Here is a 57,381-nt window from a genome sequence, read left to right as displayed (position 1 = left end):
CACGTCACCTTGCTCGCTTAGGGGCGTTTTCGCTGACTTATGCTCAACCTGCGGCGTTGTCTTGCTCCGGGGGTGGCAGTTGGGGACGTTCCTTTTCTGCCGGTAGTTTGGGACACTCCTTGTCAGGTAGTCATTGGGGACGTTCTTGTTTGACTAGTCGTTTAAGAACGTCCCCAACGACTACATAGGATGAGAGTGGATAATCTCCCGGTTTGAGCCTGCATTCAAGCTCAAAGTGGGAGATTATCCGCTCTCGTTTCGTTTGTTGATTTCGATGCCTACATTTGTAGGAGCAGTTCGTGGAGGCGGGTGTCGTCGTCGAGTTCGGGGTGGAAGGTCACGCCGAGTTGTTTGCCTTGGCGCGCGGCGACGATGCGGCCATCGACCTCTGCCAAGGCCTTGGCGTCGCCGTGGACCTCGACGATGCGGGGCGCGCGGATAAACGTCAGCGGCACTTCACCGTCGATGCCGTCTACCTGTCCCTTGGTGCGAAAACTGCCGAGCTGTCTGCCATAGGCATTGCGCTCAACGAGCACATCCATGGTTGCCAAACGCGGCGTGCCCTTATCGTCATGAGCGGCAAGGTCGTGAGCCAGCAGAATCAGGCCGGCGCAGGTGCCCAGGACGGGCATGCCTTCAGCGATACGGGTACGAAGCTCCTCGAGCATGCCCAACTCATCAAGCAGTTTCCCTTGAACGGTAGACTCGCCGCCGGGAAGTATCAGACGGTCAAAGTTCTGCTTCAAATCAGCCGCCTGCCTCAGCTCAATACAGCGTGCGCCCAGCTCAGATAGCCTTGCCTCATGCTCGGCAAAAGCGCCTTGGACCGCCAGCACGGCAACCGTTTGGTGTGCATAATCGCTCATGTGCGATCCTTTCTGCTGGACTAGCGCCCGCGCTCTTCCATGATAATCTCGATCTCGTCGGCGTTGATGCCCACCATAGCCTCGCCCAGGTCCTCCGAAAGCTCGGCGATGAGCTTGGCGTCGGTGAAGTTTGCCACGGCCTTGACGATGGCGGCGGCGCGCTTGGCGGGGTCGCCGCTCTTAAAGATGCCCGAGCCAACAAAGACGCCCTCGGCGCCCAGCTGCATCATCAGCGCGGCGTCGGCGGGGGTCGCGACTCCGCCGGCGGCAAAGTTTACGACGGGGAGCTTGCCCGTGGCATGGACCTCGCGCACCAGCTCGACCGGAACCTGCAGCTGCTTGGCTGCCTCAAAGAGCTCGTCGTCGCGCAGAGCAACAACGTCGCGGATCTGCTTTTGGATCTTGCGCATATGGCGCACGGCCTGAACGACGTCGCCCGTGCCCGGCTCGCCCTTGGTGCGAATCATCGTGGCGCCCTCAGCAACACGGCGCAACGCCTCGCCCAGATCGCGGGCGCCGCAGACAAACGGCACGTCAAACTGGGTCTTGTCGATGTGATAGACATCATCGGCGGGGGAGAGGACCTCGGACTCATCGATGTAGTCGATCTCGATGGCCTGCAGGACCTGCGCCTCGACAATGTGACCGATGCGACACTTGGCCATAACGGGGATGGAGACGGCCTCCTGGATGCCCTTGATCATCTTGGGGTCGCTCATGCGCGAGACGCCGCCTGCGGCGCGGATGTCGGCCGGGATGCGCTCGAGCGCCATGACGGCGCAGGCGCCCGCCTCCTCGGCGATGCGTGCCTGCTCGGGCGTGGTGACGTCCATGATGACGCCGCCCTTGAGCATCTGCGCGAGCTCGCGATTGAGTTTGACGCGATCGGCCTTGCTGGTCTGTTCTGCCATGGTTGCTCCCTTGGTTGGCATGTACATTGCTTGACGGAACATCCTATCGGGGAGCTGGGTATGGCGAAATACTCAGTTTTCGAGATAATAACAAGGTCAGACTAATGCCAGATTGAATGATTCGATAAGGTCAGGTGATAGACCCATGCTTGACTACAATTTGGAAAATCGCGGCGAAGCATCGCTTTATGAGTATGTTTACCAGCAAATTCGCGATGATATTGTTGCTGGCCGTATTGCGGCGGGGGAGCATCTTCCGTCTAAGCGCGCCTTTGCCAGTCATCTGGGAATCAGTGTCATTACTATCGAGAATGCATATAGCCAGTTGCTTGCCGAGGGCTATATTTGCTCAATGCCGCGTCGAGGCTACTACGCGTGCGAGCTTCCGGATGCGCCGGTTTTGGCTTTGGCTGCGGGGGATATCGACCGAGATGCTGTCCCTGTTGGTCCCAGCGCGCATGATGCCATGGGGCAGGCAGAGCGATTCGACGCACTTTCTCCTTCCGCTTTGGAGGCGGCGCGGCTTTGGCAAAGTGCGCTACGGGCGACGCTGACGTCCGAAGACGAACGTGAAATCTTTTCGCCCGCACCGGCGCAGGGCACCGCTCGACTGCGACGTGCGATTGCGCACCATCTGCGCGGGACAAGGGGCATGAATGTCAATCCCGACAATATCGTTATCGGTGCGGGCGCCCAGCTGCTCGATACCATGTTGGTTCAGTTGCTTGGCGCGGACAAGGTGTATGCCGTCGAGGATCCAGGCTATTTGCGCTTGACGCGCATCTATCAGGCCATGGGTTGCGAAGTGCGGCATGTCCCGTTGGATGCTGAGGGCGTGGACTTGAGCGCGCTGCAGAAAACCGGGACCGATGTCCTTCACCTGATGCCGTCTCATCAGTATCCGACCGGTCTTGTGACGAGCATTGCACGTCGCTATGCGTTGCTGAGCTGGGCCGCCGAGCGGCCAGGTCGGTATCTCATCGAAGACGACTTTGATTGTGAGTTTCGCCTTGCCGGCAAGCCGATTCCCGCGCTCGCGTCGATCGATGCCGCCCAGTCGGTTATCTACACCAACACGTTTTCGAAGAGCCTTTCATCGGCGTTACGTTTGGCGTACATGGTGCTGCCCGATGAACTAATGGAGAGGTTTAAACGCAACCTTGGTTTCTACGCCTCGTCGGTAAGTTCTGTTGATCAGGTTGCCTTGGCGCGTTTGCTGGAATCGGGTGATTACGAGCGACATGTGAACCGCGTGCGTGTTCGTGCTCGCGAGGCGCGTGATGGCCTGGCGGCGCTTGTGCGGAAGACATTTCCGGCAGGAGAGGTCTCGATCGAGCATGCAGACGCGGGCCTTTACTGCATCGTGGTTGCGGAGCGTGGCGCGGGCGGAAGCTCTTTTACGCGGGCACTTATGCACTCGAATATCCCTTATATCGATATCGGTGACTGCTTTTGGTGTGCCGATGGCGCATCTGTCCCTAAAAACTCAACTCAAATTCTTGTTCAGTATGACGATCTGAGTCCAAAAGTACTAACTACCTTGGAATTGCAGCTAATGGGGGGCGCTCTGCAACCTAAGTGAGTAGACTTTTAGCACTTTGGCGACCAGGCAGTTTTGTAACAAGCTATCTACCTGCGGTTTTGAAAAGCAGGATGACCGGCCTGATCGGGATGTTCAAAAAAGTCTACTCACTTGCCGCGCAAAGCTCCTGCATGAGAAAAAATGGGGTTTTCAACAGGGCTTCGTCCAGCTCTTGGCAAGCTTTTGGCCAGTTGGGGAGGGCTGTTGAAAACTCGGCAGTCCGTTCGGCGCCATTTTTGGTGCGTTCGCGCCAATGCGTGACTGACTGGGTTGAAATTCGTGTTTTCCTGTGCCTATGAAGGATCTACTTTGTGACATATCAGCTTTTAGGTACTGGCGTTTGCCTCCTCAAGTCCGCGCTTTGTGTCCGCCGCTTCCACGACCGGAAGAAGACCGGCAGCGATATGATCTCGCCCGCAACCCGACGGCTGCGGTCGCGCTCGGTTTTCCGTTGTATACATTGGTTCGGTCGAGAAACAAACGGACTTGTCCTGCCAGCATTAGGCAGCGGCTGTTTCTTGGTGAGCTTCCCGGGGAATCCGTGCTGGAAACGGAGCATGGGGTTTTGATTACGTCTCCTCTACTGACGGCATTCATCATGTTGCGGCATCTGACGGATCTTCAGCTTCTTTTGGTATTGGCGGAGATGTGTGGCTTGTTTGCGGTGTGTGCCCTGCCGGCGGCACTTGAGGCGGAGCTTTCGCGTGCAATTGATTCGGGCGCGATTTCGACAACGTTCGGTTGGGTGCGCTGCCCGTCCGAGGACGGCGCCGCTTCAAATTTATGGCGTCGAGACGCTTTGGTTTTGGGCGGAGACCTTGACCGTTTTTTTTCAGATGTTTGCGGGATGCGTTACGGCAATAGATTTATAGCGGTATCGCAACTCGTTCCATTGGGCGCCGCGTCGCCTTTTGAGGTCGAGGCGTATTTGCTACTTGCACTGCCGCGATCCCTGGGAGGCGAAGGTTTTTGCGGCATAGAGCTTAATGTTGAAGTGATGCTAAGCACAAGTGCTCGAGCGATTGTGGGAAAGTCCCGTGTATATATCGACCTACTTTTGTCTTCGCCGGACGGCAGGCGACAGGTGGCCATTGAATGTCAGGGAAAGGCCTCACACGGACGCGCAGGAGATGGCTTGCGTGACGCTGACCGCATGACGGCCCTTCAGGCCATGGGCTACGATGTGCTTCTCCTGACACACAGACAGATATCCGATGGGGATAGATTCCGCGCGATCGTTAAGGCCGTATGCAGGATGCTCGATGCTGAATATCGTGATAAAAGCTCAGATGAGCAAAGGGCTGAGACATTACTCCGGTCTGAACTATTCGTTGACTGGACAAAATTGGGAGTAATCGACGGAAAGATGCCCGTTAGACGCAAAACAGCTCGATCGTGGACGGCTGCGGTTCTAAGTGAGTAGGCTTTTGACACTTTGGCGACCAGGCCGTTTTGAAACAAGTCATTTACCTGCGACTTCATAAAGCAATACGGATGGTCTGCTCGGCAAGTTTCGAAAAGTCTACTCACTTAGTTTTTGACGAGAGACCGATGCCGAAGATAGCTCTATTTCAGGGCGTTAACGAGTCCTCGAGACACAAAAAGGCCCGAACCAATACGGTCCGGGCCTCATCGAGCTAGAGGTTATGTCTCAAGCGGTTGGCTTAGCCAAAGTAGCGCTTCAGCAGGCCGGCGAAAGCCTTGCCGTGGCGGGCCTCGTCGCGAGCCATCTCGTGCACGGTGTCATGGATGGCATCGAGGCCGGCGGCCTTGGCGCGCTTAGCGAGATCGGTCTTGCCAGCGGTGGCGCCGTTCTCGGCCTCAACGCGCATCTCGAGGTTCTTCTTGGTGGAGTCGGTCACGACCTCGCCCAGAAGCTCAGCGAACTTGGCGGCGTGCTCGGCCTCCTCGTGGGCAGCCTTCTCCCAGTACAGGCCGATCTCGGGATAGCCCTCGCGATGAGCGACGCGAGCCATGGCCAAGTACATACCGACCTCGGAGCACTCGCCCTCAAAGTTGGCGCGCAGGTCGGCAACGATGTCCTCGGAGACGCCCTCCATCTTGGCGACGCCCACGACGTGCTCGGCAGCCCACTCGAGCTGGCCCTCCTCCTGCTTCAGGAAACGAGAACCGGGAACGCCGCACTGGGGGCACTTGAAGTCCTCGGGCAGCTGGTCGCCGTCGAACTCTTCCACATAACCGCAAACGGGGCAAACAAACTTCATGATTCGATCCTTTCGATCGATGGCGATTGTGCGCTCGTCCGGTCCCGTAAGGGCCCTCTCCGGACGTGCGTCTTGACGAGTTCTATTATCCATAAATGCGACCGAATGTGAAGCCTATTAGGAATGATTTTTAATAAAATAATTTTGGGCATGTGAAGATGTTGATTGATTAACGATTGCCAGGCCGCTCGAGACCTCCGCTGAGTACAATCGGTCGAGCAAATGTTGACCTATCAACAAATGAAGGAGTTTCCTTTATGCATCTAGCCCGTCGTGCCTGGTGCCGAACATATCAGACGGTTTTTCGCATCGCATTGCCGATCCTGCCCTATACCGAGCCGCGCATTTTGGAGCATGCCGAGGACGTGCCCGCGGTGCTTCAAAAGCGCTCGATACAGCGGGTTCTTATCGTGACGGATCCCGGTATTGCCCGTCTGGGGCTCACGGCGCCGCTCGAGACGGCGCTCGCGTCCAAGGGAATTGGCGTTACGGTCTATGCCGAAACGCGTGCGAACCCCACGGTCTCAAACGTGGAGGAAGCGGCGTCCCTGTATCGCGAGAGCGCCTGTCAGGCCATTATCGGCTTTGGCGGCGGCTCGGCCATGGACTGTGCCAAGGGCGTGGGCGCACGCATCGCACAGCCAAACAAGCCCATCAACAAGATGCGCGGCCTGTTGCGCGTCCACCGTCTCCTGCCGCTGCTCATCGCCGTTCCCACCACGGCAGGTACGGGTAGCGAGGTCACGCTCGCAGCGGTCATTACCGATGACGAGACGCACTACAAGTACCCCATTAACGACTTTGTGCTGATCCCGCGCTTTGCGGTACACGACCCCGAGTTTACACGTGGCCTGCCCGCCTCCATTACGGGGCAGACGGGCATGGATGCTCTGACGCATGCCGTCGAGGCCTTTATCGGGCGCAGCACCACGCCCTACACGCGCAAGATGGCGCGTCAGGCGGTGCAGCTCATCCGCGACAATTTGCTCGAGGCCTATGAGCATGGCGACGACATGCGCGCTCGTCGCAATATGCTTTCGGCGGCGTATAAAGCGGGTGTTGCATTTACCCGCTCCTATGTCGGATATGTGCATGCCATCGCGCATAGTCTGGGCGGCCGATACGGAATTCCGCACGGCTTGGCCAACGCCATCATCCTGCCGCACATGCTTCGCGCTTATGGTGACGCCGCCGCCCCCACGCTTGCCGATCTTGCTCGCATGGCCGGTATCGCGCCGGCTAACGCGCAGGACAGTCTTGCGGCCGAGGCCTTTATCGATTGGGTCGACCGCATGAATGCCGCCTTGGGCATTCCCAAATATGTGACGGGCATTCGCCGCTCCGATATTCCGCAAATGGCGGCCCATGCCGATGCCGAGGCCAATCCGCTATACCCCGTTCCACTTTTGATGGACCGTTTGGAGCTCGAGCGTATGTACGAGGTCGTCGCGGGTGGTATGTTTGAGGATGAGAACTAGGAGGGCCCATGAACACCGAGGAAATCGCGCGCATTGTCGGCGAACAGCGCGCCTACTTTAAGACGCGCGCCACGTTTGATGTCGATGCTCGACGTCGCGCCCTCGTGCGCCTGCGCGAGGCGGTGCGAGCACACGAGACCGATATTGCCCATGCGCTCAAGACCGATTTGGGAAAGTCGCATGACGAGGCCTATATGTGTGAGATCGGCACCTCGCTTTCCGAGATTCGTCATCAGATTGCGCATGTGGCTCGATGGAGCCGTCCGCGCCTGCGCTCCTGCGACCTCGCCAATGCTATTAGCGTGTGCAAGACGCAAGCCGTGCCCTATGGCGTCACGCTCGTCATGGCTCCATGGAACTATCCGTTTTTGTTGACGCTCGAGCCGCTCGCCGGCGCGCTCGCTGCGGGTAACACCGTGGTCATCAAGCCGAGTGCCTATGCGCCGGCTTCGAGCGCGGTGCTCAAGCAAATCTGCGAAGAGACGTTTGATCCGCGCCTGGTGACGGTTATCGAGGGCGGGCGCGCCGAGAACGAAGCGCTGCTCGATGAGTGCTGGGACAAGATCTTCTTTACCGGCAGCGTTCCGGTCGGCAAACTCGTCATGGAGCGGGCAAGTAAAAACCTGACGCCCGTGACGCTTGAGCTGGGCGGAAAGAGTCCCGGCATTGTGGATGCGACGGCAAACTTGAAGGTCGCGGCACGGCGCATCGCCTTTGGTAAATGGCTCAACGTGGGCCAGACCTGTGTAGCGCCCGATTATCTGCTGGTCGACGTGCACGTGCACGATGAGTTGTTGGGCCTCATCAAGGAGGAGGTCCGCCGCATGTTTGGCGAGCATCCGCTCGACAACGAGGATTACGGCCACATCGTCAACGCCAAGCATTTTGCGCGCGTGCGCGGGCTGATCGATCCCGACAAGGTTGTGCTGGGAGGCACGGCGCGCGAGTCGTCGCTCAAGATTGAGCCGACGATCCTAGACGGCGTGTCCCCCGATGACGCCGTGATGCAGGAAGAAATCTTCGGTCCCATCTTGCCGGTGCTGACGTTTGAGAGCTTAGACGAGGCCGAGACGTTTATTACGGATCGTCCGACACCGCTGGCCTTATATATCTTTAGCCAGGACCGCGCAGTTCAGGAGCGCTTTGTGCGCCATGTGCCCTTTGGCGGCGGCTGCGTCAACGACACGATCATGCATCTGGCTACGAGCCATATGGGCTTTGGCGGCATGGGCGCGAGCGGTATGGGGCAGTACCATGGACGCGAGAGCTTCGATACGTTTAGCCACAAGAAGAGCATCGTGAACAAGGCAACGTGGTTGGACGTGCCATTCCGCTATGCTCCTTACGCAAGCTGGAAGCACAAGTTCGTGCGCATGTTTGTGCATTAGAATCAGATAAGGATGAATTTATGTCCGCACGGGCCCGTAGACTTCTCGATAAGGTCAAACGCTGGTTTATCCGGCCGTTAGAGGAGTTGCCATGTACGAGCCTTCACGTGTTCTTCTGTCGTTTCATATCGCAGGATTTCAATATGCCGACGGTGCTTTGGTCCTAGGCGATCTTAAAGCGGGCGATAAACTGACGCTGTGTGCCGAGCACGATAATCCCCATGATCCCGAGGCGGTTGCGATCTATTACGGCAACACCAAGCTTGGCTATGTTCCGGGAAACGAGGTCGGCCCGCTGTCCTTGATGATGTATTACGGCCACGAGGATGTGTTTGAGGCCCGCGTACAACAGGTTGCCCCCGAGCGCAGCCCGTGGCATCAGATGCGCGTTGGCCTCTATGTGGTGGATGCTCGCTAGTCGGCAATGGAGGCTGCCATGTTTGTTGACGATGATCTGTTCGATCTGACGGATGACCCGTTTGAGTGGGATATGCTACTTGATGACGATGAGTTGGAGCAGGACCGCAAAAAGCAAAAGGATAAGAACACCCCGGGAAAAGATTCGAATAAAAAGGACAAGCGCCGCCGCGGACTGTTCGGCGGGCTCTTTGGATAACCGCCGCATCGCTACGTCTGTATACTTAGCACGAGTTGAACGCGTTGCGAAATGAGGGCATAGACGATGATGTGGTTTACCGCCGACCTGCACCTGGGCGATACGAATATCTTGCACGACATGGATCGGCCGTTTGATTCGGTCGAGGAGATGAACCGCAAGGTCATCGATGCCATCAATGAGTGCGTGGCTGTGGACGACCGCCTCTATATCTTGGGAGACTTTACCTACCGTTTGCCCCTGGCAGAGGCGGTGCGCCTGCGCGAGCGTATCGAATGCAAGAATGTGACGCTCATCCGTGGTAACCATGACGGCGACTGGGAAGATCCCGACGTACCGCAGATTTGGGAAGACGTGCGCGATTACCTGGAGATTGCTCCCGGCTATGCCAAGGGGCATCGTCTGGTTATGAGCCACTACCCCATGCTCAGCTGGAATGGTAAGGCGCGTGGCGCCATCATGCTACACGGGCATATCCACAGCAGAGGAGACCGCACCAACGCTCGCAACCGCGATCGCGAGCGCCCCATTTACCGCTACGATGTGGGCCTCGACGCCAACAACTACAAGCCCGTAAGCCGAGACCAGATCCTGAATTTCTTTGGACTGTAGCTCGCAAACCGCCACGAAGGGGACAGGCACCTTTGTGGTGGTTCTGGCGCCGTACTCATTCTGGTAGCGGCGACTTATTTGTCCGCGCGGCGCGGTAGAGTGAAGGCGGTTGAAGTTTGCGTCCATCGAGGAGCTGCTATGAACGAGATTAAGTGCCCGCATTGCGGCGAAGTTTTTAAGGTCGATGCGTCCGGCTATGCGGATATCGTCAAACAAGTGCGCAATGCCGAGTTTTCGCGCGATCTGGATGAGCGTGTGAGGGCAGTCCAGCGCGAGGGCGAGCAGGCGCTGGAGCTTGAGCGCTCGCGTTCGACGGCTGCCTTGCAAGAGGCAGAGTCTCAGCGCAACGCTCAGCTTGCCGAGCAGAAGAACACTGCGGAGCAGAAGCTGGCACAAGAGGTTGCCAAGCGCGACGCTGAGCTTGCCGAGCTGCGCGCCAAGCTCGAAGGCGCTGCCGCAGAGCGCGAGAGTGCAAGTCAGCGCGCGGCGGTTGAGGCCCGCGCCGATGCTCAAAAGGAGAATGCCGAGCTTCAGCGCGAGATCGACAATTTGCGTGCGCAGCTGGAGCGCAAAGATGACGAAGCCAAGCTCGTCGAGTCGGCGACGCGCAATGCCGCTCAAAACGATTTAGCTGCACGTGATGCTCAGATTGCTGAGCTGCAGGCCAGACTTGCCGCGGCGGACAAGGCCCAGGAGATGGCGCTTGCCGCCGCTGCGGCCGAGTCGCAGCGTGAGCTCGATGCCGCTCGCAGCGAGGCCGAGCGCGCGCTTGCTGACTATCGCGTGAAGGTGCAAGAGAAGTTTTCTGCCGCAAAGGCACAGTCCGAGCAAGAGGCCGAGGGTCTGCGTGCCCAGTTGCGCGAGCAGGAACTGATGGCAAAAATGAACCTGTCAGAGGCGGTCGCCGCGGCGGAGCGAGAGCGCGATGAGGCACGTGCCAAGCTGACGAGCGAGTTGGCGGTGCGCGATTCTCGTGAGGAGCAAGCCAAGGCGGCACACGAGCTCGAGCTTGCGCAGGCCAAGCGCGCGAGCGATGACCTGATTCGCTACAAGGATGAAGAGATTGAGCGCCTTAAGGACATGAAGGTCCGCCTGTCCACCAAGATGGTGGGCGAGTCGCTCGAGCAGCACTGCGAGACCGAGTTCAACCGTCTGCGCATGACGGCGTTTCCCAACGCGTACTTCGAGAAAGATAACGATGCGTCCGAGGGTACCAAGGGCGACTTTATCTTCCGCGAGTGCGACGCGAGCGGTAACGAGGTCATTTCGATTATGTTCGAGATGAAAAACGAGAACGACGAGACCACGACCAAGCATAAAAACGAGGACTTCTTTAAGAAACTCGACCACGATCGCCGCCAAAAAGGCTGTGAGTACGCGGTGCTCTGCACGCTACTCGAGCCCGAGAGCGAGCTCTATAACGCAGGGATAGTCGACGTGAGCTATCGCTACGAGAAGATGTACGTGATTCGCCCACAGTTTTTCATTCCCATGATTACGCTTCTTCGCAACGCCGCCATGGGTTCGCTGCGCTATAAGCAGGAGCTAGCGGAGTACAAACAGCAGAATATCGACGTTACGAACTTCGAAGCCAAGATGGAAAAGTTCAAGAATGATTTCGGCCGCAACTACGAGATTGCGAGTCGCAAGTTCCAAACAGCAATCGATGAGATCGACAAGACGATTAGCCATCTGCAGAAAACCAAGGAGGCGTTGCTGTCCTCCGAGAACAACCTGCGCCTAGCCAACAAGAAAGCCGACGATCTTACCATTCGCAAGCTCACGTGGGGCAACAAGACCATGAAGGCGGCGTTTGACGAGGCGCGCGGGGCTGCGTCAGAGACAAACGATGAGCCAGCCGAGGCGGATTCGTATGAGATCGAGGATGCCGAGTAAGGTATAGCGGATAGTGCAAAAGCGGGGCCGCTGGCGAAATTGCCAACGGCCCCGTTTCGTTTCGGTATGTTCGGCTAGTCCTCGAGCAGGTCCTCGATAAAGCCGACACGGTAGTTTTTGAAAATGACCTCGCCACCGTCTTGCGTGGCGTCTAGATCGACATCGCCCATAATGCCAAAGTCGTGGTCGCCATCCTCGTCGGCAAAAATCTGGTGCACGTGCCATACGTGCGCGGTCTTCTCGTCGGACTCGTCGATGGAAAACATCGCGGCGCTGCGGGCATCTCCGTCGGTGAGGATTTCCTCGTGCTGCTCGTGGTAAGCGTCGAGTGCTTTTTGCCAGCGGATCTCGCTCATGCCCCAGTCGTCGTCGAGCTCGCCCAGGTCGCGAACGTGCTCGCGGGCGGCAAGGGTCACGCGACGGAAGAGCGCGTTGCGCACCAACAGCGTGCAGCCGCGACGGTCCGCCACGACCTCGTCGATGCCCTGCGGCGGCGCAGCATCGAGTGCAGCGGGGTTGCCGGCGTTCTCCCACTCGTCCACCAGGCTCGAGTCGACCGAGCGCACCACAAAGCCGAGCCACGAAATGATGTCACGCAGGCGCTCGTCGCGCTTCTCGATGGGTACGGTGCGGTCGAGAGAACGGTAAGCCTCTGCCAGGTAGCGCAGCAAAATGCCCTCGGAGCGGGCGATGCCGAGCTTTTGAATGTAGCCCTTAAAATCGCTCGCGCTTTCCAGCATATCGCGCAGGACGCTCTTGGGAGAGAGCTGGTAGTCGTTTGCCCAGGGTACTTCCTGGCAGTACTTGTCAAAAGCGGCGTCGAGCAAGTCCTCGAGCGGCTTTTCGTAGGTGACGTCCTGGATGCGCTCCAGGCGTTCCTCATATTCGACGCCGTCAGCCTTCATTTCTGCCATCGCGCGGTCGCGCGCGGCGCGCTCCTGTGCGCGCAATATCTGCTTGGGATCCTCGAGCGTTGACTCGACCATCGAGATCAGATCCATGGTATAGGTCTCACTCTCGGGGTCGAGCAGCTCCAGCGCGGCAAGCAAAAACGGCGAGAGCGGCTGGTCGAGCGCAAAGTCCTCGGGCAGGTCGACCGTCAGCGCGTAGTCGATGTCCGGCGCGGCATCAGCCGGAGCGTCGGGTGCGGGCGGTACCTCGGTGCGCACGACGACGCCGGAGTCGATGAGCGTGGCGAAGATTTCGTCGGCGCGAACCTCGAGCTTGGCCTTTTCTTCGGGGGTCTGCAGGCTTGTCTCGATGAGGTCGTGCACGCGGGCGCGAGCGTCACCGCCCTGCTCGACCACGCTAATCACCATGGAGTGTGTGATGCGAAGGCGCGGCTTGAGCGTCTCGGGCTGCGTCTCGATCAGGCGCTCAAAGGTCTGCTTGTTCCAGGTGACAAAGCCCTCGGGGGCCTTCTTCTTTTTAATCTTGCGGAGCTTTTTGGGATCGTCGCCCGCCTTGGCCATAAGCTTGGCATTCTCGATCTCGTGCTCGGGTGCCTCGGCGATCACCATGCCCTCGGTATCGAAGCCCGAGCGACCGGCGCGACCAGCGATCTGATGAAACTCACGGGCGCGCAGGCGACGCATCTTGTAGCCGTCGAACTTGGTGAGCGCGGTGAGCACCACGGTATGGATGGGTACGTTGATGCCGACGCCGAGCGTATCGGTACCGCAGATGACGGGCAGCAGGCCCTGCTGCGCCAAGCGCTCGACCAGCAGGCGATAGCGCGGCAACATGCCAGCATGGTGCACGCCGACGCCGCAGCCGAGCAAACGCTTGAGGATCTTGCCGAAGGCCGTCGAGAAGCTCGTGCCTTTGGCGGCTTCCTTAATAGCCTCGCGCTGCTCCTTGCTGGCGATGCCAAAATTGGCGAGGGATTGCGCCGTCGCAAGTGCGGCGTCCTGGCTAAAGTGCACGATGTAGAGCGGGGCCTCGCCACGGCGCATGGCGAGCTCGACGGTGCCCTCAAGCGAGGTCGTCACGTAGTCGTAGCTCAGCGGCACGGGGCGTGGGGCATCGACGACCAAGTCGCAGGTAGCGCCGGTGTGTTCCTCGAGTGAGGTGGCGATGGCAGTGACATCGCCGAGCGTGGCACTCATGAGCATAAACTGCGTATGGGGCAGGGTGAGCAGCGGCACCTGCCAGGCCCAGCCGCGGTCGGGGTCGGCAAAGTAGTGGAACTCGTCCATGGCCACGCAGCCCACGTCGGCGTCCTCGCCCTCGCGGAGCGCATCGTTGGCAAGGATTTCGGCCGTGCAGCAGATGACGGGTGCCTTGGTGTTGATATGCGTGTCGCCGGTGATCATGCCGACGTTATCGCGGCCGAGCACCTGTACCAGATCGAAGAACTTTTCGCTGACCAGAGCCTTGATAGGAGCCGTATAGTAGCAGCGCTTGCCCTGTGCCATGCCCATAAAGAGCATGCCCAGCGCAACAAGTGACTTACCCGAGCCGGTCGGCGTGCCTAAGATGACGTGATCGCCGGCGGCCAGGTCCATGAGGGCCTCTTCTTGGTGATCCCACAGCTCGATGCCGCGGTCGCTCGTCCATTCAAAGAAGCGTTCGAAGGCTTGATCGGGCGTGAGCCATGGTTCGGGCTCGCTGCCGTCCTCGGGCTCCCACCAGGTGGGGGAGAGCGCACCGAGTGAGCCGAATTCGGCTTCGGTTCCCGTGCCGCCCGAGAATGAACTGGCGGCTCCGGCGCCGGAGACGGTGCTGGCGGCGATATCTGTCGTGGTCTGTGCCATGTGTTTGCTTTCTCTCGCGATTGTCCGCCAACTATTATGGCGTAGCGGCGGCGCGGGGTGCCAGCGCGAAAGAAAATGCAGGAAATGGGCGTCCTGCTCAGCCGTTTGGTGCGGCCGCGAGCTAAGTGAGTAGACTTTTTGCGATTTCGCCAGCACATGGCTTTTGCGTAAGGGATTTACCTGCGGTTTTACTTGTTCCTATGCGGGTTGTGCTTGGCTATTGCTAAAAAGTCTACTCACTTAGGCTTGAGGGTCGTTCGTCGGTGCCTATTTGCGCTTGCTCGCTGGCGACGTGACTGTCAAAAGCCCCTATGACTCCTGCGGAAGGCGCTTTTTGCCTTTGCGGGTGCGGTTTCTAAAGTTCTCGACGGCCTCTTCCATGCCCAGAGGTACATAGGTGAGCTCATCGAGGTTTTCGGGCAGGTAGCAGGCAAGGCTTTGCTCCTGCGCGCGGCCCGCCGCGAGCTGTTCATTGCTGGGCTGCGCGCCGGGTGTGGCGCAAATGCCATAGACGACGGCACCCATCTCGCGCGTGCGGCATTCGTACTCGGTCTCGGGATGCTCGGGATGGTCGCGGCGGACGTCGTCGCTTACCCAAAGCGTGTCGTAGCCGGCCGCGGCAAACTGCCCCAGGGCGTAGTCGCGCAATGGCTTACTGTCGGTTCGCAGTGTGACGGTGGCGCCGGCTGAAAAGAGCGGGCGGTAGAGCATCAGATGGTCGACATGGACGAGTCGTTTTTTGGCGTACTTGGCCTTGGGCTGCGGCGTGGGAAAGTTGATGGTTATGGCGTCGAGCTCGCCTGCGGCAAACAGCTGCGGCAACGTTGCGGCGCCTCGGGGCAGGACGAGTGCGTTGGATAGCTCCTGCTCGCAGATTTTCTGTGCGGCATAGGCGATGCAGATGGGCTCCTGGTCCATACCGATAAAGAGGGTGTTTGGCTCGTGCGCCGCACGCTCTACAAGGTACGTTCCCTTGCCACAGCCAAGATCCAGGTGAAGGTGTTCGAAGGGCTTGCTGCCAACTGGCGCGCAAGCCTCGCGCCAATCTCCGGCATAGGCCTCGGGGTTCGTCTCGATTGCATCGGCGTAGCGCCCCAGGCGCTCTTCGAGCACAAAGTTCTTAGGCGTGCGAACGTGGACGGCTCCCATGAGGCTCCTTGGTCATACGTATGGAACACATTGCAGGCGCGTTCCGTCAATGGGTTGAAAAAGGGTGGGCATGGTTTGCCCGAAAGATGCGGTGCGGCTCAGCGACGAGTCGCTGACGCCTATAGACGCTTGAGAATCACGTAACGGTTGAGATCGCCGCTGCGACCGTCGGCATGGAAGCGCTCAAGCTCGCGCACGGGGACCTCGCCGCTCTTGTAGAACGTACGGACGCCGCGCACCAGGTCGGTGATCTGCTGATCGTCAAAGTGATGGCAATAGCGGTAGGCGTGGCGGTCGTTTTGCCAGCCAATGAGGTGGTCACCGGCTTCAAACTGCGCGGAATCGTAACCCTCAAACGGCGGGGTGAGCTCGGCGCGGGCCTCGGCACGAACGGCCTTGCGCGCCATGCGCCCGTCGTTCATAAACTCCCAAAAGCTGATGGCGATGATGCCGCCTGGGCGCGTCTGGCGCACCAGGGCGTCGAGCACGCGTACGCGGTACTCGCACGACGGCACGTGGTGCATAAATCCAAAGCAGACCGAGATGTCGGCGAGCGGGGCGTTGAAAAGCACGTCGGGTGTCTTGGCGGGGTTGAGCTTCATGAGGGCGTCGAGCACATCGAGTTCCTGGAAGTGCAGGTTGGGAATGCGCAGGGCGTGACCGTGCGCATCGATAGCCAAATCCTGACACGAGTCAACACCATAGAACTCAAACGGGCAACTGGCGTCTGCCGAGGGGTTTGTGCCGTCGACGCCCTTGGCGGCAAGTGCGCCGCCGGCGGCAAAGTTCTCGAATCGCATATTGCCGCAGGCGAGATCGAAGACGCGGACGGGATGCTCGATCGTGGCGACGTCGAGCTGCTCGAGCGCTATGTCCATGGTGCGTACCCAGCCGGGCCACGGTGCCTGACGCGTATCGGAGAAGGAGGCGGAGTGCTCGCGATAGAACGTATTGTTGAGCTGAATGAGCGATGAGGCGAAATCGCGGTTCACGGCGCGGAACTCCCTCCGTTGGCGGTGCGGAATAAACAGTACGACCATACTACCGTTAACGCCGCAACGGGGACAACCGAGCTGCGGGTCATTGCTTTGTTTGGACACATTTCCGCAGCTCATATATGCCCGCAACCGCCGGTTGTCAAAAATCTCACTAGAATAGGTGGCATGCTTTTGACGGTGGCGGATAGATTTTTAACTGTGCAAGGCGCCTTAAGAACAAAAACGGTCCGGCGGCACGGCTGGCATCGCATAGGAGGAACCATGAATGTAGAAACTGCGCAGCGGCTCGCCGACCTTCGTCGCAGCAAGGGTTTTAGCCAAGAAGGGCTGGCGCGAAAGCTGGGGCTGTCGCGCCAGGCGGTCAGTAAATGGGAGCGTGCGGAGAGCTCGCCCGATACCGAGAACCTGATCTCGCTCGCAAAACTCTATGGCGTGAGTTTGGACGAGCTCCTCAATCCGAGCGATGAGATCGAGGACGATATCGAGTTTGAGAACGAGGACCGCGCCCGTCAGCGCGAGGCCGAGGCGGCAGAACGTGCCCGCACCCATGAGGCGGCGGCGCGCGCCACGGAGGCAGCTACGCAGGCGAGTGATGCTGCGGCCAAGGCGGCGCAAGCGGCAAGCTGGAGTGCGCAGGCCGCCAATGCCGCTACGGCGCAGGTGACGAGTGGCGGCGCAGCTGGCTCGACTCCGTTGAAAGGTCCGTTCCAGTCGTTTCCGTATTGGGCCGTGTGCTGGCTGCTGTTCTTTTTGCTGATGTTCCTGTTTGGTGGCTCCTTTGCCGCGCTGATCTTCTTTACAATCCCCATCTATCACTGGGTGGCGCGTGCGCTCGATGGCGATTGGGCACGCGGGGATATTCAGGTTGGTCCGGCGCCGGAGGCGGCTAAGGCTCAGGATGTTTCCGCTGCGGTTGATACTGACGTGGCTTCCTCGACCGCCGCTGAGCCGAGCGCCAAAGAAGGTGATGAATGATGAAGCTCTCGCATGAGTCCAAGGTCCGCCTGGGCGTCGGTATCGGAGCGTTCGTGCTCATCATCGGGCTTATCTTTGGCACTTCGCGGATATTGTTTCATTTTGATGGCCCGTGGGATCTCGGCGATATTGCATCCGGTTTGTTCGGTATGGACGATGTGGTTGACGGGGACGATTCTTTGGATGGCGGTAACTATTCCGCTCAGTCTCGGCAGCTTTCGAGCGAAACGTTTGATGCCGACTCATTCCAGTCCCTTGACCTGGATGTGACATCGGGTGAGGTTGAGATCAAGTGCGTTTCCGGCGGGCAGGTGCGTGTCATCGAGAGCGGTCGTGTTGCAAAGGGGGTAGCTACCTACGATGCTGCCACTCAGAATCTGGCCGAGGTCAAGGGTTCTACACTCACGATTAGCCAGTTCGACTGCGATGACGAGCGCGCTATCGATCGTTCGGTCACCATCGAGCTGCCGCGGGATGTTGCCGATAACATGGTGGGCATTACAGCGAATGTAGGATCGGGCGATCTAACGGTCACGGACATTGCGTGTCATGACCTCAACCTGACGTTGGACTCGGGAGACGTCGCGTTTACGGGCACCGTGACCGACACCCTGAATGCCGAGGTCGGTTCGGGCGATGCAACGTTCGAGCTCTACCAGGCGCCCGCGAAGTCGATGGACGTGAGCGTGGGCTCGGGCGACGTGGAGATGACGGTTCCGAACTCTACGGGCTTTAAGGCGAGCCTCGCCGTGGGCAGCGGTGACTTCGAGAGCGATTTCCTTCCGCTTGGCTACGATGGCGAGACCATATTAAATCTTGAATTCGACAACGGTGATAAGTCTGCCACGTATCGTTTTGAGGTTGGTTCGGGTGACGTGTCGTTTGATTCGGAGTGACGGGTGGTTTTCGGAGACCCGCAAACGTAGCCGCGCTGTTTGATGAAGGCGCCGAAGCCGAGATCGGCTCCGGCGCCTTTGCCTTTACAATGGGGTCATGGAACAGATTATTTTGAACATACTCGATGCCCTGCGTCGCGGTGAGACCGTGGACGACAAGGTACTCGTCAAATTGATACATGCCGAGGCGCGCCGTGAGGGTGCCGACAAGCGCGATTTGGCCAAGCGTCGCCTGCTGCCGTTTTACCAGCGGGTGAAACGCGAGGAGCCGGCTCGTTGGACGGCATGGAATGTCGACGCCGAGCTAGAGCGCCAACTGCTGCAGGTGCTGCGCATGAAGCCCCGCCGCACGGCTTCGGGCGTGGCGACCATTACCGTCATCACCAAGCCGTGGCCGTGCTCGGGAGATTGCCTGTTTTGCCCCAATGACCTGCGCATGCCCAAGAGCTATCTGCACGCCGAGCCGGCATGCGCCCGTGCGGAGCAAAACTGCTTCGACCCGTATCTGCAGGTGAGCGCTCGCCTGACCGCGCTTTCGCAGATGGGACATGCGACCGATAAGATTGAGCTCATCGTGCTCGGCGGTACCTGGAGCGACTATCCGCAAGGCTATCAGACGTGGTTTATGTCGGAGCTTTTCCGTGCGCTCAATGACGATGCCGTTGCCGGCGTGGCTGCTAACCCCATGTTGGCGCGTCCGGGCATCAGCCGTGCCGAGGCAGGGCGCCTGCTCGATGGCGCTCCCGCCGATACGCTGCCGCCGGTGGTGGCGGAGCGACGCGAACGCTATCGCGCTGCCGGTATTGCGACCGATGAGGCTGAGCTTGCGAGCGGTGTTGCCGGCGAACAGGAGCGCGTGGATGCTGCCGTGGGCGGCTATAACCGCGCGGTGCGTCGTCTGTACGGCCCCGGTACGCCGTGGGGCGAGGTCGCCGAGTGGCAGGCGGCAACGATGGAGGAGCTCGAGCTTCAGCAGCGCATCAACGAGACGGCGAAGCATCGCGTGGTGGGGCTCGTTATCGAGACGCGCCCCGATGCCGTAACGCCGCAGGCGCTCACGCTCATCCGCCGTCTGGGCTGCACCAAGATCCAGATGGGCATCCAGAGCCTCGACCAACACCTGCTTGATATCAACGAGCGTCGCATTTCGGTGGCACAGATCGAGCGGGCGTTTTCGCTCGCGCGCCTGTTTGGCTTTAAGATCCACGCGCATTTTATGCTCAACTTGCTGGGCGCTACGCCCGAGGGGGACAAGCGCGACTACGAGCGCTTTGTGACCGAGGGCGCCTTTATGCCCGACGAGGTCAAGGTCTACCCGTGCGCGCTCATCGAGGGCTCGCGCCTGGTGGGCTGCTACGAGCGCGGCGAGTGGCGCCCCTATACCGAGGAAGAACTGCTCGATGTGCTGGCCGATGACATCGTGGTGACGCCGGCATTCTGCCGCATCAGCCGCATGATTCGCGACTTTAGTTCCGATGACATCATGGTGGGCAACAAGAAGCCCAACCTGCGTCAGCTCGTCGAGAACCGCCTGGCTGCTCGGGGTGACGGTGCGACGGTGCGTGAGATTCGCTATCGCGAGATCAGCACGGCGGGTGCCGACTTGGATGAGCTATCTCTTGATGAGGAAGTAGCGTACGAGACGCCGGTGACTTACGAGCGCTTTTTGCAGTGGGTGACGCCGCGGGGCAAGATCGCGGGCTTTTTGCGGTTGTCGCTGCCCGATCGCGCTTTTGTTGCCGCACATGCGGACGAGCTGCCGACGATGCCGGACGAGGCGATGATTCGCGAGGTGCACGTGTATGGCATGGCGGCGCGCGTGGGGGATCAAGGCCAGGCGGCGCAGCATCACGGTTTGGGGCGTTTGCTCGTAGAGCATGCATGCGAGATTGCCCGGGATGCGGGTTATGCGCGCATCAACGTGATTAGCGCGATTGGCACACGCGAGTACTATCGCCATCTTGGATTTTATGACCATGGCCTTTATCTGCAAAAGGAGCTCTAGATGAACAAGCCGAGTGTTTCTGCCGGCGTCGTTGCCGGCGTTGCTCTGGGAGCCGCGGCGCTTGGTGCGGCCGCTGTCGCTGTTCGTGCTGCCTGTCTGCAGGTTGCGCGAACTCGCAATGGGTTGGCGCGCGTGAAGCGCATGCACGATGAGAGCGGTGACGAGGTCCGTGTGCTCGTGCAGGGCGGCGTCTACCAAAGCGCGAGCTACGTTGGCGAGCGTTGGGCAGAGCCCGTCTTTACGTACTATCGCGCGTTTGATGACGTGTTTGAGGCCGAGGGCGCAATGCGTGATGCTTACGGGCATGGTATCGACCGTATGCTCATGCTGGGCGGCGGCGGGTTTGCCTATCCCAAGTTTGCGCTGATGTCGCACGAGGGCTTGCGCATGGACGTTATTGAGTATGACGGAGAGATTACGCGCCTGGCGCGCCGCTGGTTCTACCTAGACGAGCTGGAGCGCGCGGTGGGTGACCGCTTGCGGGTGATTACCGCTGAGGCTCGCTCGTATCTGGGCGTGACGAGCGTGGGTCATCGTCGCTACGACGTGGTCGTGAGCGATTGCTTTGGCGGTGCCGAGCCCGTGCGCGAGCTGGCAACCGTTGAGGCGTTGCGTTTAGTGCGGGGTAGCTTGAACCCGGGCGGCATCTACGTGGCTAATATTGTGAGCGCGAACGAGGGGAGCGACGTGACGTTCCTGCGCGATTGCGCCGCCACGGCGCTCGAGGTGTTCGACCACGTTTGGGTGGTCCCATGTGGCGATACGGAGTTCGGCGGCGAGGAAAACCACCTGCTCATTGTCAGCGACGGCGACTACGCCTTTGCCGAAGCCGTGCCCTTCGACGCCGACTTTCTCGGCGCTACCCTCCATGACTAGCGCGTTTCCCTGCGACCAGTCTTTCTGGGACGGGGCTTTTTTAGCTACGGGCATGATTTTTCTGGGACGGGGATTAAAAAATCATTAGGTACAGAATGATTTTTTAATCCCCGTCCCAGAAAAATCATGCTGCCGGCGCCTGGCCAAGAAGTAGCTCAACAAGCCCCGTCCCAGAAAGACTGGTCTCAGGCGTGGTCGCGCCAGCTGCGGACACGCTGCTTCATGCCCTCTATGTCGAGCACGCCTTCGGCAAAGCCCTTGCGCACGAGCTCTTCGGGAACAAACTCGTCGTAGCGGTCAAAGTAAGGCACCTCGCCAGGATAGACGAGCTCGATGGGATCGAAGTCCTTTTCGGCCTCGGCGGCGAGCACCTCAAAGAACGTCTCCTCGTCGGCCTTCATCTTAAACTGCATAAAGTACGGGCGTGACGGGTCGAGTCCGCGAAGGCCCAGCTCAGCGGCGCATTTGATTTTAAGCATGCGCTCGAGTGCTAGGAAGGCGTAGCTGCCCAACCAGGGGAAGAGCACCCAGGTGTCGCCACCCAGATTGATGAGCGGCTTAGTTCCCGCGCCCGAAATCTCGGCGGTATGACGAGCCTGCGCCAAGCGAGCCCGTGCGTTACCCATAAGGTACGGATATGCTGCGTGCTCAGTGAGCGCTTGGCGCATACGCTCGAGCACATGCGTGTTAATGTCGCCGGGGCAGTCGCCAAAGTAGGCCGGCACCCGGCCCTTGACCTGCGTGGCAAAGACAGTGTGGCGCTTCCAGTCCACTTCCTCGACAATCCAGCAGTGTCCGGCGATGGCGATGCGCTCACCGGGCGGGGGCGGATTAACGATCGTGCCCAGCTCGGCCGATTCGCTCCGGACGGTAAACTCCTCGTTTTCCTGGAACACGGCGTAGAACTTAAAGTTGTTGATGATGCGCTCGCCCGCGAGACCCACGATGAGCCCGCCACCTTCGGTGACCTGGATATGGTCGATCTTAATGAGGTGACGTAGCAGCACACGGTAATCGTCTGCCGAGACACGGTGGAAATAGCTGAGCGTGAGCACGCGCTGGGCAAGTTCGGCCGGCGTGAGCTCGCCGGTGCTGGCGAGGGTCGACATAGTCTGGTGATAGAGCAGGCTGTAGGGGAGACGATCGAGCTCGGGTGGCTCGACCCACTTTTCCTCGCGATAGAGTTGTACGAGCGCGATACCCTGCAGGAGCTTCCAGGGAATGGTTTCGGGCATCATCGTGCGCGGCTCGGGCTCTTCCTCGCGCATGACAAACCACATCTCGGGCGGAAGATCGCGACGGCCTGTGCGCCCCATGCGCTGCAAAAAGGAGCTGACGGTAAACGGCGCGTCAATCTGGAAGGCGCGCTCCAGGCGGCCGATATCGATACCGAGCTCCAGCGTGGAGGTGGTGACGGTTGTCTGCGCCTGCTCCTCGTCGCGCATGAGCTCCTCGGCCGTCTCGCGCAGCGATGCCGAAAGGTTGCCGTGGTGGATAAGGAAGCGGTCGGGCTCGTGTCGACTTTCGCAGTAGCTGCGCAGCATGGAGCACACGGCCTCTGCCTCCTCGCGCGAGTTGGCAAAGACCAGGCACTTGCGCCCGCGCGTATGCTCAAAGATATAGCCCATACCGGGGTCGGCGTTGTCGGGTGCCGTGTCGGTGGGGTTGAGAAGCGCCTGCTCGGTTGCTCGTGGGATGTCGACTTCGCCCTCGGGGGCCGAGGAAGTGCGACGGTCTTTGGGAGCGGCCTTGCCCCGCGCCTGCTCGCGACGTTGACGGCGTTCTTCCTGTGCAAGCTGTCCGCTGTGGCACATGTCTTGTCCGGATGCGGGCAGCGCCGCGGGCGCCGCCGTCTCAATACGCTCGCAAGTAAGCACCTCGGCTTCTTGTGGACCCGTGCCTACGAATCCTCGTTGCTGAGCCTGGGGGCCAGAGTTGTAGAAGTGCTCCATGGAGATGCGCCACATGCGGCGCGGTTCCTCAAAGCGGGGGATAACGCAGTCGCGCCCCGTTCCCTGTGAGAGAAAAGCGCCCGTGCGCTCGGGGTCGCCGATGGTGGCCGAAAGGCCAATGCGGCGAGGCTGCACGCCGGCCATGCGCGAGAGTCGCTCGATAAGGCAGAGTGTTTGCCCGCCACGGTCGCCGCGCATGAGCGAATGGACCTCGTCGATAACCACGTAGCGCAGGTCGCAGAACATGCGCGGGATCGCCATGTGCTTATGGATCAAGAGCGCCTCGAGCGACTCGGGTGTAATCTGCAAGATGCCGCTCGGCTTTTTGATGAGTTTGGCCTTGTGCGACTGCGAGACGTCGCCATGCCAGTGCCAGACGGGGATGTCGGCTTCTTCGCACAGGTCATTGAGGCGGACGAACTGATCATTGATGAGTGCCTTGAGGGGGCCGATGTAGAGGGCGCCCACGCTTGCGGGCGGGTTCTCCCAAAACTCGGTCAGGATGGGAAAGAAGGCCGCTTCGGTTTTGCCGGATGCCGTGGATGCCGTCAGGAGCACATTGTCTTGTGTGTTAAAGATGGCATCTGCTGCCGCAACCTGAATGGAGCGCAAGCTCTCCCAATCGTGGGAGTAGATGAAGTCTTGGATAAACGGGGCGTAGCGGTCAAAGGCGTTCACGGGGCCTCCTTTCAAAAGCGAATCTCTCAACGCGGCGAGCAGTGGCTTGCTGCATTACTGCTTCAACGTTCGCCCAGATAAAACCTACCAAAATAAACCTGTCCCTTTTTGGCGGGTTAGATGGTGAATTCGGCGAAGTTGCGGTTGCCGTCTGCGGTGCCGGTGTCGCCTGTTGCGGCTGGCGGCGCCAGCGTGACGCCGCCGACGCTTTGCAGCAACTCAGCCACGTTTGCATCGGGATTCTGACACAGGATATCGAGCAGCTCGATAAAGTCACGGATGACCTCACGCGGCGTCAAGTGCGTATCGGCTCCCACGCGGCCAAACTCAATCTTGAGGAAGTCTACCAAGTCGTTCTCGGTAAGCGTGGGCGTCCAGCCAAAGTAGCCAGCATGGATCTGCATGAGTTTTTCGATCAGCACCAGCAACTCCTCGTAGGTGAGTGGCTGCAGGCGGATGATGGGCGCGAGCATGTCCTTAAGATCCTCGCGTGCAAAGCGGCCTTGAGCGAGTCGGCTACGCAGGGCCTCGTAGGAGAACACGCCACGGCGGCGGTCTTCGATGGAGGTTGGCGTGCCGCCCATGATCATGCCCAGGTACTGCGCTTTGCCCTGGAGCGTGTCGTTGTACATGGTCAGGATCTTCTCGTAGTTGTATTGGCGTGTGATGGCGTTGGGAATCTTATACAGATTCACGAGCTCGTCGATGAGCACCAGCATGCCCTTGTAGCCGCTGCAGACCAAAAAGCGCGCAATGAGCTTAACGTAGTCGTACCAGTCGTCATCGCTGATGATGGTCGAGGAGCCCAGCTCGGCGCGCGCCTCACTCTTGGTGCGGTACTCGCCACGAATCCATTTGGTCACGCGGCTCATAGCTTCTTCGTCGCCCTCGGATACGGCCGCGCGGTAGCGGCGGAGCATGCGGGTGAAGTCGAAGCCGTGGACCATTTCCTCGAGCGGCGCCAGTTGGGCATTGACGGCAGGCTCGTCGGTATCGGCACACGAGGCGACCCAGCGATCCAGGATAAGGTTGAGCGCACCGCCCTCGGGGCGCGTCTTGGTCGATATATTGCGGATGAGCTCGCGGTAGGTGGCAAGACCCTGTCCCTGACCGCCCTGCAGGCGGCGCTCGGGCGACAGGTCGGCATCAGCGACGACGAATCCCTCGCCCATGGCGTGCGTGCGGATGGTCTGGAGCAAAAAGCTCTTGCCGGCACCGTAACGACCGACTAAAAAGCGGAAGCTCGCGCCACCGTCGGCGATGAGACTCAGATCGGTGAGCAGGGCGCGGATCTCGACCTCGCGCCCTACGGTGATGTAAGGAAGGCCGATGCGCGGGACCACGCCGCCCTTGAGCGAGTTGAGAATGACGGCGGCGACGCGCTTGGGCACGCGGGGTGCTGCGGATGCGGTATCACTCATGGTCTAGGTATCCTCTCACGTCTGCTTCGTAGTCCTCGATAATCTGCGGCCCTGCCGCGCCAAATTCAATTACGGTGTCTCCCACCAGGTCAAAGAGCGCCTCGTTGATGGTATCGACAAGCATGTCCTCACTCTTGCCCGACTGCGCCACCGCCGATGCCGTCTGCGCTGCGTTTTGCTCGAGTAGTGCTCGAAGATAGGCGTCTGCGGCGGGATCGAGTGCGGACGCGGTGTCAGCGGACGTGGGTGCTGGTGCGAGGAGCGGGGCCACGACGCCAAACTGCTCGGTGGAGATGGTCGGCTCGCTAGCCTCGTCCTGCTGCATGGTCGTCGCGACTGGTTCGGCGATCGTGCCGGCCACGGGCTTGGCTTCCCGTCGTTCGGCAACTGTCACCTCGGCATCCGCAAGCGTGCCGTCCTCGCGCTCCTCGTCGATCAAAAGCGCCTCGCGCGTTTGCGCGGCGGCGCTCCGAATGTGCCCCAGCTGACTCAGATCGATATCGATCTTGACGGGCTGGTGTGCGGCGTCCCACGAAAGCCATGCCACAATCTCGTCATCGATAATCTTGGCCAGATATTTGGGGACCTTTTCTTCCTTAAGGGGATGGGCGGGGTCCAGCGCCAGGCGCAGGCGTTGGTCGCAGGCGCGCATCATTTCACCGAGCTTGCTGCTCTTTTGCCTGCTACCGTGGATACGCATGCATTCCCAAAAGCCGTTTTGGCAGCGGTAGATATGAATAGGGTCCAGACGGTATTCGCAGTCCTCGTGGCGCTCGGGCGCAAAGAATACGGCCGACGCAAACATGGTGTAGGGCATGGCCGTCTCCTCCCCAAATAAACTCGCCACGATGCCGGTCTTTCGGTGCGTGTCATAGTAGCGCGCCATGCGGACATACACGGCGCATGCCACGTGGCGCAGATCGCGGTGGTGGCTGCGGTCGAGCCGCGAGTTACTTAGGTTGTACGTGGAGAGGGCATTGATGGCGGCCATGAGTCGTTCCTCGCGCGCCTCGTCGGGCGGAAGGGGGAGCGTGGGCTCGGAGGCCTTGTGACGCTTGGGCGCCTGGTCCGATGGCGTCGGTGCTGGTGCAAGGTCTCGTGCCGCGCGCCGTAGCTCGATAAGGGCATTATCGAACATGACGGTCTTGGAGTCGCAAAGCAGCTTGGGGTCGAGCCCGTGGAATACGGCGTAATCTTGCAGCCACACGCGTGCAAATCGGTCGATGCCGGGCTCGAAGGCGCGATAGACATCCCAAAAGGCCTTGATCTTGTTAAAACCATCGAGCGGATTATCTACGCCAATGCCGCAAATCAGCTCATAGAGATACAGAAAGGCAAAGGACGTAGACGTTTCCTCGACGGTTCCGCGACGCACTTGGGCACGCCAGGTAAAGTAGCCGCGCAGCTGTCGATCGCTCATGGCGTTGTAGGTGGGAAAGTACGACTTAAAGGTGCCGTTGTAGGGGTAGTCGTCCTCAAAGTCGGCCATCAGCAGGCCTTGGCGGTAGAAAAGCTCGGCTTCCGAAAGCCAGCGACCTGCGCCGCCTTTGGGGTCATCCTGCCAGCGCGATATCTCGCGCATTTTACGGTACTGGTCGGGGAGGAAATTCTGCATCTGTCGGCCGGTTTTGAGAATCGGCTCGTCTGCGTAGATTTCGTTTGAGAAGCGGGCGGACTGATGGGTCCGGGCCTCGGCCATAATGCGCTCGATGAGCATCTTGATGTCCTGGTCGGCCACCGCTTCTCCTCTCCTAACGCAGCTTCGGTGACCTCATATCATAGCACAGCATCAAACAGGTGTTCGAGATACTGCTGCGTAGATAGATTTAGAACAGGAGGGCGTAGATGACGGCGATGACGACGGAGGGGAGCATATTGGCCGTGCGGAAGGTCTGAGGACGGATGAGGTTGACGCCGACGCAGAAGATGAGCATGGAGCCTACGAGCGAAAGGCTGTCGAGGGCGGCCGTGGTCATGATGGGGGAGAGTGCGCCGGCAAACAGCGTGATCGTCCCCTGGAACACGGCGACGGGCAGGGCGGAGAAAATGCAGCCGCGGCCAAGGGACGCCGTCATGGTGCAGACGATGATGCAGTCCAGTGCGCCCTTGAGGGCAAGCGTTGACCAGTCACCGAGCAGACCGTCCTCGATCGATCCCACAATGGCCATGGCGCCGATACACACGGTGAGTGAAGTCGAGACAAAAGCGTTGGTGAACTCGTTATCGCCCTCGCTGCCGGTTTTGCGCTTGAGCCATTCGCCAAGGTTTTCAATGGCGGACTCCAAGTTGATGGCCTCGCCGATGAGCGAGCCGAGGGCGAACGAGACAATGAGCATGGTGGTACCGGTGGTCGCCAGCGCCTTTCCATCGATGATGAGCATCTTTTGCATGGTGCCGCCCAGGCCGATAAACAGGACGCACAGCCCCGATGCTTTCATGAGCGTGTCTTGGATGCGCGGTGTAATGAAGCGGCCGCCCGCTAATCCCAAAAGACCGCCCGCAACTAAAAGCACAACGTTGATGAGTGTTCCCAAGCCCGGCATGAGCCCTCCTGTATTGATGCCAACGTGGCAATCGTAGCAGAACGAAATGCGAGGCACATCGCGACTCATCTAATACGTTATATAAGTGGTATTAGGAATGATGCGCAGCATTTAAGCCTCAGGTGGTTGTCGGGACATAGGGATAGTAGTCAAAGCGCAGTGTCATAAGCCGCTGTGGGGATTCAATAGCCGCGGCGATGATATTGGCATCGCGGGCACGATCAAACCCTTCGAGTTCGATCTGATACGAGACGTCTTGCATAATGTCCAGACGTCGCCAGGCTAGGAGTGTGTCGCCATCGAATTCCAAGGTCTTGCCTCCGTCTGGGGCAACGGCGTATAGACGCAGTTTAGCGGTGGTTGCAGGGTCGACAACCGTGACCTTTTTAATTTCGTTTCGAGTATTCTTGGCGCCCAACAGGGTGAGCAGTGTTGGGGCCACGACCTCGCCCGATGGCAAAAAGACGACTTCGATGGATTCGGGAAATGCGATGATGGCCGACTTGCGGACGGGCTGATTGGCGGTGGCAACTTCGATGCTCGCAGCGTCGATGACCTCTGTGTGGTCGAGCGCGGCAAGCACGCAGCAGTTGCCTTCATCGATCTCTTGAGGATCAGCAAGCCCCAGACTGTCTGCGAGCTCGGAATCGTTTGGATCGTTAGCGGGCTCATTCGGTGCTTCGAGAGAAGCTGGGATGCTGTTTGTCGGCGACGGCGTGTCGCCCGCACCTGCTTCTTTGTCTGCGCTCTCTTCTTGTATGGTTGCGTTGATGGATTCGTCGTTTGAGGGGAGCGTCTTGGCGTCAAGCGCGGAGGGAAGAATTCCGATGGCTCCGGATCCGTTCCACTCCATTTCGAGAAGCGCCGGGTCGGCAAGAATGCGTTGCCTGCTTTGCGCGTGGGCATCGATTTCAATAGGGCCTGCCTCTATCCCTCGTGTAAGGCTGAGTGATCCGGCTGGCTTCTCGAAATGAGCGTCTGTGTCTTTGGTGCTGGCGGCGTAGAACAGCAGGGACGTTTCTCCCGCCGCGATGGCATCGGTGCCGGCTTTGGCCAGCCGCAACGATGCCGTGAATGAGAGAGAGTGGGCTGCGTGTCGTCTGCATTCGCGGCGGCGCAGCCCAGACATATACCGCCTCCTTTCTCGAAAAACGCACCGTCGAAGGCGACCTTCGCTCCGTTCGCCGAGTCATCGACCGAAGCGATGTCGATGCGCAGCTCTAAATTGCATGGATCGCCATCTGCATCGAGCACAACCGAGCGCCACGTGCAGACGGCGCACCCCGCCTGGGAGCCGTTTGCCTTGTTCGAACGATTGATATCCACGACTATCGAGCCGTCCGTATTACGACGAAGGCATCCCGAGGTTGAGATCGCGGCCTGTGCGATCGAAAAACGCTTGCACGCAATGGCGCTCGACGGATTTGGGGCGGAACTTAGGGCTGCTGGTAAGGAGTCTGCCATGACGGGAGTCGCCCAAGCGGCGACAAGCGTTCCGGTTGCGAGCGCGCCGCAGAGTGCGACGACGGGCAAAAGGTTCTTCGATGCCATGGGGTCTCCTTAGCTAATTTAGTGCGGCCTGTCCGTGTTTTGTTTCTGGCTGTGTTTGATGTGCAGACCGAGGCCGGCGGTCCCCGCGCCTGCTGCTGTGGCACCTACTGCCAAGAGCCATCGTCTGTCGCCTGTCTGCGCCAACGGTTCCTCGCGGTCGCCGCGGTCGAGCTCCGAGAGGTCGATCGTCACTTGCGTGGCGGCCTGCGCCTGTTCTTGCTGGGCAAAGGCCATGGCTGGCCCAAACGCTAGGATGCTGACGGCGGCGGCCAGGGCGATAGCCTTATGCCGTGTGCGCACCGGGCTCGACCGTCCAGGTGATCGTTGCAACCTGATCGCCTTCGCCGGTTACGCGGAAGATGTCGCGCGTGACGCGGGCGACGTTTCCGCTTGTCTTGAGCTTAATTTTGTCCGCGTCGTCGGCAATGCCCTGGTAACCCATGTCGAAGGCTGCATTCTTGGAAAGATCGAGGCCCGTCCCCTGCATTGCGGCGCTGGCGTTCTGGAGTGCGCCGTCGGGGCCGACCTTAAAGTCGATGGAGTTCTGCGCGGTTCCGGCCTTGGCGTCGGCGGCAATGGTCCAGGTGTTCATGGCGTCGATCTTCATGTTGGTGACATGGATGCCGTAGGCCGAATGATTGTCGATGGTGGTCGCGTCTTCTGAGGGGCCCTGAAGCGTGCCGTCGGCCTTGGCGACGAAGGGAATAACCGTCGGAACTTTGAACTCAACGTTGTCGATCTCGGTCCTGACCATTACTTTCGTGGTTCCAACGCGCCCGGCTGCCATAGCTGGCGTCGGGGCGGCGCCCATTGCGAGCGCGAGCGCGAGCCCTGTGCCCACGACGAGCGCTCTGACTCCGTTCATGTTCCTGGTGATGTCCATGGTCGTTCCTTTCTATTCGCCGCGGGCCGTCCCCGCGATGATTGGACGAATGCTGGTGAATTGCATGCGGTGCCGCGTCGGCCGGAAGGCTAGTTCTCGGCTTGCTCAACCCGTACCTTGACACGTGTCGGATTGCCGTGGCTGTCGAGGGTCTTTGCATCGAGTGCCTGGATCTCGATGTACGCCTCGCCTTCTTTGATGTCGCCGGCGGGGCACGTCTCGATTGTCTTGCCGGTCTCGACCACACCGGATTCGTACATGGTCTCGTCGTTTTGGATGACGCGGAATCGCTGGGGAAATTTATTGTCTTGGACGTTTTGCACGTTGACGCGCAGCTTGCCGTCCTCCTGCAGCTGAGCGACCGGCGCGACCGAAATCGTCATCATGTTGTCGCGGACGATGGCGTCGAGCTCATCTTGGATTTCCTGACGCGTTTTGCCCTCGGCCGTCGTGATTGAGGCGCCCGCTTCGGGTACGGGCTGCGACTGCCAAGCGTATAGTCCTACGGCGACAAGGGCGCAGACGATGGCCAAGCAGGCAACGATGAGCTTCTTGCGACGACCCAGGTCTGCAAAGCGGGGCGGCTTCTTTGCGCTCATGCGGCATCCTTGGCGGTATAGATGCGCGCAAAGGTGGACGGGTCCGCTCCAAAGAGCATGTGAAGCATCAGGCGGCGCGAGTAGACGAGCTCTTCGAAGTCGGGAGGGAGCTCGATGTCGTGGATATGCGCGATATGGTGGGCGAGCGCCGAGAACGACTCGGGGTCGCAGATCACATCGGTGGTAACGTGGTAGACCGTCGTATCGGGGAATGCCTCTTCGTCGAAAGGCAGGAGATGGGGATCGTCGTCGACTTCGATGGCGATGCCGTACTGGGGCCAGTAATATGCCATGGGAACCTCCCTGCTTCTGGGGCCAAAACTTCTATCGGTTTTGGCTGTCGATGCCGACGGTATCAGCCGCTACTTGACCAATTGCTGACCAAATGCTTGACGGATTGGTGTCTCCGCAGGTAAAAGGCGGCAAAAAATACTCCAACTTTTTTCGAGTGACAATCGCGCGGTCGGCGACGGCGGGGCCATATGTGTCAAAAGCATCGTCTGCCGAGGAAATCAAGCCGCTCGCCGAATTGCACGAACGTAAAAATCGCCAATTATGGAGACGGTCTCGAACACGTCGACGAAACGATGCGGTAACATCTCCCTGCAAACACTGTAGTTAGCTAAAGGGGGAGTTCGCGTGTCTGCAACCATCAAACCCTTCACCGACGAGTTCGAAGAGTATGGTCGCGATGAGTCTCGCGCATCGGGCGAGGCCTCGAACATCTCGTTTCCGACAACGGAAGACGAGGTCCGTGCCATTTTGGAAAAGCTCCATGCCGAGCGTGTCCCGGTAACGGTTCAGGGCGCCCGAACCGGCCTTGCCGCCGGTGCCGTGCCCCACGGCGGGCATATCCTCAATACTTCCCGTATGAATCGCTACTTGGGCCTTCGCCGCGATGAACAAGGCCAATTTCTGCTGCACGTGGAGCCGGGCGTTGTGCTCTCGGAGCTGCGCAAGCAGCTGAGCAAGAAGGTGCTGCCGACTGCTGGTTGGGACCAGGCATCGCTTGAGGCCTACGAGGAGTTCCAAGAGGCCCCCGAGCAGTTCTTTCCCACCGATCCCACCGAGACGTCTGCCTGTCTGGGCGGCATGGCGGCATGTAACGCCTCTGGTGCCCGCAGCTACGCCTACGGTCCCATGCGCCCGCATATCACGGGACTCCACGTCGCACTGGCTGATGGCGATTTGCTTGAGCTTCAGCGTGGCGAGGCTTTTGCCCAGGGCCGTCGTCTGTCACTTGTGACGGTGGAAGGTCGTTCGCTTGAGCTCGATCTTCCTGACTACACCATGCCCAAGACCAAAAATGCTTCGGGCTATTTTGTTGCGGACGATATGGACGCCATCGATCTGTTTATCGGCGCATGTGGCACGCTCGGCGTCATTACCGAGCTCGAGATCGCCCTGCAGGCGGCACCTTCGGTCGTATGGGGTGTGAGTTGCTTTTTCGATAGCGAAGACAAGGCCGTGTCCTTTACCGATTCCGTGCGCCCCGTTCTGTCTCACGCGGCTGCTATCGAGTATTTCGATGCGGGCGCCCTGGATATCCTGCGTCGCCAGCGCGAGCGGTCAACGGCATTTGCCTCGCTGCCGGCGCTCGACAAAGAGGCCAAGGTCTGCGTCTACGTGGAGCTCGACTGCGATGATGAAGCCCAGGCGACCGAGGAGTTGTACCACCTGGGATGGGTGCTGGAACTTGCGGGCGGCCACGACGACGCGACATGGGTCGCGCGCACCGAGGTCGATCGCGAGTACCAGCGATTCTTCCGCCACGCGGTGCCCGAGAGTGTCAATATGCTTATCGACGAGCGCCGGCGCACGGACCCCACCATTACCAAGCTGGGCTCGGATATGTCGGTGCCCAATGCACGCCTTGCCGATGTCGTGGCCCTCTATCGCCGCACGCTGGCCGAAAGCGGGCTTGAGTCTGCTGCCTGGGGACACATCGGGAACAACCATCTGCATGTGAACATCCTGCCGCGCGATGCGCAAGACTACCGTCGTGGTGGAGAGCTCTTTGCCCAGTGGGCTTCCGAGGTCACGGCCATGGGCGGTGCCGTTTCTGCCGAACACGGCGTCGGCAAGATCAAGGCGGGCTTCTTGGAGACGATGTACGGCCACGAGGCCATGGTCGAGTCGGCGCGTCTCAAACTCCAGCTTGATCCTGCCGGCCAGCTGGGTCGCGGCAACCTGTTTACGGAGAAGCTCTTGGATGAACTCGTCCAGAAAGGGGGCGCGTGAAGATGAGTGATTTCCATATGGTGGTGTGCGTCAAGGCGGTGCCCGGAAGCACCGAGGTCAAGATGGACCCCAAGACCAATACTATCGTGCGTGATGGCAAGCAGGCGGTCGTTAATCCCTTCGATGCAAGTGCCCTCGAATGTGCGCTAGCGCTGAAGGACGACTTTATCGGCTTTGGCATGGACGTGCGTGTGACGGTGGTGTCGATGGGCATCCCCGCGACCGAATCGCTGCTGCGCGACTGCATCGCCCGCGGTGCCGACGACGCGCTGCTGCTGACCGATCGCGCCTTTGCGGGCGCCGATACCCTAGCCACCACCTATGCCCTCAAATGCGGCATCGAGGCACTCGATGAGGACTTTGACCTGCTCATCTGCGGCAAGATGGCAGTGGACGGCGATACGGCCCAGATCGGCCCCGAGCTGGCCGGCGCCTTTGGGGTCCCCTGCGTGACCGACGTGAGCTGTGTGCAGAGCGCGGGATTTACGACGTGTGGCTCGCTGGCGCTCGTTCACGGCTGCGATGCCGGCGAGGAGACGGTGTACCTGGAGATGCCGTGTGCGATGACGACCGCCAAGGAGATTGGCCAGCTGCGCATGCCGAGTATTGCCGGTATTCGCGCGGCCGAGGATGCAGACGTGCGTGTGGCCAGCGCTGCCGACGTAAACGCCGATCCCTCGCGTTGCGGCCTTGCCGGATCACCGACGCAGGTCGTGCGCTCGTTTGTGCCCGACCGTGACCAAACGTGCGAGGCCGTTGAGGGAACGGCGTCCGAGCAGGCGGTAAAACTTGCCAAGATTATTGAGGGGATGGCATAGATGAGCGGGCTGATTATCGATAGCGAAGCCTGTATCGGCTGCGGTCGCTGCGTTCGCGCCTGCGCCTCGGGCGGCATTGTGGTGGAGGGTGAGCGCCCCAATCGCTGTGCCCGCGTAACCGACGGCTGTATCCTGTGCGGTGGGTGCGTCGACGCCTGCCCCGTCAACGCCATCTCGATTGAGCGCGACGAGGCCGCCGGCGCGGCAGACCTTGACGCATATCGAGACATCTGGATCTTCGTGCAGACTGACGAGCACGATGCCGTTGCATCCGTGGCCTTCGAGCTCATGGGCAAGGGGCGCGAGCTTGCCGATGCCCGCGGCTGCCGTCTGGTGGCACTGGTCGGCATGAGCCCCGAGGGCTCACTCGGGGACCTGGAGCATCTGATTTGCGCCGGTGCGGACGAAGTTCTGGTCTGTCGTGACGAGCGCCTGCGTCAGAACGACGCGGAGGTCTACGCTCGCTTGATCTGCGATTTGGTAGCCGAGCGCAAGCCCGAGGCCATTCTGTACGGCGCGACCGCCTTTGGTCGCGAGCTGGCGCCCGGTGTGGCCGTGCGCTTGCAGACGGGCCTTACGGCCGATTGCACGGTGCTTTCGATGGATACGGAGACGGGTCTGCTGCAGCAGACGCGCCCGGCGTTTGGCGGCAACCTGATGGCCACCATTATCTGCCCCAACCACCGTCCTCAGATGGCAACGGTGCGCCCCGGCATCATTAAGGCGCCCGAGTTTGACTATAGCCGCTCCGGCACGATTGCCCAGGTAGTGCTAGCGGATGACGTTAAGGCCCGTGTCGAGATCTCGATTCCCGCCGAGGAGTGGGGACAGCAGGCCTCAATTGCCGATGCCGAGCGTCTAGTCGTGGTGGGCCGCGGCATCGGCTCCAAGAAAAACCTACCGCTGATGCGAAAGCTTGCCGAGGCTCTGGGTGCCGAGCTTGGCTGCACGCGCCCCGTGGTGGAGGCCGGCTGGCTGGAGTATCGCCACCAAATTGGCCAGACGGGTGTATCGGTCTCGCCCAAGCTCCTCGTGAGCATCGGTGTCTCGGGCGCTATCCAGCATCTCGCCGGCATCGGTGGGGCGGAGTGCATTGTCGCCATCAATGAGGACCCGGATGCCCCCATCTTCGGTGCCGCCCAGTACAAGGTCGTCGGCGATGCCGTTGAGATCGTTGAGGAACTGCTGGCTCAGCTCGAGTGCTAAGCGCTTGCCAGCCAGCGGCGCAGCTCGTCCTTAAGGCGGCTCCAGGTTGCCTGCGCGGCGGGGTCGGTAAAGGGTCGCGTAATGCCAAAGGGCGCGTCGAGCAGGCGATAGATATCGCCTTGCTCGCGCGCCAGTGCACGGCTTGCCGGATGGACGAGCTCAAACATAAAGCAGATGAGCCCCACCAGGTAGTCCGCCGGCTCGTTGCGCTCGTCACGCGCGACGCAGCGATGCTCGTCAAAGGCGGTAAGCGCCGGTGTCGAGAAGTGGCTGGCGAGAAACGTGTCCTCATCCACCTTGAGGATGGTATCGACGGTGCTGTCGGCGATGGTGCGCATAATGTCGATCTTGTCACCATCGCGCACGATATCGCAGAAGCTCCGCGTGCGCTCGTCGAGCTGCGAGGGTAGACGGAAATCGCTGTGATAGGCAATGCTCGCTCGGATGAGCTCATCTTCTGCCGGGTCATCGATAAAGTCGCGGATGCTCGTTACGGCGGGTGCATCGGCGGGATTCTCGCCAAAGAGGACCTCGATGCCCAGCGCCGCATGGCTCATGCTCTCGGCGTCCTTAAAGGTGTCCCAGCGCCGCAGCTGCTCAAAGCGGCCCATATCGTGTAGCAGGCCGCAAAGCCATGCCAGGTCAATATCTTCTGACGACCAGCCCTGCTCGCGCGCTACGGCATCGCATGCCTCGGCCACGTGGTACGTATGCTCGATTTTGAGCGCGATGCGTGGATTGGTGGCGTCGTAGGCATCGGTGTAGCTTTTGAAGGCCGCGCGCGCCCGGTCTCGATCGATAGCTGTCATAATGACTTCCTAAAAAGTTGTGTCTTTCGATCCGGTGGCAATTGTAGGTGAACTCGGTTGCTGTCGGATGATGATTCTGCCGTGTCGCTACATGCGGCTCGGAGACCTTGTCAGGATGAGAAGCGTATGGTGCTCAAAATCGTTAGAACCGTCTGGCCGGTGATGCTTACCTATGTTGCGATAGGCGCGCCGTGCGGAATGATCATGGGGCAGACGGGAATGGAGCCCTGGATGGTCTTTGCTCTGAGCAGCACGTTTGTGACGGGCAGCGGCCAGTTTATGATCTGCAATCTTTGGCTGGCGGGCGTACCGGCACCTTCGATTATCGCGAGCGTCGCCGCCATCTCATCGCGCTTTGCACTTTATTCGGCATCGATCGCACCCCATCTGGCGGGCGCCTCGAAGCGTCAGACGCTGGCTGTTGCCGCGACGCTCACCGAGGAGGCATACGGCATCTTGCTTGCCAAGCTGGTTGAGGGGGAGGATTGGGGCCCGCGCGAATCCTTCGTGCTCAACGTGATCCTCATCGCGACATGGGGCGCTTCGTGCACGATGGGTGCCATCGCCGGTGCCGTTGCCGATGTTCCCACCGCTATTGCGAGTTTCGTCTGCACCTCGCTCTTTATCTGCCTGCTCTTTTCGCAGCGGCTGTCGCGCGGCAACGTTGTCGCGGCGGTTTCGGGCGCGGTGTCCGTCGCCGTATGCAAGTTCTTGGGCCTCGTGAATATTGCCGTGCCGGCAAGCGTCGTGGTCGGCATTACCATTGCGCTGGCGTGCGATGCTGTATTTGACGGAAGAGGTGCCCGCGATGCCCGTTAACGAGTTCTTGGTTCTGTGGCTGTCGTCGTGGGCTGCTATCGCGTTCTTTCGCATCGCGCCGGCGTTCGCCTTGCGCGGGCGGACCCTGTCGCCCCGCATTACCGAGGCCCTGGGCTATATCCCGCCCGCCGCCTTTGCCGCGCTGGTCGCCAACGACTTGGTGAGTCCCGGCGCGTTCGACGCGGGGCTCTGGCCTGCCTTGGTTCCCTGGATTGCGGCCGCCGGCGTCGTGGTCGTGGCGGTCAAGACAAAATCGATGCTGTGGTGCTGCGTCTCGGGCATCGTACTCTATATCGTTTTGAGCCTCATATAAGAGCGGGGCACGTTTGGCGTTCCGGCGCGATGAATCGAATTTCTCACCGAGCTGGTCTGCTTCTTCTGGTACCATGGTCAAACTTTACTGTAGCAAAGCGTGACGTGGGCTTTTGTTCCGTGTCAGCGGAAATGGGGGTTTCATGGCACAGAAAGCGACCGCCAACGAACAAACGAAATTCAAAGTCCCGCGCATCCCGGGCGACATCATGATCTACCCGATGATTGTCGGCCTTTTGCTCAACACCTTCTGTCCGCAGGTCTTTGAGATCGGCGGATTCTTTACCGCCGCCTGCCGTGGCGGTTCCAACACCATCGTCGCCGCAATCCTGCTCTTTGTGGGCGCCGGCATCAGCTTTAAGTCCACGCCGGGTGCCATCAAGACCGGCATCGTCGTGCTGATCCCTAAGCTTGTGGTGGCAGCCGCGCTGGGCCTGGGCGTCGCGTACTTCTTTAACGATAACTTTTTGGGCCTGAGCTCGGTCTCCATTATCGGCGGCATCACGTTTTGCAACATGGCGCTCTATACGGGCATCATGGGCGAGTTTGGCGATGAGTCCGAGCAGGGCGCCGTGGGCATCCTGTTCTTTACGGCCGGCCCCGCCGTCACCATGATCATCCTGGGCGTTTCTGGTCTTGCTAACATCCCGCTGGGCACTATCATCGGCTCCATCCTGCCGCTTGTCATCGGTATGGTCCTGGGCAACCTCTTTCCGTTTATCAAGAACCTGCTGGTTCCCGGCACCAATCCCGCGATTGCCGTCATCGGATTTCAGCTTGGTGCATCCATGAGCCTGTCGAGCTTTGTCACCGGCGGCATTTCCGGCATCTTGCTGGGCCTTGTCACACTGTTTGTCGTCGGCCCCATCACCTTTGCGTTCGAGCGCCTGTGCGGCGGTAACGGCAAGGCCGCCGTGGCTTGCTCCACCATCGCCGGCACGGCTATGACTACGCCGGTCGCCCTTGCCGAGGTCGCGCCGCGCTATGCAGAGCTTGCGCCCACCGCGTATGCACAGATCGCCACCGCCGTCATCATCACGGCAATCATGGCCCCGATTCTGACCGGTTGGGTCGACAAGAAGTTCTGCCAGGGCAAGGAGGACCTGTCGCCTGCCGGTGTCGAGGCCATCGAGGAGGCTGTCGCAACCGATATCGACGGTGAGTAACGGCCGTTACCGATAATTGATTCCGGCGTGCAATTCGCGCCGCTTGAGCGCCCGAACGAAAGCTGTCTTGCAGTTATGTTCGGACGCTCTACTATGATTCCCTTTACCCCTACGGAATAGGGGGTGTTTATTGCCCAGGCACGATTTGGGCGATTCTGACCACTTGGATATTGAAGGGATGGCGTCTAGTGGTTAAGGCACTCAAGATTGAGATATTCCTGCTCTGCATGATTGTTCTTATCGGGCTTGCCGCGCGAAGCCGTCGCTCTTTATTCTCGAGTACCCAGCAGCTATTGTTTAGCATGCTCGGCTACACCTCTGCCGCATACGTTTTATTCCATATGATCTGGACGCTTTCGGACGGTGTGGACGGCACGTTGGGCATTGCTGCCAACTGGATTTCCAACGCGTTTTCGTTTTCGCTCTTTGCCATCGCTTGCCTCATTTGGTTTATCTATTCCGAGACGGTGCAGGGCTCTCATCTTTTGACCGCGCGCTATAGGGTGGTGCTTGTAGCGTTGCCTACGGCTCTGGTGGTCGTGCTGGCGTTTACCAGTTACTGGACGCACGCCCTGTTCTATATCGATTCGCAGCGCGTGTATCGTCGCGGCTTTGCCTATATGATCCAGCCCATCGTCAGCTACTGCTACGTTATTCATACGTCCCTGCATGCGTTTGTGCAATTGTGCAGGGTCGAGAGTCTGCAAACGAAGGCAATCTATCGAGCCTTGGCATTTTTCGCCATTCCGGCTCTGATGGGCGGCACCTTTCAGGTCGTATACTCGGTGCCCGGCCTTTGTGTCGACATAATGATTAGCATCCTGCTGCTCTACATCATCTACCAGGAGCAGCTCATCTCGACCGACCCGTTGACTGGCCTCAACAACCGCAACCGCTTTGAGACCTATATGCTGTCGCTCTTTTCAAATGTGGATCATACGGACGATGTGTATCTGCTTATGATGGACGCTGATGGCTTTAAGCAGATTAACGATCGCTATGGACATGTGGAGGGCGACCATGCCCTTCAGGTTATCTCCGCCGCACTCAAAGATGTCTGCTCGACGTCTGGTGGATTTATCGCACGCTATGGCGGCGATGAGTTCGTGGTGCTCCAAAAGGCGGCAGCAGAGCAGGACATCATACATCTGTGCGAGGCGATCAACGACGAGCTCGCGCGTGCCGAGGTACCGTATCTGTTGCGGATGTCTATCGGCTACGCACGGATGGGTGATGGCGTCGATACCTGGCAAGACTTGCTTCGCGCTGCCGATGCGGAGCTCTACCGCGTAAAGCACGAGAAGAAGAAGGCCGGCGTCCAGATACGCTAGAAAAAAGCGACCACGCGAATGTCCGCTGCAAGTGCGGCATACGCAAGGGCCTGGTTTGTTAGGCCTTTTTAGGTTTGTTGACAATGATGATGCCGCCGCAGACCAGGAGCAGGGCAACGATGACGGTAACGGGGCTCGTGCCCGCGCCCTCGCCGAGCAGCAGCGCGCTCAGCGCTACGCCAAAGACCGGGTTCATAAAGCCAAAGACCGAAACGCGGCTGACGGGGTTGACGGCGAGCAGACGAGACCACAGCGAGTACGCGACGGCGGAGATAAGCGCCATGTAGATGATGAGCGCGATGGCGGGGACGATTTTGGTGGGGGATAGCGCGCCACCCATCAAAAAGCCAATGGCGGTGAGGACCAGGCCGCCGACCAAGAACTGCCACCCGGCAAGCAAGACGCCGTCGTGCTCGCGCGAGAAGATACCGATCAAGCAGGTCGAAAGGGCACCCGCGACGGTGGAAGCCAGGATAAAGCCCTCGCCGTCGAGCGCAAAGCCAAAGGTGCCATCCGCGCCCGAAAGGTTGACGAGCGCGACACCGGCAAAGCCCAGTACGCAGCCAAGCACCTTGGTCGTATTGAGCTTCTCGGTGTGAAACGCCAAGGCGGCAAAGAGGATGGCCAAGAAGTTGGCGCTGGCCTCAATGATGGAGCTCGACATGGCGCTGGCGCGCGAGAGTCCCAGGTAGAAAAAGAAGTACTGCCCGATAGTCTGGAAGAGTGACAGGATGCAGATGGGCTTGATATCGCACACCTGCGGAACGAGCGGGCGGCGCTGGGCCGCACTCATACCGGCGATAACCAGGATACCGGCAAGCGTGAAGCGCAGGCCCGCGAAGAGCAGCTGCGAGGCGCTGTCGTGCGCGGGAATGCCAAAGAGCGCGTAGCCAATCTTGATGCAGGGGAAGGCGGAGCCCCAGAGCGCGCAGCAAACGAGACAGCCCAGGATGAGTCCGGGCAGGGTGGCGAGATACGGCTTGCGGCTTTCCATGATGTCCTTCCTACATGCGCGAAGCAAAAAAAGAACCCGCCACCGGAGGTGTCGGTGGCGGGTGTTGTTACCCGAGGGGATTGTACCCGATGGGAACGTCTTTAGGCGAAGTAGGCTACGCCGCTCTCAAAGATCGGCATGAACTTGTCGCCGGGGACATGCTCGGGCACGTTGCGGTACAGGTTGTCGCCGCGACGCTCGGCATGGCCCATCTTGCCCAGGACGCGGCCGTCGGGGCTCGTGATGCCCTCGATGGCGAGTACAGAGCCGTTGGGGTTGACGGAAAGGTCCATGCTGGGCTTGCCGTCCTCGCCCACGTACTGCGTGGCGACCTGGCCGTTGGCGATCAGCTGGGCGAGCACCTCGTCGTTGGCGACAAAGCGGCCCTCGCCGTGGCTGATGGCGACGGTGTAGGGGTCGTCCAGGCTGCACTGCGACAGCCACGGGGACAGGTTGGACGAGATGCGGGTGCGCACCAGGCGGCTCTGATGGCGACCGATGGTGTTGAACGTCAGCGTGGGCGCGTCGGGCGTGGCGTCGACGATGTCACCGTAGGGCACCAGGCCGAGCTTGACCAGGGCCTGGAAGCCGTTGCAGATGCCCAGCATCAGGCCGTCGCGGGCCTTGAGCAGGTCGCGAACTGCCTCGGTGACCTCGGGAGCGCGGAAGAACGCCGTGATGAACTTGGCGGAGCCGTCAGGCTCGTCGCCGCCCGAGAAGCCGCCGGGGATCATGACGATCTGGCTTGCACGGATGCGACGGGCAAGCTCGTGGGTGCTCTCGGCGACGGCCTCGGGCGTGAGGTTGTTGATCACGAAGGTGTCGGCCTCGGCACCGGCGGCGCGGAAGGCGCGGGCGCTGTCGTACTCGCAGTTGTTGCCGGGGAACACCGGGATAATCACGCGCGGGCGGGCGATCTTGGCGCCGCCGTACACGTGGATATCCTTGGTGCGATAGTCGATGGTCTCGACCTCGGGCTGCTCACCGGTGCTGCGGTAGGCAAAGACGCCCTCGATGCCGCTCTCCCAGGCCTCCTGGAGCCCAGCGAGCTCGATGACCTCGGAGCCGGTGTCGATGACATAGCCCTCGACGGTGGTGCCCAGGGGCTCGACGACAACGCCGTCGCCGACCTCGGGCAGCTCGGCATCCTCGGCGAGCTCGACGATAAAGCTGCCGTAGAGCGGCGTGAAGAGGCTCTCCACGTCCACGTCCTCGGCAAGCTCGATGCCGATCTGGTTGCCGACGCACATCTTAAAGAGGCTCTCGGCACCGCAGCCGTAACCGGGCGTGGAGATGGCCAGGGCGTCGCCGGTGGCGGTGAGCGCCTCGACGGCGTCAAACGCGGCGAGCAGCTGCTGGGCATCGGGACGGTAATCCTCGCCATAGGTGGCGGGGGCGATGCGGACGACGCGGTGCGTCAGGCCCTTGAACTCGGGCGAGACGGCACGAGCGGCGCGGCCCACGGCCACGGCGAAGCTGATGAGGGTCGGCGGAACGTTGAGCTCGCCGGCCTCGTCCTCAAACGAGCCGCTCATGGAGTCCTTGCCGCCGATGGCGCCGGCACCCAGGTCGACTTGGGCCATGAGGGCGCCCAGGACGGCTGCCGTGGGCTTGCCCCAGCGCTCGGCCTCGGTGCGCAGGCGCTCGAAGTACTCCTGGAAGGAGAGATAGGCGCGCTTGTGCTCAAAGCCGGCGGCCACGAGCTTGGCGATTGACTCAACCACGGACAGGTAGGCGCCCGCAAACTGGTCGGCCTCCATCAGGTAGGGGTTGAAGCCCCATGCCATGGCGCTCGCCGTGGTGGTCTCGCCGTCCACGGGGAACTTGGCAACCATGGCCGAGCTCGGGGTGAGCTGCGTCTTGCCGCCAAAGGGCATGAGCACGGTTGCGGCACCGATAGTGGAGTCGAAACGCTCGGAAAGGCCCTTGTTGGAGGCGACGTTGAGGTCGGTGACGAGCGAGGTCATGCGCTCAGCGAGCGTGGTGCCGGCCCAGCTGGGCTGCCACACGCTGCGGGCGCAGACGTGAGCCACCTGGTGCTTGGGCGCACCGTTGGAGTTGAGGAACTCGCGGGACAGGTCGACGATGGCGACGCCGTTCCAGGCCATGCGCATGCGCGGCTCGGCGGTAACCTCGGCGATTACGGTCGCTTCCAGGTTCTCCTCGGCGGCGTAGCCCATGAACTCCTCGACGTCACCGTCGGCGACGGCGCAGGCCATGCGCTCCTGGGACTCGGAAATGGCGAGCTCGGTGCCGTCCAGGCCGTCGTACTTCTTGGTCACGGTATCGAGGTCGACATACAGGCCGTCGGCAAGCTCGCCCACGGCGACCGAGACGCCGCCGGCGCCAAAGTCGTTGCAGCGCTTGATCAAGCGACAGGCGTCGCCGCGGCGGAACAGGCGCTGCAGCTTGCGCTCGACCGGGGCGTTGCCCTTCTGGACCTCGGCACCCGAAGTCTCGATGGACTCGGTGTTCTGGGTCTTGGAGGAGCCGGTGGCGCCGCCGATGCCGTCACGGCCGGTGCGGCCGCCCAGCAGGATGATCTTGTCGGTGGGGGCGGGGCACTCGCGACGCACGTGGTTTGCCGGGGTAGCGCCCACGACGGCACCGACCTCCATGCGCTTGGCCACGTAGCCGGGGTGATAGAGTTCGTTGACCTGACCGGTGGCAAGGCCGATCTGGTTGCCGTAGCTGGAGTAGCCGGCGGCGGCAGTGGTCACGAGCTTGCGCTGCGGCAGCTTGCCCTCGAGCGTCTCGGAAACCGGGACGGTGGGGTCGCCGGCACCGGTGACACGCATGGCCTGATACACATAGCTGCGGCCCGAGAGCGGGTCGCGGATAGCGCCGCCCACGCAGGTGGCGGCACCGCCGAAGGGCTCGATCTCGGTGGGGTGGTTGTGGGTCTCGTTTTTAAACAGGAACAGCCAGTCCTGGTCCTCGCCATCGACATCGACCTTTACCTTGACGGTGCAGGCGTTGATCTCCTCGGATTCGTCGACATCGGTCATGACGCCGGTCTTCTTAAGGTACTTGGCGCCGATGGTGCCCATGTCCATGAGGCAGACGGGCTTGGCGTCGCGACCGAGCTCGTGGCGCATCTCCATGTAGCGGTCGAAGGCCTGCTGCACAACGGCGTCGTCGATCGTCACGTCATCCAGGACGGTACCGAAGGTGGTGTGGCGGCAGTGGTCGGACCAATAGGTGTCGATCACGCGGATCTCGGTGATGGTGGGGTCGCGATCTTCATCGCGGAAGTACTGCTGGCAGAAGGCGATGTCCGCCTCGTCCATGGCAAGACCGCGATCGGAGATAAAGGCGGCAAGACCGGCCTCGTCGAGCTCGCGGAAGCCGTCAAGCACCTCGACGGGCGCAGGCTCGGGAGTCTCCATGTGCAGCGTCTCGGGTAGGTCGAGTGAGGCAATGCGGGCCTCGACGGGGTTCACCACGTAGTGCTTGATGGCATCGATGGCGGCCTCGTCCAGGGCGCCCGAGATCATATAGACCTTGGCGGAGCGCACGGCGGGGCGCTCGCCCTGGCTGATGAGCTGCACGCACTCGCTGGCGGAGTCGGCGCGCTGGTCAAACTGGCCAGGCAGGAATTCGACGGCAAAGACGGCGCCATCGCTTGCGGGGAGCTCGTCGTAGGTCACATCGACCTGGGGCTCGCTAAAGACGGTCGGCACGCAGGAGCGGAAAAGCTCCTCGTCGATGCCCTCGACGTCGTAGCGGTTGATGATCCTCAGGGCCTCGATGCCCTTGATGCCGAGAATTTCGGTCAGCTCGCCCTTGAGCTGTTGAGCCTCGACGTCGAACCCGGGTTTCTTCTCCACGTAGATACGAGAGACCATTGGTTCCTGCCTTCCTGATCGGTTGGGCGTACGGTGCGGTATGCGGCAGCGGTCGGTTTGCGGGGCAAGCCTCGCGGTCGCCTTGAGCCACATACTTTTAAACCTCACTATGATACGACAGCTCGTGGCGCGTTGAGGACGGCGAGGGTGCTACAGTGAAGCGCAAACAAGAGAAAGGCATCACATGGCATTCGTTTCGCTCGCCATCATCGCACTCGTGGCCTTTGCAAGCCCCTTCATCGCCTCGGCGATTCCCGGAAAACCCGTTCCCGAAACGGTCTTTTTGCTCGTGTTCGGTGCGGTGCTGGGCCCGCATATGCTCGGCCTTATCCATGTGGATGCCGAGGTCTCGCTGGTGTCCGAGCTGGGCCTGGCCTTTTTGTTCCTGCTTGCCGGCTTTGAGATTGACCCTAAGAACATTACGGGTGTGGAGGGACGCTACGGCTTGGCGACGTGGGTCGTCACGTTTGGTATCGCCTGGCTAGCCGTGCGCTTTACCCCGTGGTTCTCGGTCAGCCATTTCGACGGTATCGCCGTGACGCTTGCCCTCACTTCGACGGCGCTCGGCACGCTTGTGCCCATCATGCGCGAGCGCTCGCTCACCGGCACGCGCGTGGGCGACTCGATTCTCGCGTATGGCACTTGGGGCGAGCTCGGCCCCGTGCTCGCCATGTCGGTGCTGCTGTCTGCTCGCACCGGCATCCAGACGCTCGTGATTCTTGGCCTGTTTGCGGTGGTCTGCGTGCTGTTGGCCGTGGTCCCCAGCCGCTCCAAGCGTATCGGCAGCCGCTTCTTTGCCTTTATTCAGGAGCGCGCCGACACCACGTCGCAGACCTTCGTGCGCCTGACCGTGCTCATCCTGGTCACGCTCGTGGCGTTCTCTGCCATCTTTGACCTCGATATCGTGTTGGGTTCTTTTGCCGCCGGCTTTGTCTTGCGCTTTATCATTCCCGAGGGCAACCATACGCTCGAGACCAAGCTCGACGGTCTTGCCTACGGCTTTTTGATTCCGGTGTTCTTTACCGTGTCGGGTGCCAAGATCGACCTGACTGCTGTAGCATCGCGCCCCGGCTTGCTCGTGGGCTTTATCGTGGCGCTGCTGATTATTCGTGCCGTGCCCATTCTTATTTCTACGAGCATTTGTCCTGCGACGCGCGATGTGTCGGCGTATGGTCGCATTACCGTGGCCCTGTACTGCACCACGGCGCTGCCGATCATCGTTGCCGTGACAAGCGTTGCCGTCAACGCGGGCGCGCTGTCGCAAGATATTGCGTCGGTCATGGTTGCCGCCGGTGCCATCACGGTGTTCTTGATGCCATTGCTCGCGCAGCTCTTCTACCGCGTGGTCGACGCCGCACCGGTCGCCGCCGTGGCAGAAGTTGCCGAGCATCCATCCGATGCGCTCGACATTCTGCGCGCCCATCACGATTTGGCGAGCCTGCTCGCACGGGAGCACGAGCTGCTGACCTCGCATGGCCATGGTCGCGTATTTGAGGGCCTGCCTACGCTCGATACGATTGCCGAGCGTCTTTCCGCCGAGGCGGCGAGCGGTCACATCGATGCCCGCATCGTGGACGCGGCGCACCTGCTTGCCGATAAGACTTATGGTGATGAGATTGACACGTCCGAGCTGACTCCGCATGAGCGTCGCCGCCTGGAGCGCGCCAAGCTCGCCGTGCGCGAATACCGTCGTCGCATGCTGGAACTCTATGCGCGCGATGAAGCTCAGGACGACGACGGCAGGTAGCAAGGAATGTCGGGATACGGGTTCCGTCCAAATAATTGAAGGCGCGCTGCCTGCGGCTGATGCAGACAGCGCGCCTTTTGCGTTGGGTTTCGTTGAGACTCGAAGCCGTGGTTCGCGACCTTTAGGAGCGGGCGGCTCCGTCGACGGGGAGCACGGCGCCCGTGACGTAGGCGGACATGTCGCTCGCCAAGAAGACGAAGGCGTTGGCGACATCCTCGGGCTCGCCCATGCGGCCCAGCGGAATGGTGGCGATGATAGGCTTGATGACCTCTTCGGGCAGGTTGGCGACCATATCGGTCTTGGTCACGCCGGGTGCGACGGCGTTGACGCGAATGCCCATGGGGGCGAGCTCGCGCGAGAGCGACTGGACCATGCCGTTGACGGCAAACTTGGACGTGGGATAGCCGACGCCGGAGGGCTGGCCATACTTGGCGACCATCGAGCTCGTGGTGGTGATGGTGCCGCCGTGGCCGGCCTCGGTCATGATCTTGGCGGCAGCCTGGTGGCCGTTAAAGACGGCGACGACGTTGAGGTCCATGACCTTTGCAAACTCTTCGGCCGTGTAGTCCAAAAGGGGAGAACGCTGGGAGATGCCGGCATTGTTGACGACCGTGTCCAGGCCGCCCATATCGGCGGCAGCCTGGGTAAAGGCCTCGGTTACGGCCTCGAGCGAGGTGAGGTCGCAGGAGCGGCCCCAAACCTTGGCCTCGGGATAGGCGGTCGTCAGTTTCTCAACGGCAGCGTCGGCAGTCTCCTGGCGCGAGCCAAAGACGGTGACGGCAGCACCTTCCTCGATAAAACGGCAGGCGATGGCATAGCCGATACCGCGCGTGCCGCCGGTGATGATTGCTTTCTTGCCCTCGAGCAACATGGTGCTTCCTCTCTTTGCGGGCGGATATACACAGCACAGCATAACGGCAGCCAAAATCGGCTCCGGCTGCATGTCGGCGAACGGTACCCCCGGCTGTCAGGAGCGGCCAAGTCGTTCAAATGCGGATTGCGCCAATACGCCCCATGCGCGCAAGCAAAGGGGCTCCCGTCCACTGCTGAACGGGAGCCCCTCACACATATAGGTCGTAGAGCGAAAATCGAATTAGTTGGCCATAACGCCTTCGGTCCAAGCCTCAACGTCCTCGATGCGCAGGACGTTGGCGACCTCGGCCACGCAGTCGACGCTGACAAGCTCGGCGGCGGCAGCCTGGACGTCCTTCTCGAGCGCGCGGTGCGTCAGGAAGATGACCGAGCAGGCATCGCTGACGCCCGACTTGCCGTCCTCGACCTGGTTGATGAGCGAGATCGAGATGTTGTGCTTGGCAAAGATATCGACCGTCTCGGACAGGGCGCCCACGCGGTCGGCGACCTTCAGGCGCACATAGTACTTGGTCTGGAGCTCGTCCATGGGCTTAAAGGCGAGGTTGTGGCCATAGGGCTCAATCTCGGGCAGCGGGGCCACGCCGCGGCTGATCTGCTCGGAGAGCGACAGTATATCGCCCACGACGGCACTCGCGGTGGGGAAGGAGCCCGCGCCCGCGCCGTAGAACATGGTCTCGCCCACGGCGTCACCCACCACGTAGACAGCGTTCATGGCGCCGTTGACCTTGGCAAGCATGTGATCGGCGGGGATCAGCGTGGGATGCACGCGGACGTCGACGCCGGCGTCGGTGTTGCGGGCGATGCCCAGCAGCTTGATGGTGTAGCCGAGCTCACGGGCCTGGGCGATGTCCTCGGCGCCGATGGTACGGATACCCTGCTGGTACACATCGTCGGTGGTAACACGGGTGCCAAAGCCGATGGAGGCGAGGATGGCCGTCTTGCTGGCGGCGTCGAAGCCGTCGACGTCGGCTGACGGGTCGGCCTCGGCATAGCCCTTGGCCTGTGCATCGGCGAGCACGTCGGCGTAATCGGCGCCCTCGGCGTCCATGCGCGACAGGATATAGTTGGTGGTACCGTTGAGAATGCCGGCGATGGTCAGGATCTCGTTGCCCACTAGGTCGTGCTCGAGCGTGCTGACAATGGGGATGCCACCGCCGCAGCTGGCCTCGCACTTAATCTGCACGCCGCACGCGCGCGCCTTTTCGGCGAGCGTCTCGACGTGACGGCCCAGCAGAGCCTTGTTGGCAGAGACGACATGCTTGCCGTGCTCAAAGGCGGTGGTGAAGATCTCGGTTGCGGGATGCTCGCCGCCGATCAGCTCGACGACGATGTCGACGGCGGGGTCGGTGACGACATCGTGCCAGTCACTCGTAAAGGCCTCGCGCTCAATACCGGCTGCCTCGGCCTGCTCCCAGGCAAGCGCGCAGGCGCGGGTCAGCTTAAGGTCGATGCCGTAGGCGGCCAGGTACTCATCGTGGTGGCTCTTGATCAGACGGGCCACGCCGCCGCCGACGGTCCCCAGACCGATCAGACCGACGTTCACGGTGCGCAGGGATTCGCTCATAGATAGCTCCTTCGTGCATCTTATGGATGGATTAACCGCTTAAAGGTTGAGTGCATTCTAGCGTGAACCGAGGGCGCATGCTCGCTAGGCAACAGGAGTCGCACAAAACGGCACCCCCGAAACGCTGCGGAAACATTGGAAACATGCTCGCTACAAATGAACTTCCGTAACAAACTGTCAACGTTTGCGCCATAAGGTTTGCCCCGTACCGCAAAACAGCCGCACCGCGGCCAGCGAAAAGGGGGACACCATGTTTAGTATCAACAACGCACTGAGCCGTAGGAGTTTCTTGGCAGGAGCCGCGGCGCTCGGCAGCACCGCCGCGCTCGCTGGCTGCTCTTCGAGTGGCTCTGACGGCGGCTCCGCCGATGACGGCAAGACCTTCAAGATCGGTGTTATCGGCCCTCTGACCGGCGCCGCGGCAACCTATGGCGTTTCGGCCGAGAAGGGTGCCAAGCTCGCCGCCGAGGATTTCTCGACCAAGGACCTCAAACTCTCGCTTAAGTCCGAGGACGACGTCGCCGACGGCGAGAAGGCCATCAACGCCTTCAATACCTTGTGCGACTGGGGCATGCAGGCGCTTGTCGGCCCCGTTACCACCGGCGCCGCCGTCGCCGTCTCGGGCGAGATCGCCGACGATATGCTCATGGTCACGCCTTCAGCCTCGTCGCTCGATGTCACCAAGGGAAAGACCACGGTCTTTCAGGTTTGCTTCACCGACCCCACCATGGGCGCCAGCGCCGCGAAGTTCTTGGCCGAGAAGTACGCGGACGCCAAGATCGCCCTGTTCTACAACTCCGGCGATACGTACAGCTCGGGCGTTGCCGACGCCTTTGCCGAGCAGGCCAAGGCATCCAAGCTCGATGTCGTCGATACCGAGACCTTTAAGGACGACTCTTCCACGAGCTTTACCAACCAGCTCACCAAGGCCAAGGAGGCCGGCGCCACGCTTATCTTTGCTCCGATCTATTACACGCCGGCGTCCGTCCTGCTCAAGAACGCCAAGGACATGGGATATGACATGACGCTTATGGGCACCGACGGCATGGACGGCCTGCTCTCCGTTGAGGGCTTCGATACCTCTCTTGCCGAGGGCGTGCTGCTCATGACCCCGTTCTCTGCTGACGATGAGAAGAACGCCGACTTCGTCAAGGCCTATAAGGACGCCTACGACGAGACGCCCAATCAGTTTGCCGCCGATGCCTATGACTGCGTCCATGCGATTGCCGAGGCTATCGATAAAGCGGGCATCGACATTACGGCTGACGGTGCCGACATTGCCGACGACCTTGCCCGCGCCATGCGCAAGATCAAGATCGAGGGCCTGACGGGCGAGCTGACGTGGAATGACGAGGGCCAGGTCGAAAAGCCCGCTACGGCCTATGTGATCCAGGACGGCAAGTACATCGCCGCCTAAGTGCGCATAAACCGCTACCGGTGAGGCTGTTTTATTCAGGGCGGGGACGCCTGTAACAGAATGGAAACATTACTTTTACACAATAAAGTGGCATTACTGCATAAAATAATAGAAATACGCAGAAATATGGATAAATGAACAAATCCAAAGAAAAGTTGAAATAATCGCCACTTTTCCTAACTAAAGCGTCTACTATTTTGCGAACGCCGAACACGGCGAAGGATGGCCTGTCGGGCAACCAAAACCCGACGAGATTTGAGAGGAGAGCCGCATGTCGAGCCTCACCGGTAAGTCATTGAACCCTGTTATGAATCGCAGGAGCGTTATCGCGAGCGCAGCAGGTCTGGGGGCGATGTCCATTCTAGCTGGCTGCTCCTCCAACGGCGGCGACAGCGGTTCCGCGTCGGGCGACGCTTCGTTTAAGATCGGCACCATCGGCCCGCTGACCGGCGCCAACGCGTCCTACGGCAAGTCCGTTACACAGGCTGTCGAGCTTGGCTGCAAGGATTTCTCGACCAAGGAGCTGCCGCTTGTCAGCAAGGCCGAGGACGACCAGGCTGACGGCGAGAAGGCCGTCAACGCCTTCAACACCCTGCTCGACTGGGGCATGCAGGCCCTCGTCGGTCCGACCACCACGGGTGCGTCGGTCGCCGTTGCCGCCGAGTGCGGCAACGACCCCGAGACGTTCATGATCACCCCGTCCGCGTCCTCCGAGGACGTTACCAAGGGCAAGGATTGCGTCTTCCAGGTTTGCTTTACCGACCCCAACCAAGGTGTCAACGCTGCCAAGTTCCTGGCAGAGAAGTATGCGAACGAGAAGTTCGTGCTGTTCTATAACTCCGGCGATGCCTATTCTTCGGGCATCGCAGATTCCTTTAAGGCCCAGGCCGCTAAGTCTAAGCTTGAGATTGTCGACGAGGAGACCTTTAAGGACGACTCCGCCACGAGCTTTACCAACCAGCTGACCAAGGCCAAGCAGGCAGGCGCCACCATGATCTTTGCGCCGATCTACTACACGCCGGCGTCCGTCCTGCTCAAGAACGCCAAGGACATGGGCTACGACGTCAAGATGATGGGCTGCGACGGCATGGACGGCATCCTGGGCGTTGAGGGCTTCGACACCTCTCTTGCCGAGGGTCTGCTGCTCATGACCCCGTTCTCCGCCGACGACGAGAAGAACGCCGACTTCGTCAACGCTTACAAGGATAAGTACGGCGATACTCCCGACCAGTTTGCCGCCGACGCCTACGACGGCGTGCATGCTGTGGTCGAGGCTCTCAAGGAGGCCGGCCTGGGCGTCGACGCCGACCCCACCGAGGTTGCCGAGAAGCTTCCCGAGGCTATGCTCAAGATTACTGTTGACGGCCTGACTGGCAAGCTCTCCTGGAACGACAAGGGTCAGGTCCAGAAGGACCCGACGGCGTACGTCATTACCGACGGCAAGTACGTACAGGCCTAATAGGCCGCCTTACATAGAGCGGTTTTGATCCCAAGCAGGGGAGGTTTTGGCCTTCCCTGCTTGCTTGGTATCTAGGGACAACGTAACGTCCCTGTTTCATACATCAACTGGAAACCTATTCGAAAGGGGGATGTGGAACATGACGGTCTTTATCCAATACCTGGTCAACGGCCTGTCCATGGGCAGCGTCTACGCCATCATCGCGTTGGGCTACACCATGGTCTACGGTATCGCCAAGATGCTGAACTTCGCTCACGGCGACGTCATCATGGTTGGTGCCTATGTCTCGTTCTGCGCCACGTCGTATCTCGGCCTCCCGGGCTGGGCATCTGTAATTCTCTCTTGCGCGGTCTGCACGATTCTCGGTGTTCTCATTGAGGGCCTGGCCTATAAGCCGCTGCGCCAGGCGGGCCCGCTGGCCGTTTTGATCACGGCTATCGGCGTGTCCTACTTCCTGCAGAATGCCGCGCAGCTCCTGTGGGGCGCCACGCCCAAGAACTTTACTTCGCTCGTCACCTTCCCAGTGCCGGAGTTCTTGGCCAAGTACAACGTGAGCGCCGTATCGCTCGTCACCATCGTCGCCTGCCTGGTGATCATGGCCGGCCTGGTGTTCTTTACGGGTAAGACCAAGATGGGCAAGGCCATGCGTGCCGTGTCCGAGGACAAGGCCGCCGCTCAGCTCATGGGCATCAACGTTAACCGCACCATCTCGATGACGTTTGCCATCGGCTCGGCGCTTGCCGCTATCGCCGGCGTGCTCCTGTGCTCCTACTCGCCGGTGCTGCAGCCCACCACGGGCGCCATGCCCGGCATCAAGGCTTTCGACGCTGCCGTCTTCGGTGGCATCGGCTCCATCCCCGGCGCCTTTGTCGGTGGCATTCTCATCGGCATCATCGAGGCGATGGCACAGGCTTATATTTCCACGAGCCTTGCCAACTCCATCGTCTTCGGTGTTTTGATCATCGTCCTGCTCGTCAAGCCTGCCGGCCTCTTGGGCAAGTACGTCCCCGAGAAGGTGTAGGTGAGCGCTATGAAGTTCCTTAAAGACAAGCAGACGCGTCACGACTTTGTCACGTACGCCATGTGCATCGTGGCATTCGCCATCGTGTTCTTTATGCAGTCCAACCATATGATCCCGCGCATGATCGCCGGTCAGCTGGTCCCCATCACGGCCTACATCGTTATGGCCATCTCGCTCAACCTCGTCGTCGGTATCGCGGGCGACTTGTCGCTGGGCCACGCGGGCTTTATGAGCGTCGGCGCCTATACGGGCATCGTTACCGCCGTCGCCCTCGAGAGCGCCGTTCCCTCCGATCCAATACGTCTTGTCATCAGCATTGTGGTCGGCGCTATCGCCGCTGCCATCTTGGGCTTCTTGATCGGTATCCCGGTCCTGCGCCTGAGCGGCGACTATCTGGCCATCGTGACCCTGGCTTTTGGCGAGATCATCAAAGAGATCGTCACCTGCCTCATTGTGGGTGTCGACTCCCGCGGCCTGCATGTGATCTTTAACATCACGGGCAACTCCACGATCGACGACCTGCACCTGCTCGAGGACGGCACCGCCATCATCAAGGGCGCCCAGGGTGCCTCGGGCGTGTCGACGTACTCGACCTTCCTCGCCGGTGCCATCCTGGTCATGGTCGCGCTCGTGATTGTACTCAACCTGGTGCGCAGCCGTACCGGCCGTGCCATCATGGCCGTGCGCGATAACAAGATTGCAGCCGAGTCCGTAGGCATCTCCGTCACCGAGTACCGCATGATCGCCTTCGTGGTTTCCGCTGCCCTCGCCGGTGCTGCCGGAGCTCTCTTCGGCGGTAACTTCTCGCAGCTCTCCGCCACCAAGTTCGACTTCAACACGTCGATCCTCATCCTGGTGTTCGTGGTCCTGGGCGGTCTGGGCAACATGCGCGGCTCCGTCATCGCGGCGGCGTTGCTCACGGTGCTTCCTGAGCTGCTCCGTCAGTTCTCGGACTACCGCATGCTCATCTACGCCATCGTGCTGATCCTGGTCATGATCTTTACCAACAACCCGCAGCTCAAGGCGTTCTTCGGTCGCGTCAAGGACCGTTTTGCTTCCAAGAAGGAGGTGGCAGCCGATGCCCAGTAAATTTGAGTTCAACAAGGGCAAGATGGTCCCGTATCCTTCTGGCGCCATCGTTCCCGATCGCGACCTGGGCCAGCGCCCGGCGCTCGAGTGCATCCACCTGGGCATTGAGTTCGGTGGCCTTAAGGCAGTCGACGACTTTAGCCTGACTATCGGCAAGACCGAGATCGCCGGCCTGATCGGCCCCAATGGTGCCGGTAAGACCACGGTCTTCAACCTGCTCACCAAGGTGTACCAGCCCACGCACGGCACCATCCTGCTCGACGGTGAGGACACCTCGGGCAAGTCGGTCTACCAGGTCAACCGCATGGGTATTGCCCGCACCTTCCAAAACATCCGCCTGTTTAACACCATGACGGTGGAGGATAACGTTAAGGTCGGCCTGCATAACCAGGAGCGTTACTCCGGCTTTGAGGGCGTGCTGCGCCTGCCGACGTATTGGAAGCACGAGAAGGCCGCCCACGAGCGCGCCATGGAGCTGCTGTCCATCTTTGATATGGAGCATCTGGCAAATGAGCAGGCCGGCTCGCTGCCTTACGGCGCTCAGCGTCGTCTGGAGATCGTCCGTGCGCTTGCCACCAACCCCAAGCTGCTGCTGCTCGACGAGCCTGCCGCCGGCATGAACCCGTCCGAGACCGCCGAGCTCATGGAGAACATCGTCAAGATTCGTGACACCTTCGGCATCGCCATCATGCTTATCGAGCACGACATGTCGCTCGTTATGAACATCTGTGAGGGCATCTGCGTGCTCAACTTTGGTAAGGTCATCGCCAAGGGCACGGCCGAGGAAATCCAGAACAACGACGCCGTTATCGAGGCGTATCTGGGCAAGCAGGATAAGGGGGAGAACTAAATGGCAGAGCCGATGCTTTCCGTCTACAACATCAACGTCTGGTACGGTGCCATCCACGCCATCAAGGACATCTCCTTTAACGTCAACGAGGGCGAGATCGTGGCTCTGATCGGTGCGAACGGTGCCGGCAAGTCCACAACGCTCAAGACCGTCTCGGGCCTGCTGCGCTCCAAGACCGGCTCCATCAAGTTTATGGGCGAGGACATTACTCATACGCCCGCCGATAAGCTGGTTGGTAAGGGCCTGGCCCAGGTGCCCGAGGGCCGTCGCGCCTTTTTGCAGATGACGGTCGAGGAGAACCTGGAGATGGGCGCCTACACGCAGCCCAAGTCCACGGTTGCTCCGGGCCTTGAGCGCGTCTACGAGCAGTTCCCGCGCCTGAAGGAGCGCCGTCGCCAGGTCGCCGGCACCCTTTCGGGTGGCGAGCAGCAGATGCTCGTTATGGGCCGCGCCCTTATGAGTAACCCCAAACTGCTTATGCTCGACGAACCTTCCATGGGTCTGGCGCCGATTCTGATTGAGCAGATCTTCCAGATTGTCGAGGACCTGCACAAGGCCGGCACCACGGTGCTTCTGGTCGAGCAGAACGCGCAGATGGCGCTCTCGATCGCCACACGCGGCTACGTGCTCGAGACCGGCAAGATCACCATGACCGGCACCGGCCAAGAGCTCCTGCACGACGATAACGTCCGCAAGGCCTATCTCGGTGGCTAGGAGGTTCCGCCGTTCTACCGAACGGCGGACCGGCCGACGCTGCGCGGGCGCCCTGATCGACGTGCCGAAGCTCCTCACCCTTGGGGCTATGCCGCGGTACGAGGCCAGGTGGTCATGGTCCGGGAACCTCGCGATGTCGAATGACACCGCGAGGTTCGCCGCCGTCCTCGGCGACCTCGACCCCCGAGTGGGCGATCCCCACGCGCTAACGCCTGCAAACAAGGGGATCGCCAAGACGCCGCCGGGCACCTCCGTCATAGACGTGGAAGTGCGGCCGCGCTGAAGCTCTGCGCGGTGTCTGCTCGCTTATGTGCGCATCACGAAGGAAGACCAGATCGGTGAGCGGGATTGGCCCGAAGTCGAGAGATTCCCATCAGCCTCTCGTCGGTCGATGACCGGTTCACCACGCAGGAAGAGCGTGACGGAAGGTCTCGCAAAAAGGCTCCGAGCGCGGCGTGCTCATGCCCGTCGTGGTGCGCCCGAAGGGGGGGGACGGCTGCTACGAGCTCGATCATTTGCGAGGAGAAGACGAACCAGTCGTTGCAGATCCAATATGGATCTCGCCGACCTCGGCAAGCTGCTCGATGAGCGGAAGCCCTGTCGGGTCGTCTATTTCAACACCACCCAGAATGATGGTGTCATCGCGCAGGTCGATCTGTGTGTTGAACACAGCGAGGTTAAAGCCGGAGGCCACAAATCCGATAGCAGCCAGGACGAGCCCCGTGGCAACAAGCCCACCCGCTACGGCAAGGTAAATCTTTTTTACGCTGGACATGTTTGCACTCCTTCCTATGCCGTAAGCGGCGCCGCTTCAGCGCCCCTGCGGCTCTTATTGCCTCGATCTTTCCAGAAGGGCGAAACGGCTTTCTTCGCCCAAAGGGCAGAGAGGCACGCGATCTGCTTGGACGCCGTCCAGGCACCGGCTCCCGCGAGGAGCGCCACACCGATGGAAACGAATCCCATTCCCATCGAGGTTAAAACGTACGGAACATGCCCGATAATGATGCCGTCCGCGGTGAACAGGAGCCCCACCACGCCCGCGCCCCCGAATGCCGCGGCCACGATCCACACGCAGAGCGCAAGAACCCAAATGCAGATGTAGACTGTAGCGGCAACGGCGACGAACGCGAGCAGCAGCGGAATCCATACCGGAGAGCCCACGATGGCGAGCGCCCATAGAAGCGCCGTGCTCTTGCGCTTGGTCCTCGCAATTGCGCGCGGCACGGCGGGCAGTTCGTCGAGCGTTGCCTCGGCGACCTCACCGAGCGTGCCCATGGCGGCCACAGCCTCGGCCTCCGTCATGCCGTCCTCCATACGGTCGGCGATGGCCTCCGCGTAGAACTCCTGCGTTTCCCTTACCTGATCTGCCGGCAGGCAGGCCAGAAGCTCGCCCAGCCGGTTCAAGAACTCATCGCGCGTCATGGTGCGCTCCCTTCACGTAACGGTAGATTTCCTGCACGGATGGCCATTCGGCGAGGAACTCGGCGATACGCTCATGCCCGGTTTCCGTGATGCGGTAGTACCTTCGCAGCCGCCCGTTGTGCTCGGCGGAGCGCGCCGTGATGCACCCCGCTTTCTCCAGGCGCTTGAGCAACGGATAGAGCGTGGACTCCGTGAGCCCCATGCTCGCGGGCACGTCCTTCACGATCTGATAGCCGTAGGATTCCTCGCCCGAGACGGCCGCGAGCACGCAGGCCTCGAGGAAGCCGCGCTTCATCTGTGCCTCCATCCGCACACCTCCTTTCGTAGTATACTGTGCAACACCTACTATATGACACATAGTATATGATGTCAACAGTTGTCGTATAGGGAGTCCGGTCTGTCTGTCCCCGGTATAGCGACGAGTGTCGGTTGACGCATCGCGCGAAACACCAACCAGTGCTCCTTTGATGCAACTCTCATTCGACCACATTTCTGAGCAGCTACCTTCCCGCACCAAAGCGTGCCTCATCCCGGGATAGTCGTTGGGGACGTTCTTGAATGAATAGTCGTTTAAGAACGTCCATTACAGTCGAAATTGTCAGCCCGGGACCGTCTCGGGCTACGATTGAGGCGCGCCCAGAACGGGCCGCCGACCGGGCGCCCGCGCACGGCCGAACGTCCCTGCCCCCGAGAGGGCCCGTTGGGTGCTGCCGGCGCGGGACGCGCCGCCCCCGACGGCTGATAGGAAAGTGCCGGGCAGAGGCCGCGGCTGGTAATGTGAGTGCCGAGGGGGAGGCCATCCGGTCGAACGACTACCGGAAGGAT

The 57,381-nt window shown here is 60.6% G+C and carries 49 protein-coding genes; 26 read left to right on the top strand and 23 right to left on the bottom strand.

The genetic code is table 11. The annotated features are described in order from the left end of the window. Positions 1 to 278: 278 nt before the first annotated feature. Positions 279 to 866: a pyridoxal 5'-phosphate synthase glutaminase subunit PdxT gene (pdxT, locus tag DXC67_RS06950; protein ID WP_117637842.1), complete on the bottom strand. Its 588-nt coding sequence runs from the start codon at positions 864 to 866 to the stop codon at positions 279 to 281. 20 nt (positions 867 to 886) lie between these two features. Further along, positions 887 to 1,777, bottom strand: coding sequence for a pyridoxal 5'-phosphate synthase lyase subunit PdxS (gene pdxS / locus DXC67_RS06945; RefSeq protein ID WP_022094325.1), 891 nt, complete (start codon positions 1,775 to 1,777; stop codon positions 887 to 889). A 145-nt stretch (positions 1,778 to 1,922) separates the two neighbouring features. On the opposite strand from pdxS, the gene DXC67_RS06940 reads away from it, so the two are divergent. Continuing rightward, positions 1,923 to 3,359 carry a PLP-dependent aminotransferase family protein gene (locus tag DXC67_RS06940; protein ID WP_117637841.1) on the top strand — a complete coding sequence of 479 codons (1,437 nt, stop codon included), beginning with the start codon at positions 1,923 to 1,925 and terminating at the stop codon, positions 3,357 to 3,359. Between the two features lie 541 nt (positions 3,360 to 3,900). After that, positions 3,901 to 4,782 carry a hypothetical protein gene (locus DXC67_RS06935; protein ID WP_117637840.1) on the top strand — a complete coding sequence of 294 codons (882 nt, stop codon included), beginning with the start codon at positions 3,901 to 3,903 and terminating at the stop codon, positions 4,780 to 4,782. Positions 4,783 to 5,023: 241 nt separating this feature from the next. Here the strand turns inward: DXC67_RS06935 and DXC67_RS06930 are convergent, their stop codons facing one another. After that, positions 5,024 to 5,587 carry a ferritin family protein gene (locus tag DXC67_RS06930; RefSeq protein WP_070097113.1) on the bottom strand — a complete coding sequence of 188 codons (564 nt, stop codon included), beginning with the start codon at positions 5,585 to 5,587 and terminating at the stop codon, positions 5,024 to 5,026. Positions 5,588 to 5,841: 254 nt separating this feature from the next. Between DXC67_RS06930 and DXC67_RS06925 the strand changes: the two genes are divergently transcribed. The 6 genes from DXC67_RS06925 (at position 5,842) to DXC67_RS06900 (ending at position 11,574) form a co-directional block, all read left to right on the top strand. Then, positions 5,842 to 7,062, top strand: a complete 1,221-nt coding sequence (locus DXC67_RS06925; RefSeq protein ID WP_117629631.1) for an iron-containing alcohol dehydrogenase — start codon at positions 5,842 to 5,844, stop codon at positions 7,060 to 7,062. 8 nt (positions 7,063 to 7,070) lie between these two features. Continuing rightward, the gene (locus DXC67_RS06920; RefSeq protein WP_117629632.1) at positions 7,071 to 8,450 is read left to right on the top strand and encodes an aldehyde dehydrogenase; all 1,380 of its coding nucleotides are present in this window, start codon (positions 7,071 to 7,073) and stop codon (positions 8,448 to 8,450) included. Between the two features lie 91 nt (positions 8,451 to 8,541). Next, entirely contained in the window at positions 8,542 to 8,868 is a 327-nt protein-coding gene (locus DXC67_RS06915) for an HIRAN domain-containing protein (protein ID WP_117637839.1), read from the top strand. An 18-nt stretch (positions 8,869 to 8,886) separates the two neighbouring features. Beyond that, the gene (locus tag DXC67_RS06910; RefSeq protein WP_117629634.1) at positions 8,887 to 9,066 is read left to right on the top strand and encodes a hypothetical protein; all 180 of its coding nucleotides are present in this window, start codon (positions 8,887 to 8,889) and stop codon (positions 9,064 to 9,066) included. 66 nt (positions 9,067 to 9,132) lie between these two features. After that, positions 9,133 to 9,678: a metallophosphoesterase gene (locus tag DXC67_RS06905; protein ID WP_117629635.1), complete on the top strand. Its 546-nt coding sequence runs from the start codon at positions 9,133 to 9,135 to the stop codon at positions 9,676 to 9,678. Between the two features lie 138 nt (positions 9,679 to 9,816). Then, positions 9,817 to 11,574, top strand: coding sequence for a DUF2130 domain-containing protein (locus tag DXC67_RS06900; RefSeq protein WP_117629636.1), 1,758 nt, complete (start codon positions 9,817 to 9,819; stop codon positions 11,572 to 11,574). A gap of 74 nt (positions 11,575 to 11,648) precedes the next feature. Here the strand turns inward: DXC67_RS06900 and DXC67_RS06895 are convergent, their stop codons facing one another. The 3 genes from DXC67_RS06895 to DXC67_RS06885 all read right to left on the bottom strand — a co-directional run bounded on the left by DXC67_RS06895 (position 11,649) and on the right by DXC67_RS06885 (position 16,471). Then, positions 11,649 to 14,330, bottom strand: a complete 2,682-nt coding sequence (locus DXC67_RS06895; protein ID WP_117629637.1) for an RNA helicase — start codon at positions 14,328 to 14,330, stop codon at positions 11,649 to 11,651. Positions 14,331 to 14,639: 309 nt separating this feature from the next. After that, the gene (locus tag DXC67_RS06890) at positions 14,640 to 15,479 is read right to left on the bottom strand and encodes a tRNA (guanosine(46)-N(7))-methyltransferase TrmB (protein ID WP_117629638.1); all 840 of its coding nucleotides are present in this window, start codon (positions 15,477 to 15,479) and stop codon (positions 14,640 to 14,642) included. Positions 15,480 to 15,598: 119 nt separating this feature from the next. Beyond that, a complete protein-coding gene (locus tag DXC67_RS06885) occupies positions 15,599 to 16,471 on the bottom strand; it encodes a hypothetical protein (RefSeq protein ID WP_117629639.1) in 873 nt (290 codons plus the stop codon). A 267-nt stretch (positions 16,472 to 16,738) separates the two neighbouring features. Between DXC67_RS06885 and DXC67_RS06880 the strand changes: the two genes are divergently transcribed. The 4 genes from DXC67_RS06880 to DXC67_RS06865 all read left to right on the top strand — a co-directional run bounded on the left by DXC67_RS06880 (position 16,739) and on the right by DXC67_RS06865 (position 21,229). Further along, positions 16,739 to 17,452, top strand: coding sequence for a helix-turn-helix domain-containing protein (locus DXC67_RS06880; protein WP_117629640.1), 714 nt, complete (start codon positions 16,739 to 16,741; stop codon positions 17,450 to 17,452). Continuing rightward, positions 17,449 to 18,348 (top strand): DUF4097 family beta strand repeat-containing protein, encoded by a 900-nt coding sequence (locus tag DXC67_RS06875; RefSeq protein ID WP_117629641.1) that lies wholly within the window; start codon positions 17,449 to 17,451, stop codon positions 18,346 to 18,348. Before DXC67_RS06880 ends, DXC67_RS06875 begins: the two co-directional genes overlap by 4 nt. Before the next feature lie 97 nt (positions 18,349 to 18,445). Further along, the gene (locus DXC67_RS06870) at positions 18,446 to 20,353 is read left to right on the top strand and encodes an elongator complex protein 3 (RefSeq protein ID WP_117629642.1); all 1,908 of its coding nucleotides are present in this window, start codon (positions 18,446 to 18,448) and stop codon (positions 20,351 to 20,353) included. After that, positions 20,354 to 21,229: a spermidine synthase gene (locus DXC67_RS06865; protein ID WP_117629643.1), complete on the top strand. Its 876-nt coding sequence runs from the start codon at positions 20,354 to 20,356 to the stop codon at positions 21,227 to 21,229. A 185-nt stretch (positions 21,230 to 21,414) separates the two neighbouring features. On the opposite strand, the gene DXC67_RS06860 is transcribed toward DXC67_RS06865, so the two are convergent. The 9 genes from DXC67_RS06860 to DXC67_RS06815 form a co-directional block, all read right to left on the bottom strand. Next, complete coding sequence (locus tag DXC67_RS06860; RefSeq protein ID WP_117637838.1) at positions 21,415 to 23,859, bottom strand: DEAD/DEAH box helicase; 2,445 nt, start codon at positions 23,857 to 23,859, stop codon at positions 21,415 to 21,417. A 116-nt stretch (positions 23,860 to 23,975) separates the two neighbouring features. Next, positions 23,976 to 25,280, bottom strand: a complete 1,305-nt coding sequence (locus DXC67_RS06855) for an ATP-binding protein (RefSeq protein ID WP_117637837.1) — start codon at positions 25,278 to 25,280, stop codon at positions 23,976 to 23,978. Beyond that, positions 25,273 to 27,018 carry a TerB N-terminal domain-containing protein gene (locus DXC67_RS06850; RefSeq protein WP_233503195.1) on the bottom strand — a complete coding sequence of 582 codons (1,746 nt, stop codon included), beginning with the start codon at positions 27,016 to 27,018 and terminating at the stop codon, positions 25,273 to 25,275. Before DXC67_RS06850 ends, DXC67_RS06855 begins: the two co-directional genes overlap by 8 nt. 88 nt (positions 27,019 to 27,106) lie before the next feature. Continuing rightward, entirely contained in the window at positions 27,107 to 27,880 is a 774-nt protein-coding gene (locus DXC67_RS06845) for a DUF554 domain-containing protein (protein WP_233503194.1), read from the bottom strand. Between the two features lie 61 nt (positions 27,881 to 27,941). Continuing rightward, positions 27,942 to 28,952 (bottom strand): hypothetical protein, encoded by a 1,011-nt coding sequence (locus DXC67_RS06840; protein ID WP_117637836.1) that lies wholly within the window; start codon positions 28,950 to 28,952, stop codon positions 27,942 to 27,944. A 440-nt stretch (positions 28,953 to 29,392) separates the two neighbouring features. Further along, a complete protein-coding gene (locus tag DXC67_RS10510; RefSeq protein ID WP_147327763.1) occupies positions 29,393 to 29,608 on the bottom strand; it encodes a hypothetical protein in 216 nt (71 codons plus the stop codon). 49 nt (positions 29,609 to 29,657) lie between these two features. Further along, positions 29,658 to 30,257, bottom strand: coding sequence for a hypothetical protein (locus DXC67_RS06825; protein WP_117637833.1), 600 nt, complete (start codon positions 30,255 to 30,257; stop codon positions 29,658 to 29,660). 89 nt (positions 30,258 to 30,346) lie between these two features. Beyond that, complete coding sequence (locus tag DXC67_RS06820; RefSeq protein WP_117637832.1) at positions 30,347 to 30,856, bottom strand: hypothetical protein; 510 nt, start codon at positions 30,854 to 30,856, stop codon at positions 30,347 to 30,349. Further along, a complete protein-coding gene (locus DXC67_RS06815; protein WP_022095045.1) occupies positions 30,853 to 31,149 on the bottom strand; it encodes a hypothetical protein in 297 nt (98 codons plus the stop codon). The genes DXC67_RS06820 and DXC67_RS06815 overlap by 4 nt, the downstream gene beginning before the upstream one ends. Before the next feature lie 346 nt (positions 31,150 to 31,495). On the opposite strand from DXC67_RS06815, the gene DXC67_RS06810 reads away from it, so the two are divergent. Genes DXC67_RS06810 through DXC67_RS06800 form a run of 3 tightly spaced genes read left to right on the top strand, consistent with a single transcriptional unit; the run spans position 31,496 to position 35,121 of the window. Further along, positions 31,496 to 33,097 (top strand): FAD-binding oxidoreductase, encoded by a 1,602-nt coding sequence (locus tag DXC67_RS06810; RefSeq protein ID WP_117637831.1) that lies wholly within the window; start codon positions 31,496 to 31,498, stop codon positions 33,095 to 33,097. A gap of 2 nt (positions 33,098 to 33,099) precedes the next feature. Further along, positions 33,100 to 33,915: an electron transfer flavoprotein subunit beta/FixA family protein gene (locus DXC67_RS06805; protein ID WP_117563500.1), complete on the top strand. Its 816-nt coding sequence runs from the start codon at positions 33,100 to 33,102 to the stop codon at positions 33,913 to 33,915. Continuing rightward, positions 33,916 to 35,121, top strand: a complete 1,206-nt coding sequence (locus DXC67_RS06800; protein WP_117637830.1) for an electron transfer flavoprotein subunit alpha — start codon at positions 33,916 to 33,918, stop codon at positions 35,119 to 35,121. On the opposite strand, the gene DXC67_RS06795 is transcribed toward DXC67_RS06800, so the two are convergent. Further along, the gene (locus DXC67_RS06795) at positions 35,118 to 35,930 is read right to left on the bottom strand and encodes an HD domain-containing protein (protein WP_117637829.1); all 813 of its coding nucleotides are present in this window, start codon (positions 35,928 to 35,930) and stop codon (positions 35,118 to 35,120) included. The two genes, DXC67_RS06800 and DXC67_RS06795, sit on opposite strands and share 4 nt — an antisense overlap. A gap of 126 nt (positions 35,931 to 36,056) precedes the next feature. Here DXC67_RS06795 and DXC67_RS06790 point away from each other — a divergent pair, with 126 nt between their 5' ends. From DXC67_RS06790 to DXC67_RS06775, 4 genes are all read left to right on the top strand, one after another. Next, a complete protein-coding gene (locus DXC67_RS06790; RefSeq protein ID WP_117637828.1) occupies positions 36,057 to 36,749 on the top strand; it encodes an AzlC family ABC transporter permease in 693 nt (230 codons plus the stop codon). Next, positions 36,739 to 37,062, top strand: a complete 324-nt coding sequence (locus tag DXC67_RS06785) for an AzlD domain-containing protein (protein ID WP_035137063.1) — start codon at positions 36,739 to 36,741, stop codon at positions 37,060 to 37,062. The genes DXC67_RS06790 and DXC67_RS06785 overlap by 11 nt, the downstream gene beginning before the upstream one ends. A gap of 142 nt (positions 37,063 to 37,204) precedes the next feature. After that, a complete protein-coding gene (locus tag DXC67_RS06780; protein ID WP_117637827.1) occupies positions 37,205 to 38,227 on the top strand; it encodes a 2-keto-3-deoxygluconate permease in 1,023 nt (340 codons plus the stop codon). A gap of 188 nt (positions 38,228 to 38,415) precedes the next feature. Then, positions 38,416 to 39,558: a diguanylate cyclase gene (locus tag DXC67_RS06775; RefSeq protein ID WP_117637826.1), complete on the top strand. Its 1,143-nt coding sequence runs from the start codon at positions 38,416 to 38,418 to the stop codon at positions 39,556 to 39,558. A gap of 58 nt (positions 39,559 to 39,616) precedes the next feature. Here DXC67_RS06775 and DXC67_RS06770 read toward each other — a convergent pair whose 3' ends face one another. Then, positions 39,617 to 40,552, bottom strand: a complete 936-nt coding sequence (locus DXC67_RS06770; protein WP_117637825.1) for a DMT family transporter — start codon at positions 40,550 to 40,552, stop codon at positions 39,617 to 39,619. A gap of 101 nt (positions 40,553 to 40,653) precedes the next feature. Then, a complete protein-coding gene (locus DXC67_RS06765; RefSeq protein WP_117637824.1) occupies positions 40,654 to 44,400 on the bottom strand; it encodes a phosphoribosylformylglycinamidine synthase in 3,747 nt (1,248 codons plus the stop codon). A gap of 184 nt (positions 44,401 to 44,584) precedes the next feature. Here DXC67_RS06765 and DXC67_RS06760 point away from each other — a divergent pair, with 184 nt between their 5' ends. After that, positions 44,585 to 46,147, top strand: a complete 1,563-nt coding sequence (locus DXC67_RS06760; protein WP_117637823.1) for a cation:proton antiporter — start codon at positions 44,585 to 44,587, stop codon at positions 46,145 to 46,147. A gap of 121 nt (positions 46,148 to 46,268) precedes the next feature. Here DXC67_RS06760 and DXC67_RS06755 read toward each other — a convergent pair whose 3' ends face one another. Together DXC67_RS06755 and DXC67_RS06750 are read right to left on the bottom strand one after the other, a co-directional pair. After that, positions 46,269 to 47,018, bottom strand: a complete 750-nt coding sequence (locus DXC67_RS06755; RefSeq protein ID WP_117637822.1) for an SDR family NAD(P)-dependent oxidoreductase — start codon at positions 47,016 to 47,018, stop codon at positions 46,269 to 46,271. A gap of 222 nt (positions 47,019 to 47,240) precedes the next feature. Next, a complete protein-coding gene (locus DXC67_RS06750; RefSeq protein WP_117637821.1) occupies positions 47,241 to 48,584 on the bottom strand; it encodes a homoserine dehydrogenase in 1,344 nt (447 codons plus the stop codon). 250 nt (positions 48,585 to 48,834) lie between these two features. On the opposite strand from DXC67_RS06750, the gene DXC67_RS06745 reads away from it, so the two are divergent. From DXC67_RS06745 to DXC67_RS06720, 6 genes are all read left to right on the top strand, one after another. Beyond that, positions 48,835 to 50,001: an ABC transporter substrate-binding protein gene (locus DXC67_RS06745; protein WP_117637820.1), complete on the top strand. Its 1,167-nt coding sequence runs from the start codon at positions 48,835 to 48,837 to the stop codon at positions 49,999 to 50,001. A gap of 271 nt (positions 50,002 to 50,272) precedes the next feature. Further along, positions 50,273 to 51,460, top strand: coding sequence for an ABC transporter substrate-binding protein (locus tag DXC67_RS06740; RefSeq protein WP_117637819.1), 1,188 nt, complete (start codon positions 50,273 to 50,275; stop codon positions 51,458 to 51,460). A gap of 139 nt (positions 51,461 to 51,599) precedes the next feature. Further along, positions 51,600 to 52,481, top strand: a complete 882-nt coding sequence (locus DXC67_RS06735) for a branched-chain amino acid ABC transporter permease (protein WP_117637818.1) — start codon at positions 51,600 to 51,602, stop codon at positions 52,479 to 52,481. Positions 52,482 to 52,490: 9 nt separating this feature from the next. Then, positions 52,491 to 53,570 carry a branched-chain amino acid ABC transporter permease gene (locus DXC67_RS06730; protein ID WP_117635469.1) on the top strand — a complete coding sequence of 360 codons (1,080 nt, stop codon included), beginning with the start codon at positions 52,491 to 52,493 and terminating at the stop codon, positions 53,568 to 53,570. After that, entirely contained in the window at positions 53,560 to 54,420 is an 861-nt protein-coding gene (locus DXC67_RS06725) for an ABC transporter ATP-binding protein (RefSeq protein ID WP_089573307.1), read from the top strand. The genes DXC67_RS06730 and DXC67_RS06725 overlap by 11 nt, the downstream gene beginning before the upstream one ends. 12 nt (positions 54,421 to 54,432) lie before the next feature. Beyond that, positions 54,433 to 55,134, top strand: coding sequence for an ABC transporter ATP-binding protein (locus tag DXC67_RS06720; RefSeq protein WP_035137222.1), 702 nt, complete (start codon positions 54,433 to 54,435; stop codon positions 55,132 to 55,134). A 511-nt stretch (positions 55,135 to 55,645) separates the two neighbouring features. On the opposite strand, the gene DXC67_RS06710 is transcribed toward DXC67_RS06720, so the two are convergent. From DXC67_RS06710 to DXC67_RS06700, 3 genes are read right to left on the bottom strand one after another with little or no spacing between them, the layout of a single operon-like run. Beyond that, positions 55,646 to 55,909, bottom strand: coding sequence for a hypothetical protein (locus DXC67_RS06710; protein ID WP_117637816.1), 264 nt, complete (start codon positions 55,907 to 55,909; stop codon positions 55,646 to 55,648). Positions 55,910 to 55,923: 14 nt separating this feature from the next. Further along, entirely contained in the window at positions 55,924 to 56,556 is a 633-nt protein-coding gene (locus DXC67_RS06705) for a DUF1700 domain-containing protein (RefSeq protein WP_117637815.1), read from the bottom strand. Next, the gene (locus DXC67_RS06700; protein ID WP_199410663.1) at positions 56,543 to 56,863 is read right to left on the bottom strand and encodes a PadR family transcriptional regulator; all 321 of its coding nucleotides are present in this window, start codon (positions 56,861 to 56,863) and stop codon (positions 56,543 to 56,545) included. Before DXC67_RS06700 ends, DXC67_RS06705 begins: the two co-directional genes overlap by 14 nt. Positions 56,864 to 57,381: the final 518 nt, after the last annotated feature.

The sequence above is a fragment of the Collinsella sp. TF07-1 genome (assembly GCF_003437235.1).
GTDB lineage: Bacteria > Actinomycetota > Coriobacteriia > Coriobacteriales > Coriobacteriaceae > Collinsella.
This window is presented reverse-complemented; position numbering and strand designations above follow the sequence as displayed.

Bases quoted from the DNA above. Each gene is read 5' to 3' on its own strand.
- DXC67_RS06880 (WP_117629640.1), top strand. From the start codon at position 16,739: ATGAATGTAGAAACTGCGCAGCGGCTCGCCGACCTTCGTCGCAGCAAG.
- DXC67_RS06790 (WP_117637828.1), top strand. From the start codon at position 36,057: ATGGTGCTCAAAATCGTTAGAACCGTCTGGCCGGTGATGCTTACCTAT.
- DXC67_RS06905 (WP_117629635.1), top strand. From the start codon at position 9,133: ATGATGTGGTTTACCGCCGACCTGCACCTGGGCGATACGAATATCTTG.
- DXC67_RS06840 (WP_117637836.1), bottom strand. From the start codon at position 28,952: ATGTCTGGGCTGCGCCGCCGCGAATGCAGACGACACGCAGCCCACTCT.
- DXC67_RS06875 (WP_117629641.1), top strand. From the start codon at position 17,449: ATGATGAAGCTCTCGCATGAGTCCAAGGTCCGCCTGGGCGTCGGTATC.
- DXC67_RS06870 (WP_117629642.1), top strand. From the start codon at position 18,446: ATGGAACAGATTATTTTGAACATACTCGATGCCCTGCGTCGCGGTGAG.
- DXC67_RS06785 (WP_035137063.1), top strand. From the start codon at position 36,739: ATGCCCGTTAACGAGTTCTTGGTTCTGTGGCTGTCGTCGTGGGCTGCT.
- DXC67_RS06760 (WP_117637823.1), top strand. From the start codon at position 44,585: ATGGCATTCGTTTCGCTCGCCATCATCGCACTCGTGGCCTTTGCAAGC.
- DXC67_RS06820 (WP_117637832.1), bottom strand. From the start codon at position 30,856: ATGAGCGCAAAGAAGCCGCCCCGCTTTGCAGACCTGGGTCGTCGCAAG.
- DXC67_RS06920 (WP_117629632.1), top strand. From the start codon at position 7,071: ATGAACACCGAGGAAATCGCGCGCATTGTCGGCGAACAGCGCGCCTAC.
- DXC67_RS06770 (WP_117637825.1), bottom strand. From the start codon at position 40,552: ATGGAAAGCCGCAAGCCGTATCTCGCCACCCTGCCCGGACTCATCCTG.
- DXC67_RS06890 (WP_117629638.1), bottom strand. From the start codon at position 15,479: ATGGGAGCCGTCCACGTTCGCACGCCTAAGAACTTTGTGCTCGAAGAG.
- pdxS (WP_022094325.1), bottom strand. From the start codon at position 1,777: ATGGCAGAACAGACCAGCAAGGCCGATCGCGTCAAACTCAATCGCGAG.
- DXC67_RS06910 (WP_117629634.1), top strand. From the start codon at position 8,887: ATGTTTGTTGACGATGATCTGTTCGATCTGACGGATGACCCGTTTGAG.
- DXC67_RS06925 (WP_117629631.1), top strand. From the start codon at position 5,842: ATGCATCTAGCCCGTCGTGCCTGGTGCCGAACATATCAGACGGTTTTT.
- DXC67_RS06710 (WP_117637816.1), bottom strand. From the start codon at position 55,909: ATGTCCAGCGTAAAAAAGATTTACCTTGCCGTAGCGGGTGGGCTTGTT.
- DXC67_RS06915 (WP_117637839.1), top strand. From the start codon at position 8,542: ATGTACGAGCCTTCACGTGTTCTTCTGTCGTTTCATATCGCAGGATTT.
- DXC67_RS06745 (WP_117637820.1), top strand. From the start codon at position 48,835: ATGTTTAGTATCAACAACGCACTGAGCCGTAGGAGTTTCTTGGCAGGA.
- DXC67_RS06895 (WP_117629637.1), bottom strand. From the start codon at position 14,330: ATGGCACAGACCACGACAGATATCGCCGCCAGCACCGTCTCCGGCGCC.
- DXC67_RS06825 (WP_117637833.1), bottom strand. From the start codon at position 30,257: ATGGACATCACCAGGAACATGAACGGAGTCAGAGCGCTCGTCGTGGGC.
- DXC67_RS06940 (WP_117637841.1), top strand. From the start codon at position 1,923: ATGCTTGACTACAATTTGGAAAATCGCGGCGAAGCATCGCTTTATGAG.
- DXC67_RS06700 (WP_199410663.1), bottom strand. From the start codon at position 56,863: ATGGAGGCACAGATGAAGCGCGGCTTCCTCGAGGCCTGCGTGCTCGCG.
- DXC67_RS06730 (WP_117635469.1), top strand. From the start codon at position 52,491: ATGAAGTTCCTTAAAGACAAGCAGACGCGTCACGACTTTGTCACGTAC.
- DXC67_RS06855 (WP_117637837.1), bottom strand. From the start codon at position 25,280: ATGAGTGATACCGCATCCGCAGCACCCCGCGTGCCCAAGCGCGTCGCC.
- DXC67_RS06780 (WP_117637827.1), top strand. From the start codon at position 37,205: ATGGCACAGAAAGCGACCGCCAACGAACAAACGAAATTCAAAGTCCCG.
- DXC67_RS06765 (WP_117637824.1), bottom strand. From the start codon at position 44,400: ATGGTCTCTCGTATCTACGTGGAGAAGAAACCCGGGTTCGACGTCGAG.
- DXC67_RS06865 (WP_117629643.1), top strand. From the start codon at position 20,354: ATGAACAAGCCGAGTGTTTCTGCCGGCGTCGTTGCCGGCGTTGCTCTG.
- DXC67_RS06720 (WP_035137222.1), top strand. From the start codon at position 54,433: ATGCTTTCCGTCTACAACATCAACGTCTGGTACGGTGCCATCCACGCC.
- DXC67_RS06795 (WP_117637829.1), bottom strand. From the start codon at position 35,930: ATGACAGCTATCGATCGAGACCGGGCGCGCGCGGCCTTCAAAAGCTAC.
- DXC67_RS06800 (WP_117637830.1), top strand. From the start codon at position 33,916: ATGAGCGGGCTGATTATCGATAGCGAAGCCTGTATCGGCTGCGGTCGC.
- DXC67_RS06815 (WP_022095045.1), bottom strand. From the start codon at position 31,149: ATGGCATATTACTGGCCCCAGTACGGCATCGCCATCGAAGTCGACGAC.
- DXC67_RS06900 (WP_117629636.1), top strand. From the start codon at position 9,817: ATGAACGAGATTAAGTGCCCGCATTGCGGCGAAGTTTTTAAGGTCGAT.
- DXC67_RS06705 (WP_117637815.1), bottom strand. From the start codon at position 56,556: ATGACGCGCGATGAGTTCTTGAACCGGCTGGGCGAGCTTCTGGCCTGC.
- DXC67_RS06755 (WP_117637822.1), bottom strand. From the start codon at position 47,018: ATGTTGCTCGAGGGCAAGAAAGCAATCATCACCGGCGGCACGCGCGGT.
- DXC67_RS06805 (WP_117563500.1), top strand. From the start codon at position 33,100: ATGAGTGATTTCCATATGGTGGTGTGCGTCAAGGCGGTGCCCGGAAGC.
- DXC67_RS06740 (WP_117637819.1), top strand. From the start codon at position 50,273: ATGTCGAGCCTCACCGGTAAGTCATTGAACCCTGTTATGAATCGCAGG.
- pdxT (WP_117637842.1), bottom strand. From the start codon at position 866: ATGAGCGATTATGCACACCAAACGGTTGCCGTGCTGGCGGTCCAAGGC.
- DXC67_RS06735 (WP_117637818.1), top strand. From the start codon at position 51,600: ATGACGGTCTTTATCCAATACCTGGTCAACGGCCTGTCCATGGGCAGC.
- DXC67_RS10510 (WP_147327763.1), bottom strand. From the start codon at position 29,608: ATGGCCTTTGCCCAGCAAGAACAGGCGCAGGCCGCCACGCAAGTGACG.
- DXC67_RS06725 (WP_089573307.1), top strand. From the start codon at position 53,560: ATGCCCAGTAAATTTGAGTTCAACAAGGGCAAGATGGTCCCGTATCCT.
- DXC67_RS06750 (WP_117637821.1), bottom strand. From the start codon at position 48,584: ATGAGCGAATCCCTGCGCACCGTGAACGTCGGTCTGATCGGTCTGGGG.